Source organism: Comamonas composti DSM 21721, assembly GCF_000429845.1.
In the GTDB taxonomy this organism is placed as follows: domain Bacteria; phylum Pseudomonadota; class Gammaproteobacteria; order Burkholderiales; family Burkholderiaceae_C; genus Comamonas; species Comamonas composti.
The window spans coordinates 98,647-155,654 of the sequence record NZ_AUCQ01000001.1 but is presented as its reverse complement, the minus strand read 5'-3'; the positions used below and the strand labels follow the sequence as shown (position 1 = coordinate 155,654).

The 57,008-nt window shown below is 57.6% G+C and carries 53 protein-coding genes, 1 tRNA gene, 1 pseudogene and 1 other annotated feature (1 of these 56 running past the window's edge); of the genes and pseudogenes, 35 read left to right on the top strand and 20 right to left on the bottom strand.

The window, feature by feature from the left end:
- The 3 genes from G486_RS0100670 to ilvD all read left to right on the top strand — a co-directional run.
- Positions 1-107 carry the end of a Tex family protein gene (locus tag G486_RS0100670; protein ID WP_027013791.1) on the top strand. Its footprint begins 2,263 nt before the window's first position, so the window shows 107 of its 2,370 coding nt (coding positions 2,264-2,370); the start codon falls outside the window, past its left edge; its stop codon occupies positions 105-107.
- Positions 108-121: 14 nt separating this feature from the next.
- Positions 122-967, top strand: a complete 846-nt coding sequence (locus G486_RS0100665; protein ID WP_034386200.1) for an HDOD domain-containing protein — start codon at positions 122-124, stop codon at positions 965-967.
- Between the two features lie 172 nt (positions 968-1,139).
- Positions 1,140-2,996: a dihydroxy-acid dehydratase gene (gene ilvD, locus G486_RS0100660; protein ID WP_027013789.1), complete on the top strand. Its 1,857-nt coding sequence runs from the start codon at positions 1,140-1,142 to the stop codon at positions 2,994-2,996.
- A 187-nt stretch (positions 2,997-3,183) separates the two neighbouring features.
- On the opposite strand, the gene bfr is transcribed toward ilvD, so the two are convergent.
- The gene (gene bfr / locus G486_RS0100655) at positions 3,184-3,663 is read right to left on the bottom strand and encodes a bacterioferritin (RefSeq protein ID WP_027013788.1); all 480 of its coding nucleotides are present in this window, start codon (positions 3,661-3,663) and stop codon (positions 3,184-3,186) included.
- A gap of 167 nt (positions 3,664-3,830) precedes the next feature.
- On the opposite strand from bfr, the gene G486_RS23860 reads away from it, so the two are divergent.
- Both G486_RS23860 and G486_RS0100645 read left to right on the top strand, forming a co-directional pair.
- Complete coding sequence (locus G486_RS23860) at positions 3,831-4,301, top strand: hypothetical protein (RefSeq protein WP_156919822.1); 471 nt, start codon at positions 3,831-3,833, stop codon at positions 4,299-4,301.
- Positions 4,294-4,542, top strand: coding sequence for a hypothetical protein (locus G486_RS0100645; RefSeq protein WP_027013787.1), 249 nt, complete (start codon positions 4,294-4,296; stop codon positions 4,540-4,542). Before G486_RS23860 ends, G486_RS0100645 begins: the two co-directional genes overlap by 8 nt.
- A 107-nt stretch (positions 4,543-4,649) precedes the next feature.
- On the opposite strand, the gene ccoG is transcribed toward G486_RS0100645, so the two are convergent.
- The gene (ccoG, locus tag G486_RS0100640; protein WP_027013786.1) at positions 4,650-6,101 is read right to left on the bottom strand and encodes a cytochrome c oxidase accessory protein CcoG; all 1,452 of its coding nucleotides are present in this window, start codon (positions 6,099-6,101) and stop codon (positions 4,650-4,652) included.
- Positions 6,102-6,386: 285 nt separating this feature from the next.
- Positions 6,387-6,977 (bottom strand): OmpW/AlkL family protein, encoded by a 591-nt coding sequence (locus tag G486_RS0100635; protein ID WP_027013785.1) that lies wholly within the window; start codon positions 6,975-6,977, stop codon positions 6,387-6,389.
- A 462-nt stretch (positions 6,978-7,439) separates the two neighbouring features.
- Here G486_RS0100635 and G486_RS0100630 point away from each other — a divergent pair, with 462 nt between their 5' ends.
- The 5 genes from G486_RS0100630 (at position 7,440) to G486_RS0100610 (ending at position 12,124) form a co-directional block, all read left to right on the top strand.
- Positions 7,440-8,306: a branched-chain amino acid ABC transporter permease gene (locus G486_RS0100630; protein ID WP_027013784.1), complete on the top strand. Its 867-nt coding sequence runs from the start codon at positions 7,440-7,442 to the stop codon at positions 8,304-8,306.
- A complete protein-coding gene (locus G486_RS0100625; protein ID WP_027013783.1) occupies positions 8,303-9,295 on the top strand; it encodes a branched-chain amino acid ABC transporter permease in 993 nt (330 codons plus the stop codon). The genes G486_RS0100630 and G486_RS0100625 overlap by 4 nt, the downstream gene beginning before the upstream one ends.
- Positions 9,282-10,046, top strand: coding sequence for an ABC transporter ATP-binding protein (locus G486_RS0100620; RefSeq protein ID WP_027013782.1), 765 nt, complete (start codon positions 9,282-9,284; stop codon positions 10,044-10,046). Before G486_RS0100625 ends, G486_RS0100620 begins: the two co-directional genes overlap by 14 nt.
- Positions 10,033-10,740, top strand: coding sequence for an ABC transporter ATP-binding protein (locus tag G486_RS0100615; protein ID WP_027013781.1), 708 nt, complete (start codon positions 10,033-10,035; stop codon positions 10,738-10,740). The genes G486_RS0100620 and G486_RS0100615 overlap by 14 nt, the downstream gene beginning before the upstream one ends.
- A gap of 217 nt (positions 10,741-10,957) precedes the next feature.
- On the top strand, positions 10,958-12,124 hold the full coding sequence (locus tag G486_RS0100610) for an ABC transporter substrate-binding protein (protein WP_027013780.1): 1,167 nt from the start codon (positions 10,958-10,960) through the stop codon (positions 12,122-12,124).
- 286 nt (positions 12,125-12,410) lie between these two features.
- On the opposite strand, the gene G486_RS0100605 is transcribed toward G486_RS0100610, so the two are convergent.
- From G486_RS0100605 to G486_RS24220, 7 genes are all read right to left on the bottom strand, one after another.
- Positions 12,411-13,520, bottom strand: coding sequence for a type VI secretion system protein TssA (locus tag G486_RS0100605; protein ID WP_034386293.1), 1,110 nt, complete (start codon positions 13,518-13,520; stop codon positions 12,411-12,413).
- 53 nt (positions 13,521-13,573) lie between these two features.
- Positions 13,574-14,692 (bottom strand): type VI secretion system baseplate subunit TssG, encoded by a 1,119-nt coding sequence (gene tssG / locus G486_RS0100600; protein ID WP_027013778.1) that lies wholly within the window; start codon positions 14,690-14,692, stop codon positions 13,574-13,576.
- Positions 14,692-16,572, bottom strand: a complete 1,881-nt coding sequence (tssF, locus tag G486_RS0100595) for a type VI secretion system baseplate subunit TssF (protein ID WP_027013777.1) — start codon at positions 16,570-16,572, stop codon at positions 14,692-14,694. Before tssF ends, tssG begins: the two co-directional genes overlap by 1 nt.
- A 26-nt stretch (positions 16,573-16,598) precedes the next feature.
- Entirely contained in the window at positions 16,599-17,165 is a 567-nt protein-coding gene (tssE, locus tag G486_RS23295; protein WP_084454942.1) for a type VI secretion system baseplate subunit TssE, read from the bottom strand.
- Entirely contained in the window at positions 17,155-18,039 is an 885-nt protein-coding gene (locus G486_RS23290) for a type VI secretion system accessory protein TagJ (protein WP_084454940.1), read from the bottom strand. Before G486_RS23290 ends, tssE begins: the two co-directional genes overlap by 11 nt.
- A gap of 40 nt (positions 18,040-18,079) precedes the next feature.
- A complete protein-coding gene (locus tag G486_RS23855) occupies positions 18,080-19,018 on the bottom strand; it encodes a TagK domain-containing protein (RefSeq protein ID WP_169728562.1) in 939 nt (312 codons plus the stop codon).
- Positions 19,019-19,133: 115 nt separating this feature from the next.
- Positions 19,134-19,400, bottom strand: a complete 267-nt coding sequence (locus tag G486_RS24220; protein ID WP_169728561.1) for a hypothetical protein — start codon at positions 19,398-19,400, stop codon at positions 19,134-19,136.
- 115 nt (positions 19,401-19,515) lie between these two features.
- Here G486_RS24220 and tssH point away from each other — a divergent pair, with 115 nt between their 5' ends.
- The 15 genes from tssH (at position 19,516) to G486_RS0100495 (ending at position 39,192) form a co-directional block, all read left to right on the top strand.
- Positions 19,516-22,242 (top strand): type VI secretion system ATPase TssH, encoded by a 2,727-nt coding sequence (tssH, locus tag G486_RS23285; protein WP_169728560.1) that lies wholly within the window; start codon positions 19,516-19,518, stop codon positions 22,240-22,242.
- A 30-nt stretch (positions 22,243-22,272) separates the two neighbouring features.
- The gene (tssB, locus tag G486_RS0100550; RefSeq protein WP_027013773.1) at positions 22,273-22,809 is read left to right on the top strand and encodes a type VI secretion system contractile sheath small subunit; all 537 of its coding nucleotides are present in this window, start codon (positions 22,273-22,275) and stop codon (positions 22,807-22,809) included.
- A gap of 92 nt (positions 22,810-22,901) precedes the next feature.
- Positions 22,902-24,332: a type VI secretion system contractile sheath large subunit gene (tssC, locus tag G486_RS0100545; RefSeq protein ID WP_407059781.1), complete on the top strand. Its 1,431-nt coding sequence runs from the start codon at positions 22,902-22,904 to the stop codon at positions 24,330-24,332.
- Between the two features lie 35 nt (positions 24,333-24,367).
- Entirely contained in the window at positions 24,368-24,853 is a 486-nt protein-coding gene (locus G486_RS0100540) for an Hcp family type VI secretion system effector (protein ID WP_027013771.1), read from the top strand.
- A gap of 96 nt (positions 24,854-24,949) precedes the next feature.
- Complete coding sequence (gene tssJ, locus G486_RS23280; RefSeq protein WP_084454936.1) at positions 24,950-25,450, top strand: type VI secretion system lipoprotein TssJ; 501 nt, start codon at positions 24,950-24,952, stop codon at positions 25,448-25,450.
- 10 nt (positions 25,451-25,460) lie between these two features.
- Entirely contained in the window at positions 25,461-26,801 is a 1,341-nt protein-coding gene (tssK, locus tag G486_RS0100535) for a type VI secretion system baseplate subunit TssK (protein ID WP_027013770.1), read from the top strand.
- A 22-nt stretch (positions 26,802-26,823) separates the two neighbouring features.
- Positions 26,824-27,105, top strand: coding sequence for a PAAR domain-containing protein (locus G486_RS23275; RefSeq protein WP_084454934.1), 282 nt, complete (start codon positions 26,824-26,826; stop codon positions 27,103-27,105).
- 37 nt (positions 27,106-27,142) lie between these two features.
- Positions 27,143-29,674 (top strand): type VI secretion system Vgr family protein, encoded by a 2,532-nt coding sequence (locus tag G486_RS0100530; RefSeq protein WP_027013769.1) that lies wholly within the window; start codon positions 27,143-27,145, stop codon positions 29,672-29,674.
- 8 nt (positions 29,675-29,682) lie between these two features.
- Positions 29,683-30,492, top strand: a complete 810-nt coding sequence (locus tag G486_RS23270) for a DUF4123 domain-containing protein (protein WP_084454932.1) — start codon at positions 29,683-29,685, stop codon at positions 30,490-30,492.
- A 112-nt stretch (positions 30,493-30,604) separates the two neighbouring features.
- Positions 30,605-31,057 carry a DUF3304 domain-containing protein gene (locus G486_RS24775; protein ID WP_407059780.1) on the top strand — a complete coding sequence of 151 codons (453 nt, stop codon included), beginning with the start codon at positions 30,605-30,607 and terminating at the stop codon, positions 31,055-31,057.
- Between the two features lie 27 nt (positions 31,058-31,084).
- Positions 31,085-32,158, top strand: coding sequence for a T6SS phospholipase effector Tle1-like catalytic domain-containing protein (locus G486_RS23260; RefSeq protein WP_084454928.1), 1,074 nt, complete (start codon positions 31,085-31,087; stop codon positions 32,156-32,158).
- Between the two features lie 2 nt (positions 32,159-32,160).
- Entirely contained in the window at positions 32,161-32,877 is a 717-nt protein-coding gene (locus G486_RS23850) for a hypothetical protein (RefSeq protein ID WP_156919816.1), read from the top strand.
- Positions 32,878-33,013: 136 nt separating this feature from the next.
- Positions 33,014-34,237 carry a type VI secretion system protein TssL, long form gene (gene tssL / locus G486_RS21235; protein WP_169728558.1) on the top strand — a complete coding sequence of 408 codons (1,224 nt, stop codon included), beginning with the start codon at positions 33,014-33,016 and terminating at the stop codon, positions 34,235-34,237.
- Between the two features lie 100 nt (positions 34,238-34,337).
- Entirely contained in the window at positions 34,338-38,342 is a 4,005-nt protein-coding gene (tssM, locus tag G486_RS21230; RefSeq protein ID WP_342667310.1) for a type VI secretion system membrane subunit TssM, read from the top strand.
- 19 nt (positions 38,343-38,361) lie between these two features.
- Positions 38,362-39,192 carry a TagF domain-containing protein gene (locus G486_RS0100495; protein WP_027013767.1) on the top strand — a complete coding sequence of 277 codons (831 nt, stop codon included), beginning with the start codon at positions 38,362-38,364 and terminating at the stop codon, positions 39,190-39,192.
- Positions 39,193-39,317: 125 nt separating this feature from the next.
- On the opposite strand, the gene G486_RS0100490 is transcribed toward G486_RS0100495, so the two are convergent.
- On the bottom strand, positions 39,318-39,869 hold the full coding sequence (locus G486_RS0100490) for an NADPH-dependent FMN reductase (RefSeq protein WP_027013766.1): 552 nt from the start codon (positions 39,867-39,869) through the stop codon (positions 39,318-39,320).
- 593 nt (positions 39,870-40,462) lie between these two features.
- On the opposite strand from G486_RS0100490, the gene G486_RS0100485 reads away from it, so the two are divergent.
- The 6 genes from G486_RS0100485 (at position 40,463) to G486_RS0100460 (ending at position 45,879) form a co-directional block, all read left to right on the top strand.
- The gene (locus G486_RS0100485) at positions 40,463-41,233 is read left to right on the top strand and encodes an energy-coupling factor ABC transporter ATP-binding protein (RefSeq protein ID WP_027013765.1); all 771 of its coding nucleotides are present in this window, start codon (positions 40,463-40,465) and stop codon (positions 41,231-41,233) included.
- A 3-nt stretch (positions 41,234-41,236) separates the two neighbouring features.
- On the top strand, positions 41,237-41,830 hold the full coding sequence (locus G486_RS0100480) for an energy-coupling factor transporter transmembrane component T family protein (protein ID WP_027013764.1): 594 nt from the start codon (positions 41,237-41,239) through the stop codon (positions 41,828-41,830).
- A gap of 66 nt (positions 41,831-41,896) precedes the next feature.
- Positions 41,897-42,499, top strand: a complete 603-nt coding sequence (locus tag G486_RS0100475; protein ID WP_027013763.1) for a biotin transporter BioY — start codon at positions 41,897-41,899, stop codon at positions 42,497-42,499.
- Positions 42,492-43,964 carry an AMP-binding protein gene (locus G486_RS0100470; RefSeq protein ID WP_027013762.1) on the top strand — a complete coding sequence of 491 codons (1,473 nt, stop codon included), beginning with the start codon at positions 42,492-42,494 and terminating at the stop codon, positions 43,962-43,964. The genes G486_RS0100475 and G486_RS0100470 overlap by 8 nt, the downstream gene beginning before the upstream one ends.
- Positions 43,961-45,154 (top strand): thiolase family protein, encoded by a 1,194-nt coding sequence (locus G486_RS0100465; protein WP_027013761.1) that lies wholly within the window; start codon positions 43,961-43,963, stop codon positions 45,152-45,154. The genes G486_RS0100470 and G486_RS0100465 overlap by 4 nt, the downstream gene beginning before the upstream one ends.
- A gap of 41 nt (positions 45,155-45,195) precedes the next feature.
- Positions 45,196-45,879, top strand: coding sequence for a nitroreductase family protein (locus G486_RS0100460; RefSeq protein ID WP_211233737.1), 684 nt, complete (start codon positions 45,196-45,198; stop codon positions 45,877-45,879).
- Between the two features lie 117 nt (positions 45,880-45,996).
- Here G486_RS0100460 and G486_RS0100455 read toward each other — a convergent pair whose 3' ends face one another.
- From G486_RS0100455 to G486_RS0100435, 5 genes are all read right to left on the bottom strand, one after another.
- Complete coding sequence (locus G486_RS0100455) at positions 45,997-46,803, bottom strand: MetQ/NlpA family ABC transporter substrate-binding protein (protein ID WP_027013759.1); 807 nt, start codon at positions 46,801-46,803, stop codon at positions 45,997-45,999.
- Positions 46,804-47,000: 197 nt separating this feature from the next.
- The gene (locus G486_RS0100450; protein ID WP_027013758.1) at positions 47,001-47,351 is read right to left on the bottom strand and encodes a hypothetical protein; all 351 of its coding nucleotides are present in this window, start codon (positions 47,349-47,351) and stop codon (positions 47,001-47,003) included.
- A 3-nt stretch (positions 47,352-47,354) separates the two neighbouring features.
- Positions 47,355-47,750, bottom strand: coding sequence for a phage holin family protein (locus G486_RS0100445; protein ID WP_027013757.1), 396 nt, complete (start codon positions 47,748-47,750; stop codon positions 47,355-47,357).
- A 30-nt stretch (positions 47,751-47,780) separates the two neighbouring features.
- Complete coding sequence (locus tag G486_RS0100440) at positions 47,781-48,092, bottom strand: DUF883 domain-containing protein (RefSeq protein WP_027013756.1); 312 nt, start codon at positions 48,090-48,092, stop codon at positions 47,781-47,783.
- 180 nt (positions 48,093-48,272) lie between these two features.
- A complete protein-coding gene (locus tag G486_RS0100435; protein WP_027013755.1) occupies positions 48,273-49,379 on the bottom strand; it encodes an NAD(P)/FAD-dependent oxidoreductase in 1,107 nt (368 codons plus the stop codon).
- 156 nt (positions 49,380-49,535) lie between these two features.
- Between G486_RS0100435 and G486_RS0100430 the strand changes: the two genes are divergently transcribed.
- Together G486_RS0100430 and G486_RS0100425 are read left to right on the top strand one after the other, a co-directional pair.
- Positions 49,536-50,780, top strand: coding sequence for an ATP-binding protein (locus G486_RS0100430; protein ID WP_051302959.1), 1,245 nt, complete (start codon positions 49,536-49,538; stop codon positions 50,778-50,780).
- A 23-nt stretch (positions 50,781-50,803) separates the two neighbouring features.
- A complete protein-coding gene (locus G486_RS0100425; RefSeq protein WP_027013753.1) occupies positions 50,804-51,340 on the top strand; it encodes a response regulator transcription factor in 537 nt (178 codons plus the stop codon).
- 17 nt (positions 51,341-51,357) lie between these two features.
- On the opposite strand, the gene cyoE is transcribed toward G486_RS0100425, so the two are convergent.
- Both cyoE and G486_RS0100415 read right to left on the bottom strand, forming a co-directional pair.
- Positions 51,358-52,263, bottom strand: a complete 906-nt coding sequence (gene cyoE, locus G486_RS0100420) for a heme o synthase (RefSeq protein ID WP_027013752.1) — start codon at positions 52,261-52,263, stop codon at positions 51,358-51,360.
- Entirely contained in the window at positions 52,256-53,422 is a 1,167-nt protein-coding gene (locus G486_RS0100415; protein WP_027013751.1) for a COX15/CtaA family protein, read from the bottom strand. Before G486_RS0100415 ends, cyoE begins: the two co-directional genes overlap by 8 nt.
- A 456-nt stretch (positions 53,423-53,878) precedes the next feature.
- Between G486_RS0100415 and G486_RS0100410 the strand changes: the two genes are divergently transcribed.
- Positions 53,879-53,952: transfer RNA gene (locus tag G486_RS0100410), tRNA-Gly, on the top strand.
- A gap of 175 nt (positions 53,953-54,127) precedes the next feature.
- Positions 54,128-54,778 (top strand): annotated as a pseudogene (locus G486_RS23255) (IS3 family transposase); the annotation flags it as partial.
- Positions 54,397-54,513 (top strand) — a sequence feature (AL1L pseudoknot). It overlaps the preceding pseudogene by 117 nt.
- A gap of 142 nt (positions 54,779-54,920) precedes the next feature.
- On the opposite strand, the gene G486_RS23250 reads toward G486_RS23255, so the two are convergent.
- Together G486_RS23250 and G486_RS23845 are read right to left on the bottom strand one after the other, a co-directional pair.
- Complete coding sequence (locus tag G486_RS23250; RefSeq protein ID WP_084454924.1) at positions 54,921-56,054, bottom strand: fimbrial protein; 1,134 nt, start codon at positions 56,052-56,054, stop codon at positions 54,921-54,923.
- Positions 56,055-56,315: 261 nt separating this feature from the next.
- Positions 56,316-56,702: a hypothetical protein gene (locus G486_RS23845; RefSeq protein WP_156919814.1), complete on the bottom strand. Its 387-nt coding sequence runs from the start codon at positions 56,700-56,702 to the stop codon at positions 56,316-56,318.
- Positions 56,703-57,008: the final 306 nt, after the last annotated feature.

Genomic DNA, 57,008 nt, shown 5'->3' with positions numbered 1-57,008 from the left:
GTGGCCAGGGGCGTGGTGCTTATGCGCAGCCGCCGCGTGGCAAGCAGGCCGAGCAGCCCAACGCCATGGCGTCTGCCTTTGCCAAGTTGCAAGGTCTGCGCAAGTAGGCGCCGGGCTGAACGTGCAAACGCAGGAGCCGGCTTCGGATCTGCAGGACCTGGTGGAGGGGCCGCTTTTCCTGCCCAGCCAGCCACGCACCGTGGCCTTGTTGATGAACGAGCTGGCCTGCGAGGTGCCCAGTCTCAGGCGCCTGAGCCAGCTCTTCGGCAAGGACCCGGTGCTCGCAGGGCGCTTGCTGGCCCTGGCCAATACCTCGGCCTACAAGCTCCAGGGCCAGGTCATGGGAATCCCCGAGGCTCTGGTTTTGCTCGCCCCTGCCCAATTGCGCGACATCGTGGGTCGTGCGGAGCTAGGCCTTGGCTCCAGAGCGGCTCCGAGCTTGGATCTGCATGCCTTCTGGCGCTACAGCCAGGAAACGGCGCGCCTGGCGAGGGCTCTGGCAAGTGCCGTGCAGGCAAGCCCTACGGCGGCTTATCTCGCAGGTCTGCTGCATGGGCTGGGGCTGCTGGTCATGCACGGCTCCGCCCCCGAGCAGGCGGCAAGGCTTGCCGCCTGGTGCGATCCGCTGGACCCGCGCCGCTCCGAGGTTGAGCGCAGGCTGTATGGCCATGCCTATAGCGAGCTCAGTGCAGCCTTGATCGAAAGCTGGCAATTGCCCTCCTTGCTGGTCGATGCGCTGGCTCAGCTGCATGCGCCGCTGGCCCAGGCCGAACTCGAGCCTCTGGCTGGCGTGCTGCACCTGGCCGTATGGCGAGCGCGCTCGCACCAGGCCGGCTGGGATGAGAAGGCTTTGGCCGTCTCCTTCCCCGGCGAGGTAGGCCTGGCCCTGGGCCTGGACATAGACATGGTGCTGCGCCAGGCGTCCTTTGACTGGGCCCCCGGGCTCGGGCCCGATGTGCTGCTTTGAGCTCGGGCATGTGCAGGGTTTGCGTGATTCAAGGTGGCATGCTGCAGTTTTGACGCAGTCAGCCATCGCGGCTGAAGCCGGCCTATACGGACGGGGGCCAGCAGGGTTTGGGGCTCGTGGACCATAATGCCTGTTGAGTTTTTTTCGTCCCCAACGATTGAGTTTCAAGAACATGCCCGCATACCGTTCCAAGACTTCCACCGGCGGCCGCAACATGGCTGGTGCGCGCGCGCTGTGGCGCGCCACAGGCATGAAGGATGGCGACTTCGACAAGCCCATCATCGCCATTGCAAATTCCTTCACCCAGTTCGTGCCCGGCCATGTGCACCTCAAGGATCTAGGCCAGCTCGTGGCCCGCGAGATCGAGGCCGCAGGCGGCGTGGCCAAGGAGTTCAACACCATTGCCGTCGACGACGGCATTGCCATGGGCCACGACGGCATGCTGTATTCGCTGCCCAGCCGCGACATCATCGCCGACTCGGTGGAGTACATGGTCAATGCCCACTGCGCGGACGCGCTGGTGTGCATCTCCAACTGCGACAAGATCACGCCCGGCATGCTCATGGCTGCGATGCGGCTGAACATTCCCGTGATCTTCGTCTCGGGCGGCCCCATGGAGGCCGGCAAGACCAAGCTGGCCAATCCCGAGACCAAGACCATCGAATTCAAGAAGCTGGACCTGGTGGACGCCATGGTGATTGCGGCCGACAGCAATTACAGCGATGAAGAGGTGGCCCAGGTCGAGCGCTCTGCCTGTCCTACCTGCGGCTCCTGCTCGGGCATGTTCACGGCCAACTCCATGAACTGCCTGACCGAGGCCCTGGGCCTGTCCCTGCCCGGCAACGGCACGGTGCTGGCCACGCATGCGGACCGCGAGCAGCTGTTTCTGCGCGCCGGCCGCCGCATCGTGGAGCTGGCGCGCCAGCACTACGAGCAGGACGACGACTCCGTGCTGCCGCGCTCCATGGGCTTCAAGGCCTTCGAGAACGCGATGACGCTGGACATCGCCATGGGCGGCTCGACCAACACCATCCTGCACCTGCTGGCGATTGCGCGCGAGGCCGAGATCGACTTCTCCATGGCCGATATCGACCGCCTCTCGCGCAGCGTGCCCCAGCTGTGCAAGGTCGCGCCCAATACCAACAAATACCACATCGAAGACGTGCACCGCGCCGGCGGCATCTTCGCCATCCTGGGCGAGCTCGCGCGTGCGGGCAAGCTGCACACCGATGTGCCCACCATCCATGCCAAGAGCCTGGGCGAGGCGCTGGCCCAATGGGACATCACGCTGACCCAGGACGAGGCCGTCAAGACCTTCTACCAGGCCGGCCCGGCCGGCATCCCCACCCAGCAGGCCTTCAGCCAGAACACGCGCTGGCCCAGCCTGGATCTGGACCGTGCCGAAGGCTGCATACGCTCCTACGAGCATGCCTTCAGCAAGGAAGGCGGCCTGGCCGTACTGTTCGGCAACATCGCCGCGGACGGCTGCGTGGTCAAGTCGGCCGGCGTGGACGAGTCCATCCTGGTGTTCGAAGGTCCGGCCCATGTGGTGGAGTCGCAGGACGAGGCCGTGGCCAACATCCTGGCCGACAAGGTCAAGGCCGGTGATGTGGTCATCGTGCGCTACGAAGGCCCCAAGGGCGGCCCCGGCATGCAGGAGATGCTCTATCCCACGAGCTACATCAAGTCCAAGGGCCTGGGCAAGGCCTGCGCGCTGCTCACCGATGGACGCTTCTCGGGCGGTACCTCGGGCCTGTCCATAGGCCATTGCTCGCCCGAAGCCGCAGCAGGTGGCGCCATCGGCCTGGTGCGCGACGGCGACCGCATCCGCATCGATATCCCGGGCCGCAGCATCAATGTGCTGGTCAGCGACGAAGAGCTTGCCAGCCGCCGCGCCGAGCAGGATGCCAGGGGCTGGAAGCCCGCCCAGCCGCGACCGCGCAAGGTCTCGGCCGCGCTCAAGGCCTACGCCAAGCTGGTGACCAGTGCCGACAAGGGCGCGGTGCGCGACCTGTCGCAACTGGACTGAAGGCTGAGCCGTTGCCCCTCGCGGGGCAGCGCAAGCCGGGTTAAAGAGAAAATGGCAGGCGCTATGCAGTTAATAGCTGCTAGCGCTCAAAGGCAAAGGGATTGAGGCTTGTAAAGGCCTCAATCCCTTTGTTCATGCGCGCTACCAGCTCCTATAAAAGAAGCTGTTGGCGCAGGCGCCTGGGGCATCAGGGGTTGTTGGCCGGCATCTGGCTTTGCAGATAGTTGGACAGGCCTATTTTCTCGATCAGGCCGATCTGCTTTTCCAGCCAGTAAGCGTGGTCTTCCTCGGTGTCGCGCAATTGGGCAAGAAGCATGTCGCGGCTCACGAAGTCGCTGTGGCGCTCGCACAAGGCCATGGCTTCGCGCAGGGCGGCGCGCACGCTGTATTCGGTCTGCAAGTCCTTGTTCAGCATTTCCTCAACGCTTGCACCGGCTTCGAACTCATGGGGGCGCATATCGGGCTTGCCGCCCAGAAGCAGAATGCGGCGCAGTATGGCATCCGCATGCTGGGTCTCTTCTTCCATCTCATGATTGATGCGCTCGTACAAGCGCATAAAGCCCTGGTCCTCGTACTGGCGCGAGTGGACGAAATACTGATCGCGTGCCGCCAGCTCGCCACGCAGCAACTGGTTGAGGCAGGTAATGACTTCTGGCTGGGACTGCATGATTGTTATTTCCTTCAAAGGCCTAAAGCCCGGATTATGGACTGTATGAGATGTTCTTTATTCTTTCTGGAGTAATTCCCTAATATTTTTCTGGACTATGCAAGCCTGAAATGACCGTGGCTGAATGAAAACCATCAAGCTGTTGTAAATGAACATGATTCTTGTTCTTGGAATCCACTGTAAATATGGGCGTAATATTCCTGGAATATGAGGAATTTGATTATTTCTGGAATTTCGATGCATTGATTATCTTGGGTATTTTGGAAGTGTTTTTATATAATCCGGACGGGCTGTGGAATAAAACAATGAGATGGTGGGTTTGGCAATTTTCTGCAAAAACATGCAGAAATCAGCCGGCCTCTGATCCGATTTTCACGCTTTATAGGCGCCGGTGCCGCAAGAAAATAAGGCGGCGCAGACCTTTTTTCCAGGCTGCCCTGGAGCCGCAGACGGCTCATCTGCCAAGGTTTTTTGAAGCTGTATATGGTCAATATATCGGCGATAGGCAAAATTTTCGGCCATGGGTTATAATTTATAGGCGCCCCTGGATATACAAAAATACAAGCCTGAAATCAGGCGAAATTACATCTCAGGAAATCGGACCCATTGATACGATTAAGGAGCTGAAATTTGATTAATTCCGCCACCGAGGCCCAGCGCCTCCAGATCGCAAACAAGAGCAAGTCTGCATCCATCCACTCGCTGAGCAATCGCAGCCGCGTCAGAAGCTCGGTCAAGGCCTCGCCAACGGCCATCCCCGTCAAGACCGCAGATACCAAGTACACCTACGCCAAGTTCAAGCCGGATCCCGATGGCCCGCTCGTGAATGCGACCATGACCGGCCGTTATCTGGGCCTGGAGCTGGATTACCGCAAGTAACAGGCGCGGGCCAGGCCGGCGCTGCCGTCGGCCCGGTCGAGCTCGGTCTTTGGCAGGTTGGCCCGCCTGCCAGGCCCGTATCGGGCCATACCCCTCCACGCTGCGGCTCAGCGCGGCACCAGAAACGTGGTTTTCGCCTGGGTGCTGAGCCTGTCGTCGCCCACGGCCGTTGCCGTCAAAAACACCGGATGCGAGCCCGGCTCGGCAATCCCGTAAGGGGCTTGCAGGCGCACAACCACCCACCGGTCCTGGGCAGCAGCCACCTCGACCTCGGCCTCGGATGCCACCTGTATGCCGGCCAGGCCCGAGGCCTTGAGCAGATAGCGCTGGTCGCGCTCGGTGGCGTTGCCGATCTGCACGCGATAAATGTTTTCCAGCTGTCCGCCTGCCACGATGCGTGACAGCGTGCCCCGGTCGCGCACCACATCCACCTTGAGCGGTGTGCGCAGGCTCAGGCTGGCAACCATGGCAATCGAGATGGCCAGCAGCGCTGATCCATAGACGATGATGCGCGGCCTGAAGAGGCGCCGTATCAGCTCGTTCTGGCCCCAGCCCTGGAGCAGGCCGTTCTCGGTGGAAAGCCGGATCAGCCCGCGTGGATACTGCATGCGGTCCATGACGCTGTTGCAGGCATCTATGCACAGGCCGCAGCCGATGCACTCGTATTGCAGGCCGTTGCGTATGTCTATGCCCACGGGGCAGACCTGCACGCACAGGCCGCAGTCTATGCAGTCACCAAGGCCCTGGGTTTTGCGGTCCACATTCTTGGGGCGGGCGCCGCGTGCTTCACCGCGCGCCGCGTCATAGGTCACGACCAGGGTGTCCCGGTCGAACATGGCGCTCTGAAAGCGCGCATAAGGGCACATGTGCTTGCAGACCTGCTCGCGCAGAAAGCCTGCGTTGCCGTAGGTGGCCAGTCCGTAGAACAGCACCCAGAAGATCTGCCAGGGGCCGCTGAGGCTCAGCAGCTCGGGCAGCAACGCGCGTATGGGAACGAAGAAGCCCACGAAGGTCACACCCGTCCACAGGGCGACAAGCAGCCACAGCCCGTGCTTGGCGCCGCGCTTGAGCAGCTTCTCTCCGCTCCAGCCGCCGGAATCCAGGCGCAGGCGGGCGCTGCGCTCACCTTCGGTGCGGCGCTCTATCCAGAGAAAGATCTCGGTGTAGACGGACTGAGGGCAGGAAAAGCCGCACCACAGCCGCCCGGCCACGGCCGTGAACAGAAACAGGGCCAGGGCCGAGATGATGAGCAGCACGGCCAGGTAGATGAAGTCCTGGGGGTAGAGCAGCCAGCCGAAGATATAAAAGCGCCGCTGCTCCAGATCGAACAGCAGGGCCTGGCGGCCGTGCATTTGCAGCCAGGGGATGCCGTAGAAGAACAGCTGTGTGAGCCAGACCATGGCCCAGCGCCAGTTCGAGAAGCGCCCGTTGATGGAGCGCGGCTGGATCTTGGCGCTTGATTCGAACAGGGGCTGATAGCCGGGGTCCGGGACTATGGCAATGGTCTTGCGCGGCTTTGCCTGCCGCGCCGGAATTGGATCGTGGTTTTGCTCTGACATGGGGCCTTTGGCCCGGCCCTGTGGAGCGCAGCCTGGGCTGCGCGGCGCCTATCTGCGCCTGTGGCCGGTTGTGCCGGCACTATGCCCAGGCCGGTCCCTCGTGCACAGCAGCAGATGGGGCGATTTCCACCGTATCAGATCCAGGCGGCAGGAGGCTGGGCAGTGAGCAGGGCAAAAAAAGTCCGGTATGCCGCAAGCGACATACCGGATTCAAGTACCCATCCTTGCCTCACTACGCGCTGCCGGATGAAGCAGCGCGCATCTTTCGCGACTGACTCCTGGGAATCAGAAGCGATAGCCCACGCCGACACCCACAAGCACGGGATCAACCTTGAGCTTGCCGATGCCGCCACTGACCGTGGTATCCATGTAAACCTTCTTCACGTCGAAGTTGAGCGACCAGTTCTTGTCCAGCGCATAGTCAAAGCCGACTTGCAGGGCCGGGCCCCAGCTGTTCTTCTTGACCGTGAGGGCGCCATCGAGAATGTTGACACTGGAAAAGCGCGTGTAGTTGATACCTGCGCCCACATAAGGCTTGAAAGCGCCCAGGCCCGTGAAGTGATACTGGGCCAGCAGGGTGGGGGGCAGGTGCTTGAGCGAGCCGATCTTGCCGCCATTCAGGCGCACATCATGCTTTTGCGGATAGGTGAGGATCAGCTCGGCAGCAAAGTTGGGGGTGAAGAAGTAGGAGACATCAACCTCGGGAATCCACTTGTCGTTGATGCTCACGCCGGCACGGCCGGCAGCGCCGCCGTTGTCGCTGTCGATATGCACGGCGCGCAGACGCACCAACCAGGGGCTCTCGGCCTGCTGAGCAAAAGCGGCACCGGAGGTCAAAGCACAAATAGCAGCAACGGCCAGCAGAGTTTTCTTCATGATCTAGATTGTTGGAGTGACCCGGGGGAAATCCCGTACCCCTATTGCAGCAAGCCTGAATATTTCGGAATTTGTCCTAGGACAAACGAATGAGGCCTCTCGCAGGTAAGTCTGGATTGAGTTGCGATTAAACAACGGTTTGCGTTCGCCGCAGCATGCAGACCTGCCGTTTTTCGGCCAGGCAGCTTCCATGGAAACTGTAGCGATTCATCTGGATCTTTGACGCTCGAGCTGCAACTGTCATCTAGGTTACTGAAAAAGCAGGTTTCGTCTTGGGGTTTTCATGGTGCATTCCACCATGCAGAACATCCAGGTTGTGGCTCCCAGACCCCGCTCCTAAGCTGACTTCATAGACAAGACCTATCAAAAAGGTCTTTGGGAACAACGCAAAGGAGATCCGGAATGAGGTTTCGAACCACGACCGTGCGACGCTGCGCCAGGCTGCGCCGAGGGAGGCGGTGAATGGACGCTTTCTTGCAGCAAGTGCTCAACGGCCTGACCCTGGGTGGCATCTACGGGCTGGTGGCCCTGGGGCTGACCCTGGTCTATGGCATCTTGCACGTGCCCAATTTCGCGCACGGCGGCTTTTACATGATCGGTGCCTTCGTGGCTCTGCATGCCATGGTGGCCTGGAGCTGGGGCTACTGGGCAGCCATGCTGATGGCGGCCGTCACCGTGGCCTTGCTGGGTCTGCTCAGCGAGCGCCTGGTGTTCAATCCGCTGCGCAATGCTTCGCCGTTGCATCCCAAGATCGCCTCCATCGGTCTGCTGTTGTTCCTGGAAGCCGGCGCCCAGGTGCTGTGGGGCGCGGACTTCCAGCGCATGCCCACGCCGTTCACCAGCATCGTCGAGATGGGCGGCATCACCGTGCCTGCGCAGCGCCTGCTGATCATCGTTGCGGCCTTTGCGCTGATGGTGGCGCTGCACCTGTTCCTGACGCGCACGACCACAGGCTCGACCATCATCGCCATGGCGCAGAACCGCGAGGGCGCATCCATGGTGGGCATCGATGCCAACCGCGTGGCCATGATGACGTTTGCCATCTCCGGTGCCCTGGCGGCCGTGGCGGCGACGCTGTATGCGCCCATCAACCTGGTCTATCCGGCCATGGGCCATCTGGTCATCACCAAGGCCTTTGTGATCATCATCCTGGGCGGCATGGGCAGCATTCCCGGCGCCGTGGCCGGGGGGCTGATCCTGGGCTTTGCCGAGAGCTTTGGTGCCTACTACCTCTCCACCGACTACAAGGACATCATTGCCTTTGTGCTGCTGGTGGTGATTCTGTCCCTGCGCCCTCAGGGCCTGTTTGCACCCAGGGGGCGCGCATGAAGAGCTTTATCGACAGCAAACTGGCCTGGGCATTGCTGCTGGCCGCCGGCATCGCCTTCCCCTGGTTCGCCGGCAACGACTACCACCTCACCGTGATGAGCACGGCCTATATCGTTGCCATTGCCACGCTGGGGCTGAACCTGATCACGGGCTATACCGGCCAGCTGAATCTGGCCCATGCCGGCTTCATGGCCGTGGGAGCCTACACCGTGGGCATTCTCACCGTGGACCACGGCTGGACCTTCTGGGCCGGCCTGGCCATGTCCGGCGTGGTCTGCGTGGTGCTGGGCTATGTGATCGGCATCATCTCGCTGCGCCTCAAGGGCCACTACTTCTCGATCTTCACGCTGTGCGTGGGCTACATCATGTTTTTGCTGATCGAGAAATGGGAAGACCTGACCCACGGCACCGTGGGCATCATGGGCATTCCCGAGCCCGAGGCCATTGGTGCGCTGAGCTTCGATACACCGCTGCGCATGTACTACTTCGTGCTGTTCTTCCTGGTGGTGCTGGTGTGGGTGATGCGCCGCATCGTCAAGTCGCTGCTGGGCCGCACCTTCATCGCCATTCGCAACAGTGATGAGCTGGCCGAGGCCCTGGGCATCAATTTGATGCGCAACAAGGTACTGGCCTTCATGCTCAGCGTGTTCTACGCCGGCATTGCGGGCGGTCTGTACGCGGGCTTTGTGCGCTTCATCGGCCCCGATATGGCCGGTGTGCACCACACCTTCGACATGATGATTTTTGCCATGGTCGGCGGCATGGGCACGGTGTTCGGCCCGCTCCTGGGCGCCATCGGCATGCCCTGGATCACACAGTACCTGCAGTTCCTGCAGGAGTACCGCTTCATCGTCTTCGGCCCCATCCTGGTGATGCTGGTGATCTTCATGCCCTATGGCGTGGTGGGCAGCTTCACCGCCTGGCGTGCACGCCGGGCCGCCAAACAGGCCAAAGCGGACCAGAAGGGAGCACGCCATGCTGAAAATTGAGCAACTGACCAAAAAGTTCGGTGGTTTGGCGGCGGTGAACAAGGTCAGCACCACCATCGAGGCCGGCAAGGTCAACGCCATCATCGGCCCCAACGGGGCGGGCAAGACGACGTTCTTCAACCTCATCAGCTCCACCCACCAACCCACCAGCGGCACCATCACCTTCAATGGGCAGGACGTGACTTCACGGCGCCCCGACCAGGTGGCCAGGCTGGGCATTGCCCGCACCTTCCAGACCACGGCGCTGTTCGACCGTGCCACGGTGCTGGACAACCTCATCGTGGGCCACCGCCTGCGCACACAGTCCGGTCTGTGGGATGTGCTGCGCGGCTCCAGCCGGTTGCGCGAGGAGGAGCGCGTGTGCCGCGAAAAGGCCCGCGACGCCCTGGATTTTGTCGGCCTCTCCCACATCGCACAACGCGTGGCGGGCGACATCTCGCAGGAGGAGCGCAAGCGCGTGGCCTTTGCGCTGGCCCTGGCCACCAACCCCAAGCTGATGCTGCTGGACGAACCCGCCGGCGGCGTGAACCCGGAGGAGACCGAGGGCCTGGCCGAGCTGATCCGCAAGCTGGTGCGCCACGGCATCACGGTGGCGCTGATCGAACACAAGATGGGCATGATCATGAGTCTGGCCGACAAGATTCTGGTGCTGAGCTATGGCGAAAAAATCGCCGAAGGCACACCCGAGGAAGTGCGCCGCAACCCGGCCGTGATCGATGCCTACCTGGGGAGCGAGCATGCTGAAATTTGAGAACCTGTCGCTGAAATACGGCAGCTTTCTGGCGCTGGACCAGGTCAATCTGCACGCCGATCAGGGCGAGCTGGTGGTGCTGCTGGGGGCCAATGGCGCGGGCAAGAGCTCGATGTTTCTGACGGCCAGCGGCATCCACAAGGCCACAGCTGGCTCCATCACCTGGCAAGGCCAGGAGTTGTTGGGCAAAAAGCCCTCGGCCATCGTGCAGTCCGGTCTGGTGCAATGCCCCGAGGGCCGCAAGCTGTTTGCACAGATGAGCGTGCGCAAAAACCTGGAGCTGGGCGCCTATGTGCACCGCAGCGACCCGGGGCCCAGCCAGAAGACGCTGGAAGAGGTGTTCACCCTGTTCCCGATTCTGCGCGACAAGCAGCACGACCCTGCCGGTTCGCTCTCGGGTGGCCAGCAGCAGATGGTGGCCATTGGCCGCGCCATGATGGGCCGGCCCAAGGTGCTGCTGCTCGATGAGCCCTCGCTGGGATTGGCGCCGCTGGTGATCAAACAGATGTTCGAGGTCATCCAACGCATCAACCAGGCGGGCACCACGGTGCTGCTGGCCGAACAGAACGCCTATGCGGCGCTGAAGATCGCCCACCGTGCCTATGTGCTGGAGAGCGGCCGCATTGTGCGCGAAGGTCTGCCGGCCGAGCTGCTGGCGGATGACTTTATTCGCAAGGCTTACATCGGCGCATAAATATGAAGCACCCCCTGAGGCGCTGCGCGCCTTCCCCCTCTCTTCGCGCTGCGCGCGGGAGGGGGACGACACCGGCGCTGCGGGGCGGCCCTTGCGCGGTGTCCTGGCGGAGGGGGCCTCGGTATGCGGCACAGGGCTGCGCGGCACCCTGAGGGTGCGTGCCTTGTCCGGTGTCGTGCGTTTTTTGTGCATTCCTATATCAACCAAGGAGACAACCATGCATGCTTTTTCTCGATTCAACCGCCGCCAGCTGACGAAGCTGGCCCTGGCCTGTGCGGCCCTGGCCGCTGGCCCTGCCATGGCCCAGGAGGTGGTCAAGATCGGCTACTCCGGCCCCATGTCGGGCGGCGCGGCGCAGTATGGCAAGAACGTGCTGGACGGCATGCAGATGGCCGTGGGCGAGATCAATGCCGCCGGACCCGAGATCGCCGGCAAGAAGGTCAAGCTCGAGATCGTGGCGCTGGATGACAAGTACAACCCGTCCGAGACGGCCATCAACGCCCAGCGTCTGGTGCAGCAGCACAAGACACCCGCGATCCTGGTGCCGCACTCGGGCGGCATCTTCGCGCTGCAGACCACCAACGAGCGCAGCGGCTTCATCGTGCTGGCCTACAGCTCGGTGCCCCAGATCACGAACCGCGGCAACAAGCTGTCGCTGCGCATTCCGCCCGAGTTCACTGGCTATATCGAGCCCTTCTCCAAGTACGTGATGGAGCGCTTTGGCAAGAAGGTGGCTCTGGTCGGTGCCGACCATGACTACGCCAAGGCCTGGGTCGCAGCCTTCAAGCCGGGCTGGGAAAAGCTGGGTGGCACCGTGGTGGCCGAAAACCCCATGAGCTACAACCGCGCCACCGACTTCTACAGCGGCGTGAGCAAGGCGCTGGCAGACAAGCCCGATGTGCTTTTCGTGGGTGGCGCTTCCGAGCCCACGGCCCTGGTGGTCAAGCAGGCACGCGAGCTGGGCTTCAAGGGCGGCTTCATCATCATGGACCAGGCCAAGCTCGACGAGATGGCCCGCGTTCTGGGTGGCGACTACAAGATGCTGGAAGGTGCGATCGGCGTGATGCCGGTCTCCGAGGACCCTCTGCCCGAATCCCAGGAATTCATCAAGCGCTTCGACAAGATCTACCCTGGCCGTATTCCCGGCTCGGAAGCACTGTGGAACTACACGGCCGTGCACGCCACCTTCAAGGCCATGCAACTGGCGGGCACGGGCAGCGATGCCAAGGCCATCCATGCCAAGCTGAGCGAGGCCTACAAGGCACTGCCTGCGGCCTTGAACCCCAACCACATCACCGGCGTGGATGAGCGCGGCGGCACGATTACCGTGGTGCGCGGCGCCGGCGTGCGCAATGGCAAGGTGGAGGCCGTCAAGACCCAGTGAGGCCACAGCCCGAACCGGTGGTTCGGGCATGCTATTTAGAAAAGAGCTGCTAGCGCACGGTCCATATGGATTTCAGATGGTTTTTTATCTGAAATCCATACAGGGAAAGCGCTAGCAGCTCTTTTTTTGCGAGCGATCATCAGCGCAGGTCTTGTGTTTGAGGCGGGCCTCATCGCCGCCGCCTTTGCCGGAAACCGCTCAGAGCGTGTTCAAGATCTCCTCGCGGCGCGCCTGCGTAGAGATTGTGAACACGCTCTCAGGTGTGGGCCCGGGAGGCATCACTTCGTCATTCCTTGTCCCATTGCTGCAGCAGCTCCAGGGGGACCATTTGCGCCACCTCCGCATAGCGCTTGCCCACCATGCGCTGGGCCTGCTTGAGCATGATGGCGACGGGCGAGCTGGGCTCGTTCTCCTCATACCACTGGCGCGCTTGAGCGATCACGTTCTTGACGTATTCGCGTTGATCGCGAATGCTGCCCGCCGGCGCCATGAGGGCGGCAGGCATGGGACTGAAGCCAGGGCCGCCGAGATGCTGCAGGTCGGCAGGGGGCGAAGCCAGCTGGGGCGCGAAAGAGGGCTCCTGATCGGCCGGCAAGTGAACGTCGCTGACATCGGGCAGTATGGTGCGGCCCGGTGCATGCGGACTGCTGCGTGTGCCGTTGGCATTGCTGGGGCGCTGTGCGTATTCCTGCAGGATCTGCGGATAGGGCGCGAGTATCTTGTGCAGAACCTCCAGGCTGGGCGCGTCGTTGCCCAGGTGGCTGGCACTCCATTCCTCGATGGCGGCAGCACTCGCGCACAGTGATTCGAGGGCGAGCTTGCGTGCCGGATCCTGGTCGAACAAATCAAACAGCTGCAGGCGCACGGACTCGGGCGTCAAGGCATCGTGCGGGCGAGGAACCGCATAGGCCTGCTCCACATCGCGCATGCTCAGGCGCAAGGCGGTGCTCGAGGACAGCACGAGCTCACGCAGATCCTTGGCAAAGCCCTGCGGATCGGCAATGGAGGCCAGCGCATTGGCCTGTATCAGCGGGTCGCTGACGCCATCGATCACGCGCTGCGGATGTATGGCGTTTGGCCACAGCTCAAGCAGCCCCGCCAGAATGCCAACCTGCTCGGCCACGCCTTCCAAGCGGTTGAGGTGCGCGCGGCAGCGGCACAGGGTGACGAGCAGATGGATATCGCGGCTTTTGCCCAGGAGGGCGCGGCTTCGGGCTTCGACATCTTTCCAGTCCGGCCCTTGGGCGGGGGCGATAAAGCTGCCGTACTGCACCTCGGCTTTGGGCTGCAGCGCGATCTGCAACTGGTCATAGTCGGGGTCGTACTCGAGATAAGGTCCGCACGGCATGTCATCTTGCAAGGGACTGCTCCATTCGGGAGGCAGCTTGGCAGCCATGCTTTTGGTCTGGCTTTCAAGACCAAAAGTCTGTGCCAGTTTGCGAAAGATTTTCATTGGAGATGTGTTTTCTTGGAGATGCCTTGATCCAGTCTCAGCGATTGCACATAACTCTCGGGCTCAAAAATCATGCCGGTGATTTCATGCAGGCTTTGATGCTGGGTGGGATCACCGAGCCAGGAGGTCCAGCCCAGCTTGTCGCTGCCGCCTAGCACCGAGGTCGGGGCTTCGTTTGAATCCACCACCAGCTCCACCTCCCAGGCGTATTCATAGCCGACAAAGGCACGTACCCATTCGATGAGTGCCGGCAGATCTCGGCCTGCCTGGCTGTTCGTTTCGTTTTCCAGGCTTTGCGGCGTAAAGCGCATGTACTGGGCAAGATTCAAAGGCCCAAGGACCAGGCGAAAACGTGTTTGCCTATCGGGCATCATCTCGCCTGCAATGGCTCCTTCTCCCAGCAGGGAGGACATTCTGGGAACACCCAGCTCGGTGTAATCGTGCTGATCGAGTGCAATCCAGTGGAACTGGAACTCCTGCAGTGCCACGGGAATGCCAAAGTAATGCTGCAAGGTATGCACCAGCCCTTCGGGGTTGCGTGCCTCGCGTACCCGGTGCGCGACCGAGGCCCAGCGTGCATGTCGCGGAAGACGGTGCTCGGAAGTCTGCTCGACCTCATCGCCTCCGAGGCGGGCGATATAGTCGGAAAAGCCTTCGGCATCGGGGTTGTCCAGGCCGGCGGTCGACTGGCTCTGGGCCCAGGCCCGGTAGAAGTGCGTAAAGTAGCGATGGTGGAACATGTCCAGAAAATCCATGAGTGTCGTGTCATGAATGCTGGATTCCACGCGCTCGCGTACTTGTTCGGTGTAGTGCAAGGGCAAGGGGCCGTTGGGCCCGAGCATGCCCAGGCTGAACAGGCGGAGCACCAGCTTGTCCGCATGCTCGCTGACCTCGGCGATCTCCCTGGGGGCAAAGGCCAGGCTCGGATGCTGTCCTAGGCGAAAGCTCTCTTGCGCCGGCCGCTGGGCTTCGCCTATGGGGATGCGCTTGGGGTTGTTGGTGGCGGCAATATGGCGCATCAGGCCCAGAAAGCTGTATTCCCATGGCTTTTGCTGGGCGCGCTGCACAAGGCTTGACCAGGGAGCAGCGGCCGGGCTTGTGTTTTTCTCATCCATCAGACGACTCCCCGGCCGCCCATGCGTACCGGCCATTTGGCGATCTCTCCACGCTGCATGCTGTGCAGGTTGGTCTGGGTGAAAACGTTGATGGCCACATGGCGTGAGAGAAACTGCTCCAGCACCAGGCCCATGAGATAAGGGCTGATGCCGGAGAAGCCGGTTTCATCCACCGTGAGCTTGCATTCGATGCCGCGCCCATAGATCAAGGGTCCGGCATGGGGAAGGCGCCGGGTCACGGGCGTGATCTGCGAGCCGATAAGGCCTTGAATCTGCCGCAAGGCAACGACATCTTCGCTGGTGATGAACAGGCGCAACATATCGCGCAAGGCCTGGGCACCTTCGCGGTGCGGCATGTCGGCCAGCGGCAAATGGTTGAAGCCCAGCAGGCGGATCAGGCGCCAGGCCTGCTCGCGCTCGGCAAATGGCGGCTTGGGCGCGCTGGGCGGCCGGATCAAGCCGATGCTGCGCACGGGCAGCGAGTCCGAACTGCTGAGGTCGGAGACGCCATTGCGCGGCACCAGTCGAGGAAGGTCGCGATTCGTCAACCAGGCCTGCACGGACAGATAACGCAGACTCTCCGGGTAGGGAGCTTCGTTTTGGTCAACCAAGCTGACAAAGACCTCGGTCCCCGTATAAGGCGTGCGCGTGCCGTATTTGCGTGCGGAATCGGATTGCAGCCTGGCTTCGCGGCGCAGAGAGAAATAGCGCCCGTAATTGCCCTCGTCGTAATGCAAGGTTTGATAGAGCGGGCGAAAGATCAGGGATTCACGGCCACCTTGCTGCTGGCCGTGAATCTCCGACACATTGAACACTTCAAAGTCCAGCGGACGCGTGCGATCCGGAACCAGGTGCAGCTCTGTTTCTGCTGACTTGACCTCGATGCGATCGGTGCGCCTGGGAAACAGGTTGATGATCGGCGTGCAAAACAGGGCAAATTGCTTTGCATCGACCAGGCCCTGTAGTGTGGATGAAGCGCGTGAGAGCAGAACCACGATCTCGGCTTCCTGGCCTTGGATGCGGCGAAGGCCTTGAGCCAGATGTTGCAGGCGCAAGAAATAAAATCGCTGTGGGCAGGAGAAATATTCATGCAGCAGGTTATGGCCGTGAAAACTGTTCCAGCTCAGCGGGAGCAAGCCTTCATCAATTCCCATGCCTATATGGCTTAAGGCATCTTGATTGACTACATGCGGGTTATTTGTCATATGGCCCGGCGCAGCCGTGAAGGAGGCCAGCGCCGAGGTGTGCAATAACTCGAATAAATGAGATGCTATTTTCTCATCCCCGCATAGATAGACAGGTAAATCATCCAGGCCTTGCAAGTCGGAGAAATTCATCTCTCCCGTGACTCTCAAGCGCAAACGTAGGCTGCCTGCGGGTTGTACATGGGCGGGCAGGTAGCGATTCAAGGCCGGAATATCGGCAGGAATTCCGCTGAGTCGTGCATCCGTTATCTCCAAAGGCCACAACCTCACCGGCTGGCCGCTGCGAAACTCGCAGGCCGTTTCCTCACCCTGGGGAATCTTTGCAAAAAAACGTGAATCCTTCGGGACAAGAAAGCCTTTGCTCAGATCCCCTTCGGTTGCACTGGGGTGCAACTGGGCCACGGCCATGGAAGGTGTCGGGCTGACGTAGTTCGGATATGTGACTTCCAGCAGGCGCTGGCTAAATCGCGGAAATTCCGCATCGAGCTTGATGCGCATGCGTGCCGACAAATAGCAAAACGATTCAACCAGCCGTTCTACGTAGGGATCTGCTATCTCTACATCATGCATGCCCAGGCGGCGCGCAACTTTGGGATGTTGCTGTGCAAATTCCGCTGCGCTTTCTCGCATGTAAACCAGCTCTTCATTGTAATAATCTAGCAAGCGAGGATTCATGATGTTATTTATATGAAAGTAATGGATTAATTGACCAGATCAAGCATGACATGGCTTGTTTCAAGATCCACATTGCTCTGCACTATAAAATCCATGGGGTAAGGTTGTATATGAACTTTCCCGGATATTTCAAAGCTCAATATATTGTATGAATGGCTGTCTTTTTTTAAAATATGACGTATTGAGAGGCTTGATTTAAATAGCCGGGGCTCAAAATTGATGATTGCTCTGCGAATTATTTTCTCAACATGGAGAAAGTGCTTCTCCAGCATATGAATACCCGCCAAAGGTGAAATTCCATAGTTGACGCTGGAATTGATGACATGCTCAAGTCCGGAATTTTTTATTTGATCTTCGATATTGCTGGTATTGAGCAGGTTCATGAGATCTCTCAATATTATCTGGCGCAACTGCTGGCGGGTTACCGCATATGCTTTGGCTGCTTCAGTGTGCTGTGACGGCTCATCGTCACATAAGCGATCGAACAAGGTCGGTAAAAAATGCGCTTGAGGCTGGCGCGGACCTGCATATCCATCTTGCGAGCGCAGCTTGCGATGCGAAGGGTGTATATCGGCAATTAGGCTATCCGGCATGCTCTGGCCCCGAAGTTATATCCGAATTATCTATTGAGCTGGTAAGTGATTTACTTTCGAATAGGGAGAATTCACCTGCATCACTGATCCAGGTTTTTTGGCCAATGCCACATACAGCTGTCTCCGATGTTTCATGCCATAGCGTTTTTCGTCCCAATAAAAGAGAGAGGCGCATGGTTTCCGGATAAATATCCTTCTGCATATAGGAAAGTGTTCCTGGATAGCGCACAGGAATGAATGCGGAAAATGGTTTGTCAATGACTGTATTGGGCTTTAACGTGATTTGTACTGGAATCCACATCAGATCCAGCAACGTTGCTGGAGGTTCTACCTCCAGGCTTTCTATATCTGCCAGCGGGAGCCAGCGATAACTGCCCGAGACGATGAGCTCACATACCGGACCGAGGCGGCTGTCTGAGTCCGCCAGCCAGGTGCATAGGCCTGCCGGCGTTTGGCCCTGCCAGGTGGGAGCTTGCTCTAAGGCGACTAATCGCAATGCATCCGCCTGTTTTGTGTTTCCCTGAGCCTGGAGTTGCAAGGCTGCAGCCAGTTGCTCTGTCCAGGGAGCCCAGGGTAGAAGCTGTTCAGCAGTTCGCTGGCCGGCAAAGATGCTTTCGCGTTGCTGTTGCGCTCGAATAAGCGCGCGCATTGCATGGGCGCTCTGAACCAAGCTGGGTTGCTGTTTGGCTGTGGCCTGAGCCAGTTTCAGCGCGCGCGGCCAGCTTTCCTGCAGGCAAGCCCATTGGGCGAGTGTCCAGCGTCTGCCCGCATCCTCAGGGAAGTCGCGAACCTGCGCCTCCAGCAGTCGTTGGGCGTCGGCCAAGGTCTGAGCTTTGTTCAGCAGGCTAGATAAGTGACCAATGGGCTGGCTCATAGGAACTCCAAATAAAGAACGCGGATGGAATCTCTCGAGATTAGCGGTCTTGCTTGTCTTTTTTCACACCTGTATGCAAATCCATCAAACCTCCGACAACGGCGCTGTGATGCTCACGTTGATTGAGAATGGGAAGATTTTTGAAGCGTGTAGAAGCTGACTTGCCAAGCTCAGGAGAGAGTAAATCTGTGAGGGGATCATCTTGAGAAAAATCATTAGTACTGCTTTGATTTTTTAAGTGATCTGGTGCAAAAAGCAGCATGACATTCGATTTTGTGTCAGGCCTTAGAATTTCATAATCGTCAAGGCTCTCAAGCTCTCCTGTTAATTCTTGCTTGGTTTGATCGATCTGAAGCAGTTCATGCAGGCTTTCGTAATGACTCGCTTGGCGTGTCAAATCCTGTAAGGATTGACCATTATCCTTGATTGCTTGTCTGTGAACAAAGAATTCGCTTTGAGATGCTAGCCGGCGAGGGTCTTGCAGTACATCCATGTACTCGCGATGCAAGCTGCTAATGATATTTTCTTCAATATCAATGTTTTCAGATGAACAGGTTTCTTCTGATTTTTCTGTATTTTCTGAAACAGTTTGATTATTGGGTTTTGATTTTTCTGAAAAATCGATGGAAGACGACTCAATTTTTTCTATATTGATGTTTGATATAGACCGGACTGTACTTGCATCGGACAAGGCCAGCTCAAGATCTGCTAAATCAAAAGAGGAAATTATTCTATTGTCGGCTGGTTCTGAGGAGGATAGGGATAATTTATGAGGCGTAGCATTGTTGTTTTCGAATAATTCAGGACTGATGGCGTTTGCCTTGTTGGTAGCGTCAATTTTTCTTATTTCTGATTTTTTTCCCATCTCCATGATGAAAATAAGACTTCCTACCTGGATCCTATCTGCATCAGTGAGCTTTTGACGATTGTTCGGTCCCAAAAGTACTCCATTAACCGCACAGGTCAATGTTTCTTGCATATTCAAGATCCAGCAATATTCTTTCTCACTGGTATTTTCTTCTGGGATGAAAATCCATTGTATGAATTGAAGGCACTCAGTATTCTGAAAAGATATTTTTTTTTGCTTGAAAAAATCAGAAGAAAGAAAGTAATCGAGTGCTGCTCCATTGGATGGTATTCCCCATAGGAAATCCATTGGCTTGCCATTGTGCTGAATAAGGCGAAAAGACGAGGAGGATTTTGACAATTTCAAGGTTCTTCAATGGCAGGGTTGGAATTGCTTGATATTCCGAGTACTTCTCTGTACTGCAGGCGGTGTGCCCGAGCTTAGCAATGTGTTGCTTTCGAGTGGCGGCGTCAATCGGTGCAATGTCAAAGTGTGTTGCAAATTGATAAATCATGACCGCTGGTCCGAAAATGAGTGGAGCAAGGCTTTCCCTTAGGCTAGATTAGCGCTCATTGTTCGATAGTGTGATTAATTGTGGATGATTGTCATATTTAACGAAAAGGTCGTTTGTGCCACTTTCTCGTAAAACACTTTTTTCCAAATTGAACTTGACCTTGTTCAAGGCGCTGGAGTCTGCGACGGCATTTGCTAAGCTGCGCGGAAACCCCTATGTGGAGGTGGTTCACTGGCTTTATCAAGTTCAGCAACTGCCTGACAGTGACTGGCATAGGCTTTGCCATTTTTATGGACTTGACTCAGATCAGTTATCGCGAGATTTTTTGATCGCCTTGGGAAAGTTGCCTGCAGGTGCGGGTGCGGTCCAGGATTTCTCTCATCAGCTAGAAAGCCTTGTGGAGCAGGCTTGGCTGCATGCTAGCCTAGATTGGAGGGCGAATGCTGTCCGCAGTGGTTTGCTGTTGATCGCAATGGTTCATTCAGAAGATCTGCGCAGATTGCTTCTAGGTATTTCTCCGCTGCTAAAAGTCTTTTCGCCTGAATCTATTGCAGAGGCCTTCAAAGCAGTTCAAGAGAAATCACCAGAGCATGCCGAGCGAGCGCATAGTGATTTGGGATTGCCCGAGGCTTTGCCTGGGGAGGCCAGCCAGGCGTTTTCCATTCAAGAGGCTGAGAAGTCAGCGCTGGGCCGTTACTGCACTGACTTAACGGAGTTGGCACACCAAAAGAAGATTGATCCTGTTATTGGTCGTGATGCAGAAATCCGCAGCATGGTGGATATCCTTTTACGCAGGCGCCAAAACAACCCACTGCTGACAGGTGAGGCTGGCGTTGGCAAAACGGCTGTTGTTGAGGGATTGGCACTGGCACTGGCTCAGCAGCAGGTACCGCTTGCTTTGCAGAATGTCCGATTGCTGAGCCTGGATGTAGGAGCTTTGTTGGCTGGTGCCAGCATGCGTGGTGAATTTGAGGCAAGGCTCAAGGCCTTGCTTGAAGAGGCGGCAGAAGCTTCTACACCTATTATTTTGTTTATCGACGAAGTCCATACCTTGGTAGGAGCAGGAGGGCAGGTCGGCACTGGTGATGCAGCCAACCTACTCAAGCCAGCACTAGCTCGAGGAGGGTTACGCTGTATTGGTGCAACCACTTGGAGTGAATACAAAAAACATATTGAGAAGGATCCTGCATTGACCCGGCGCTTTCAAGTGCTGCAAGTGCATGAGCCAAAAGTCTCTTCCGCAATCACCATGTTGCGTGGTTTGGCACCAGTCTTTGCCTCGCATCACCAAGTATCGATTCTGGATGAGGCTGTGCAGGCCGCAGCCAATTTGTCGCATCGCTATATAAGTGATAGGCAACTGCCTGACAAAGCTATCAGCTTGCTGGATACGGCCTGCGCTCGGGTCGCCATGTCCTTGCATGCACGACCGCAGTCCATTGAATTTGCCGAGCAAACGTTGTCTTCGCTGCTGCTGGAAAAGCAATTGTTGCAAGCAGAGCCCAGAGCTCAGAGCATCCATGCTGCGCGTCTGCATGATTTGGAGCAGCGTATTGAACAGGCTCAAGCAGTGATGGCCGAGCAGAAAGCGCATTGGCAGAAGGCTCTGATCAAGGCCCGTGAAATTGGAGAGTTGCAGCAGAAACTGAGTGCTTTGCAAGCAGGGGAAAAAAAGCAGGCTTTGGATTCATCTGTTTCAGAATCAGGGCTTGCACAGGAAAGTGAGGCTGACTTGCACGCCAGCCTGGAACTGCTTGGGAGAGAGCTGGCGGGAATTCAGGGTGAGCAGGCGCTGGTGCATACCGTCGTGGATGCTGCGGTCGTCGCAACTGTTGTTTCCAACTGGACGGGGATCCCGGTTGGAAATATGGAGCAAAACGAAGCTGCCACGGTGCTGCAATTACAGCAACGACTAAGTCAACGTGTAGTAGGTCAGGACCAAGCATTAGAAAAAATAATTGAACGAGTACAGACTGCCAAAGCTCGTTTGAGTGATCCAAATAAACCTATTGGTTGCTTTTTGCTCGCTGGACCTTCAGGGGTTGGAAAAACAGAAACTGCTTTGGCATTGGCGGATCTGCTATATGGCGGAGAACGAAGCCTTATTACGCTCAATATGAGCGAATATCAAGAATCACACAGTGTTTCTACACTAAAAGGTTCACCTCCTGGCTATGTGGGTTATGGCGAAGGAGGTGTCTTGACCGAGGCTGTGCGCCGCCGTCCTTACAGTGTAATTTTACTTGATGAAATCGAGAAGGCACATCCTGACGTTCATGAGGTTTTCTTTCAGGTTTTTGATAAAGGGTGGATGGAAGATGGGGAAGGTCGATTTATTGATTTTCGAAATACTTTGATTCTTTTGACCAGTAATGTTGGGTCGGAAGAAATAGTCGATCTATGCGATGACCTGGCGCTGATCCCGGAAATATCAAAAATGGCTGATATGTTGCAGCAGGCGTTACGGAAAGTATTTCCCTCTGCATTTCTTGGTCGATTAATCTTGATTCCATATAGGCCTCTGTCCGAAAATGTTTTGAAGGATATCGCGAAATTGCAACTGCAAAAAATGGTGGATCGCTTGTATCAACAACATGCAATTGATTTGATATTTGAAATAGATGTTCTTGATCATATTGTCGGGCAGTGCGGAGTCCATGAGTATGGGGCGAGACGTATTGGGAACTTTATTGATCAGCAAATCGGTTCTTATTTGTCACAGATCTGGCTGGAATCTATCGATTCGAAAAATAATCTAGAAACCATCCACTTGAGAGTTGAATCGGAAAATTTTCATAAAAAAGAAAAAATTTCCCCTAGTGGTTTGATTTTTTACTACTGATCAGAGGCGTTAAGTCTCATTTTTTAGGAGATTGAATTGAATAAAAGCAGTCAAAAATTCATAGCGAGAAACCGGGCTCCCCGTGTACAGATTGAATATGACGTTGAAATATATGGAAGCGAAAAGCGTATAGAGCTTCCATTCGTCATGGCTGTTTTGGCAGACCTGTCAGGTAAGTCTAGCCAGGATCTTCCAGTTGTGGAGGATAGGAAATTTCTTGAAATTGATATTGATAATTTTGATGAACGAATGAATGCCATCGGTCCTCGAGTTGCATTCTCCGTACCTAATACTCTGACTGGAGAAGGTCAGGTGATGGTGGATATCACCTTTGAGAGTATGGATGACTTCTCGCCTGCGGCCGTCGCATCCAAGGTCGACGCCTTGAAGCAGCTGCTTAATGCGCGAACAGAGCTGGCCAATCTTCAGACTTATATGGATGGCAAGTCTGGAGCTGAAGACTTGGTACGCAAGCTGTTGCAGGATCCCGCATTGATGAAATCACTGTCTTCCGCTCCCAAGCCCAAGCAGGTTGAGACTGCGGTAGAAGATCCAGCGGCCAAATAATTAATTACCAAGAAGGCATTTTTATGAGCTCAGCTATTAAAGAACGAGTTTCCCCTAGCATTCAAAAAGAGCAAATAAGTCCTAATGACTTCATGTCCTTGCTGGACAAGGAGTTCAAGCCGAAAGGGCAACAACGTGCAGCAGTCGAAGCTGCAGTTAAAACATTGGCAAATCAAGCGCTAGAGAACACTGTCACGATGAGCGATGATGCTTATGCAAGCATTGAGGCCATCATTGCCGAAATCGACAAAAAGCTCTCTGCGCAAATAAATCTGATCATGCATCATACGGACTTCCAGAATCTGGAGTCTGCATGGCGCGGTTTGAATCACTTGGTTTCTAATACGGAAACGGATGAAAAACTGAAAATCCGTTTCATGGATGTATCAAAAGAGGATTTACGTCGCACTCTACGTCGGTACAAGGGTGTGGCCTGGGACCAGAGTCCACTCTTCAAACGCTTGTATGAAGAAGAGTATGGGCAGCTTGGTGGTGAGCCATATGGCTGTTTAGTCGGTGATTATTATTTTGACCATACCCCACCAGATGTTGATTTGTTAGGCTCCTTGGCCAAGATTGCTGCGGCAGCTCATGCACCGTTTATTGCTGGTGCAGCGCCCTCTACATTGCAAATGGAGTCTTGGCAAGAATTGGCCAATCCACGTGATCTGGCCAAGATCACGGGCAACCTAGAACATGTGGCATGGAATAGCCTGCGTCAGACTGAAGATGCTCGCTACATAGGCTTGGCTATGCCTCGTTTTCTTGCACGCTTGCCCTATGGGGCAAAAACGAATCCGGTGGACGAGTTCGATTTTGAAGAAGAGACCGAAGGCGCAAACCATAAAAATTACGTATGGAATAACGCTGCCTATGCAATGGCGACCAATATCAATCGTAGTTTCAAGCTATACGGTTGGTGCACCATGATTCGAGGCGTTGAGTCCGGTGGAACGGTTGATAATCTTCCTTGTCATACATTTCCGACAGATGATGGCGGATACGACATGAAGTGCCCGACCGAAATTGCAATATCCGATCGGCGTGAAGCAGAGTTGGCAAAGGCTGGATTCATCCCGCTGGTGCATCGCAAAGGATCTGATAATGCAACCTTCATTGGTGCTCAGTCTTTGCAAAAGCCGCAAGAATTCATGGATCCTGACGCCACGGCTAATGCCAATCTCTCGGCGCGTTTACCTTACCTATTTGCTAGTACACGCTTTGCTCATTACTTGAAGGCGATTGTGCGCGACAAAATAGGTTCTTTCAAGGAGCGCGAAGACATGCAGCATTGGCTCAATGAGTGGATCATGAATTACGTGGATGCAGATCCTGCCAATTCATCCCAAGAAACAAAAGCTCGTCGGCCTTTGGCTGCTGCAGAAGTGGTGGTAGAGGACATTGAAGATAACCCTGGTTTTTATAACGCAAAATTCTTTTTGCGACCACATTTTCAACTGGAGGGCTTGACTGTTAGTCTGCGTTTGGTAGCAAAGTTGCCATCGATTAAAGAGGCAGCATAATTTTCTCATTGTTATTTATTTAAAGGATTTAGACCATGGCACAAGATATCTATATCAAAATTAATGGCATTGATGGTGAAAGCCAGGATTCCAAGCACACCAATGAAATCGAGATATTGAACTGGAATTGGAAGATTGAGCAAGAGTCAACCATGCACACCGGTAGCGGCGGTGGTGCGGGGAAGGCAAAGGTTTACGACCTGGAATTTGAACATTTTGTTGATAAATCCAGCCCTAATCTGATGAAGTATTGTCTGACAGGCAAGCATATTCCCGAGGCTGTGCTCACCGTTCGTAAAGCAGGTGGTAGCCCACTGGAGTACCTGAAGATCACGATGACTGATGTCATTGTTACCTTGGTCGCTCCCAATGGATCAAGCGTAGATGAAGTCAAAGTGCGTGAAAAAATAAAACTCTCTTTTTCCAAGGTCAAGCAGGAGTACACCATCCAGAATGCCCAAGGCGGGACAGCTGGTGCTGTGACGGCTGGCTATGACATTAAGGGCAATAAAGAAGCCTAAGGATATATGGCAGTGGATATATTATCTGCTGCCATATGTGTCCTTTAGAAATAGCATTCTGAGGTGCGATTTCTAAAGGACATGTGAATAAGTATTATGAAACTAAAATCAATCACAGTATTTTCTGGTTTTTTCCTTATGGCTTGTGCTCCAACAGAGCAAGTTATAAAAGAGCAAAGCTCTTTGGATTTAAGGATCTCTGTGAGCTCAGGTGTCAATGCTGATGATAAAGGCCAGGCGAACCCAATAGAAGTAAGGGTTTATGAGTTAAAAGACACTTCCGGATTCGAGTCTGCAGATTTTTTTTCTATAAAAGATAGAGATAAGGAAATATTGAATGATGCTTTGTTGAGTCGTAGGGATTTTATATTCAGGCCTGGAGAAGAGGATAATATTCGAAGTAAATCAAATTCCAAGACTACAGCCATAGGTGTATTTGCGGGGTATAAAGATTTACCAAGGTCCGTGTGGCGAAAGGTCTACAAGTTGGAGGCTGTCCCGGAGGCTTCATGGTATCGGTTTGCGATGCCTTCTAAAAAAGTCAAGCTCGATATTCTTCTGCAGGAATCCGCAGTAGAAATTAATGAACGTAAATAAATATTAAACTATGACTTGGCAGAATAAAGTGACTTGGAGTGAGGGACTATTTCTACGCCCTCAATTATTTCAGCAGCAAGAGCGCTATCTTGAATATTATGCGCACAAGCGATGCTTGCCATTGTCATCTTTTTTTTGGGGGTTTAGTCATTTACGTATAGATCCGGAGTCGTTGGGTTTAGGCAAGATTGTGCTGGCTTCAGTCAGCGGTATTTTTCCGGACGGAACTCCTTTTGACGTACCTGGGCAAACACCTCCGCCGCCGCCGTTAACTCTGCAGCATGAGCATCTGGGGCAGACCATTTATCTAGCCCTGTCTATTCGTGCTCCGAACTCGGAAGAAACCACATTTGACGCGCAGGCCACAGGCTCGACGGCTCGGTATGTTGCGTACGAGACGGAGTTGCGCGACGCCAATTCGAACGGCTACGGCTCCAAGCCTGTGCAACTGGCGCAATTGCGTCTGCGTCTGATACCAAAAAAAGAGCTGACCGATAGCTGGATGGGCCTGCCTGTTGCCAAAGTCGCTGCATTGCGCTCCGATGGGGCGGTGGAGTTGGAGCCCCAGTTTATTGCTCCGGTCAATGTCTATGGGGCCAGTGAAAAACTATCCGAGTGGATTTCCCAGATTCATGGGGTGACGCTTCTGCGTGCACAAAATCTTGCCGCACGCCTTGCCGGTAGCACTGGAGATACTCAGACAGCCGAAGTCACTGATGTTCTCCAACTGCAGACGCTTAATCGCTATGAGCCGCTGCTGCGTCATTACCAAAGGGTTAAGGACAGCTCGCCCGAGCTGCTTTACAGCCTGTTGCTCAGCCTCAATGGAGAGATGGCGACCTTCGCAAAAGATCAGTCGCGCCGGCCTAATGAGCATCCAGCCTATGAGCATCTGGATCCTTATGTGAGCTTCAAGGCCTTGGTTGATGACACCAGAGCCATGCTGCATGGCCTGCAAGACCGCAACGCACAAATCATTCCTCTGGAAATTCGCCCCCATGGTTTGCGTCTTGGCAGCCTTGCTCCGGACGAGCTCACATATTTTTCGCATCTAGTATTGGCCGTGGCAGCACAAATGCCTGCGGATGTGCTGGCCCAGCAGTTTCCCGCGCAAAGCAAGGTTGCTCCGGCAAGCGCACTGGCTGAGCATGTGCGCCTGCATTTACCGGGCATACCCATGTCGGTACTGCCTGTGCCGCCACGTCAGATTCCTTTCAATGCTGGTTATGTGTATTTCCAGGTCGAGTCTCAAGGAACTCTGTGGGAGTTGATGCGCAAGACTGGAGGTATTGGTTTGCACATAGGAACGGATTTCCCGGGCTTACGCCTGGAACTCTGGGGCATTCGTTAAAACCTGTTTCGGAGTCCTTTGAATGAACAGGCAAATCATCGTGGTAGGGGATGGAACCAGCCATGGGGGAGTCGTCATATCGGGCTCACCCAGTTCCAGCATCAGCGGCAAGCCTGTAGCGCGGTTGGGCGATATGGTGGATTGCCCACAAAAATATCCTGGCGGGGCACCTCACGGCATTAACCCCATCGTGGAGGGCAGCAGCACCTACAGCATCGATGGCATCGCGGTAGCCTTGCATGGGCATCGAACAGCCTGTGGCTGCACCTTGATCGGCAGTGTCATGGCGTCCACGGATAGTTAAGCGCAGCGGTCTTCAACACAAAAACAGGAGATGTTCCATGCTTCAGAGCAATCGGACTTTGAGCCTGCACTGTCCCACAATTCCTGCGCAGCTCACAGTGCAGCGCGTTCAGGGCCAGGAAGCCATCAACCAGCTCTTCGAATACCGCATCGATCTGGCGGCTCCCGATGCATTGAACTTCAACCCCGACATCGCTGCGGGCTATGAACTCGATGACTGGATAGGCACCGAGGCCAGCCTGCGCATGGAGCTTGAAGGCGGGGGCACACGCTACTTGAGCGGCCTGGTGCGTGAGGCCCGCTTTCTGCATGAGGACGGGCGCAGCGCTATCTACCAGATCACCATTGTTGCCTGGCTGCATTTATGCGGTCTGCGCAGCGACTGCAAGGTGTTCCAGAACCAGAGCGTGGTGCAGATACTGGACGCCGTGCTCGCGCCCTATGGCTTTGCCATGGATAAGCGCCTGATCGAGTCCTACCCCGAGCGCGACTACCAGGTCCAGTACAACGAAACCGACCTGGCCTTTGTGCAGCGCCTGTGCGAGGAATGGGGTATCAGCTACTTCTTTGAGCATGAAGAAGGCCTGCACCGCCTGGTGCTGGCCGACCACAACAGCGCCTATGCGCCCAACCCCGGAGCTGCCTACCAGAACGTGCGCTTTGCCCCGCTGGGCCGCAAGCTGGACGAGGAGTATCTGCACGCCTTTGCCCATGGCCAGCGCCTGAGCAGCGGCGCTGTCGCAATGCGCGACTACGACTACACCCGGCCCAAGGCCAGCCTGGAGGTGAAGCACAAAGGCCCGCGCAACACGGCCCAGGCCGATGGCGAGATCTATTTGTGGAAACACCGCGCAGGCGGCGACTACAGCCAGCCCAATGCGGGCAGCAAGCAGGGTGCCAACCAGACCGAACCCCAGGGCGAGATGCTGGCGCGCATGCGCATGCAGGCGCTGCGGCAAACGGGAGACCGCAGCGCAGGCCAGGGCAATCTGCGCGGCATGCAGGCCGGGCATACGTTTACGCTGAGCGAGCACCCGCGCGCGCAAAGCAATATCGAGCACTTGATTGTGGCGACCGAGCTGCTGATGGAGGATGTGGGCGAGAACAGCCAGACCAGCACGGGCTTGGGCCTGGACCGGGGCCAGCACTGGCAGGTTCTGGTCAAGCTGGAAACCCAGCCCGCCAGTGCAGTGCTGCGCCCGCCCATCACACGCCACAAACCCCGCTGCACGGGCCCTGAAACTGCCCTGGTGGTCGGACCCAGCGAAAGCCAGGCCGACAACAACATCTATACCGACGACCAGGGCCGCATCAAAATCCAGCTGCCCTGGGACCGCTACGGCGAGAACAACCAGCACAGCAGCTGCTGGGTGCGCGTGAGTCAGGCCTGGGCCGGCAACCAGCTGGGCGCCATGCACGTGCCGCGCATTGGTCAGGAAGTGCTGATCGACTTCATTGCAGGCGACCCGGACCAGCCCATCTGCTCAGGGCGCCTGAACAACCAGCTCAACCAGCCGCCCTGGAAGCTGCCCGAGCAAAAAGCGCTCAGCGGCATCCGCAGTCGCGAGCTCAAGCCCGGTGCCGGCAACAGCGCAGGCGGGCGCAGCAACCATCTGGTGCTCGACGACAGCGAAGGCAAGATCCAGGCCCAGCTGCAAAGCGACCACGACAGCTCCAGCCTGAGCCTGGGCCACATCACGCGCATCGAAGACAACGCCGGCCGCAAGGACTACCGGGGCGAAGGATTCGAGCTGCGTACCGACGGCCACGGCGTGGCCAGAGCGGCCAAGGGCCTGGTCATCAGCACCGAGACGCGCAGCAAGGCCCAGGGCCATGTGACGGATATACGAGAGGCCGAAGAACGCCTGAAACAAGCGGCCGACCTGCACGAAAGCCTGGCCGAGCTGGCCCAGCAGCACAAGGCGCAAGAGCAGGAGCCCAAACAGCAGCAAGCCCTGGTCAGCGCCGAGCTGCAGATGCAGCACACGCAAATCCAGGGTGAGCCTCAAAGCGCGGGCAGTGACGACAGCCCAAGCTTTCCCGAACTGCAGGCGCCGCATCTGGTGCTTTCCAGCCCCGCAGGCATAGAGGCGACGACCGAGCAAAGCGCCCATATTGCGGCCAATGCGCATGTGGCCATCACCAGCGGGCAGCACACCACGCTGGCCGTGGGCCGGGGCTTGTTTGCTGCGGTCAAGGACCGCATCAGCCTGTTTGTGCACCAGGCGGGCATGAAGCTGATAGCGGCCAGCGGCAAGGTGGAGATACAGGCGCAGAGCGACAACGTGGAGATCGTGGCCAAGAAAGTCGTGGAGCTGCTGTCCACGCAGGACTGGGTGCAAGTCATGGGCAAGAAAGGTGTGTTGATTAATGGCGGAGGCAGCTATATCAAGCTCACGGGCGACGGCATAGAAGAAGGCACTACGGGTAGCTGGGTAGCACATGCAGCTTCGCATTCCATGGTGGGGCCAAAGAGCTTGCCAGTGCTCCAAGCGTCTTTTCCTGAAGGCGTTTGCATTCCCTGCCTGCTCAATGCCGCACGCCATGGCTCTGCATTGACAAGGTTTTAAAGGTCTTTATGTATAGCTATTGCTTGATGGACGGTGCCATGGCCTTTCAAGTGCTGGGTGAACTGGAGTCTTTTAAAAATCCGCAAACACCGTGGATAGCCTCTTTGGCTTCGCACCCCAATATGCGCTTGGCCGGCCCCTTGCTGATTGCGGATACGCAAGTTGCTGAAGGATCGGCTCCAGCCTTGGAAATAGCCCAGGCCCAGCAGGCATTTGCCCAGAATTTGCACTGGTCGCGGCTACAGAGCAACTTAAACCTCAAGGCATTGGCCGCTCATTTGCAGCGATTTACATCTTTCCGGGATCAAACAGGCGGTGTTTATGGACTGCGTCTTGCAGACTGCCGCGTGCTGAATTACCTGCCGCAGATATTAGGACCGGAACAATGGAATGCGCTAACAAGCCCTATCACACATTGGCAAGCCCATAACCGCAAAGGCGAAGCCATTATCTTTCCATTTAATAAAAAGCACCTTGAATCTCCACTTTCTAAATCTGTAGTACCAGGAGTATTTCAATTGGATGAGGAGCAGATAGAAGCACTTATACAGGCGGGAGAACCAGACAGCTTGCTGGCTAATCTGGATATGGAACCAGAAAAAACCGATCCGCAACGCTTGCAATGGAATTACGACATAGCCCAGCGCTGCGTAAAGGCCTGGCAGCAGTATGCCATTCACCACTCTAAGCAATGTGATCGCCGCGTCTTACAGGCTTTCGCTCAGCGGGTATTTTCAAGCAATGCAGTTTGGTTATCTAAAAGAGAAAGAGTTATGCAAGAGCTTCAAGATATCTTTGCTGCTCTTCAATGGGATTGATCAATAACTTTGGAAATTAAGTTAAGTGCAAATATTTAAGAATTTCTTGCAGAGGGTTCTGCTATTGATAATCATTTTTTGGCTGGGAGGTTGCGCAGCGCGGGGCGAGAGCATGATGGGGGTGCCTGTGGCAGCGATAGGGCACTATGGTGATATGGTGGGAGTTTCTGATTACTATGTGAATGGGAGTCGCATTGGTAGTGCGTCAGGATGGGGTGGGGGGGGGGCTGTCAGTTGCTGCGTAATGGTTCCTAAAAATCCCATGCAGCCATTTTCAATTAATGTGAAATGGGTGACTTGTGATATCCGTCATATTAAATATGTAAATGGCCTAGCTGTAGACCCCAACAGGCGCTGCAAAGAGGAGGTGCATGAGGCTGCTATTCCTGTGAATTTTGCAGTGACTCCTGATGATAGTGAAGGAATGTATTTGCATTTTTTACCTGGGCATAGAGTAGAGGCCTGGGTCAGTCGAGTATCACCCAATTCGAGTAAATATCCTGGTCCTGCATATCCGCGCGGAGTGCCTCCTATCTATTCTCCACCAGAATATCCTTCGAAATAGATTAATAAATTATAAGGAGATATTATTTTGACTGATGAAAAAAAAGCAGGAGCAACGGATAATAGTATTTTTGCTGAGATTAAGGCTAAGTGCCCGGAGCCATTGCCTCAGAATAAGGCATGCGAATGTGAGGTCAACCTTAATATAGGCTTGTTTTTTGATGGGGCTGATAATAATAAAAATCCTCAAAAAGATAAAGATAAAAGCATGCTTTTTAAACCTAATGCTAATACTAATGTGGCAAGATTATGGGAAGCTTATAAAAGTGATAGGGAGGCGGGCTATTACAGTAATTATGTCTCTGGTGTAGGCACACCTTTCACGGAGTTGGAAATGGATGAGGCTGAGCTAGGAGGTGGGCCTTTGGGTACTGGAGGGGATACTCGAATTATTTATGGATTGCTAGTAACAATCAATTCGGTTTTTAATTTTGTTAACAAGGAAAATAGATTTGATGTAAAAAATCTAAGAGCCTTGTGTTCTTCGCAAAATGTACCTTCTTATGGAGAGGAACGCTGGAATTTGAGCGCGGAACAAAAGGCCCTGAAAGATCTAGATCTCGGTTCGGGGCTCAAAGATGCGAGCGATAAAGTTCGCAGCCGGTTTTTTGGTGAAGTCAGCCGTGATTTAAGTTTGCAGCTGAAACAAAGCAAGCTCAAAATTTCTGGAATTTACCTGGATGTTTTTGGTTTTAGCCGTGGGGCAACCCAGGCTAGGGTATTTGTTAATTGGTTGCATAAATATCTTTTAATCAATGGAAAGCTATTTGGTGTACCTGCCTATGTGCGCATGCTCGGTCTTTTTGATACCGTGGCTACGGTAGGCTTATCGGATGCTGTAGGCAGTAACGGCCATAACTATTGGGCAACTGCTGATAATCTAAAAATCCATAAAGAAGTAAAAAATTGTTATCATATTATTGCCCTGCATGAGCTGCGCACCAATTTTCCCCTGGATAGTGTGGCCGTTGGAGATACTATGCCCGCCAATTGCCAAGAAATTTACACTCCAGGGGTACATAGCGATGTGGGGGGGGCTATGAGCCTGGTGAGCAAGGAAAGGTTATACGTCCACAGTCCTCAATATTGGGTAATGCGATAGGCTTGAGTGCCTCTCCAGAGAAAGACGATGGTTATAAGCTTTCGCATCTGGCTTTGAACCAAATGTATGCGGCTGCAAGAAAATCATCTGAATTTCACCCTTCGCCACCATGGTTAGATTTAAATTCTAAAGAGGCGGATATAAATAATCTACATCAACGTTTTGCTCTTGAGCAACTCCAATTAATCCAAAAATCTGTACAAATATATTTTGAAAAATCGCAACTTCTGACGAGTATGAGTGTTATGGACGCTTTGCGTACGCATGGCCCATTGTATTTGGCATGGCGTTATCACGCGAAATTTGAAAATCTGGATAGCGTGAAATATGCTGTGGCTTTAAATGACAAATCGCTCGCCAATTATCGGAAAGGGGAAATTGTCCTTCGTGAAAATATAAAAGACCTTGAGCCTAATAATCATACGGAAAATTCGTTGGCAAGAAATGGCTTTCATTCGCAAGCAAAAGATATTTTCGACAGTATCAAGGTTAAATATCTAGATGAGGCCTTGGGAAAATTTTTTGATTCCTGGGTTCATGATTCTTACGCAGGATTTATAGAGAAATTTGAAGATATACCAGCTGCAGATTATATTCATTCTATTGCAGAGGCTCAGGGGTACTTCCGTTGGCGTGGATTGTATACGGGTAGCGATGAGAAGCGTAATGGAGGTCCACTTGCTATTAATGAAGGTTTATCAGGCTACTCTAATGGGTGATATTTTTATAAATTTCTGTGCTAAATCAATTAATAAAAAATACTACCCCCAGAGAATTTGCGTAAGTCATCTCTAAAAAATAAGGTAACTCATGGACCAAACACGGATATGGCAGGCGCAGCAGCCAGCAGACTCCATGGCTTCTGCCACGGGAGTACAAGGGACGCAATGGACCGCTTCCTCGGATAATTTTCAGGAGCGGCTTAAGCAGATGCAGCGGGCACATAATCCGATTTTGGATGCAGCTCAGCCTTTGCTGAGGGCTTTGGCCGATATGCCAAACCATATGGAGGCTGGGGGACTAGAGGTGTTGCGCCGTAGTCTGGAGCAGGAAGTCAAGACCTTTACTCAGCTGTGCGAGCAGGCCAATGTTCGTCGTGATCATATGCTGGCTACGCGTTATACCTTGTGCTCAGCTCTCGATGAGGCGGCCAGTCGTACCAGTTGGGGGGGCGGGGTGGATGCGCAAACAGGCCCTTGGTCTACCCAGGCCTTGCTCAACACTTTTCACAAAGAGAGTTTTGGTGGAAAGACCGTGTTTTTGCTGATTGGTCGCATGGCCAGCCAGCCGCACGAACATATGCATGTTCTGGAGGTCTTGTTCCAGGTTTTGGGTCTGGGGTTTGAAGGCCATTACCATACGGAATCGAATGGGCCGCGTATGCTGGAGACGATTCGCCATCGGCTCTATAGTCTGATTTCCGCAAGCCGTGAGCCTGTTCCGGCAGAGCTTTCAAGGCACTGGCTTCCCAGCGCTTTCACGCGCTTTAAATTGCTGCGCCAATTCCCGTTATGGATGGCTGCACTGATTTTTTCCTTGATCTTGCTGACGTTATATGGCTGGTCTAAATACCAGCTTGCGATAGAGCAAAAAGATGTGGTGGAAAAAATTGAAGGCGTTGGGGCTTTGAAAGTGGTGGCGGCTCCTCAGCGCAAGCTGCGGCTGAAGGAGGTTTTGTCTGAGGAAATTACGCAGGGCCTGGTAGCGGTTACTGAAGACGGCTTGACCAGCAAGGTGGATTTTCGCAGTGATGGAATGTTTGTTTCCGCTAGGGCTGATTTGACACTTGCCTCGGATCCCTTATTGAAAAAAATAGCAGAAGCCATTAAGAGTGTGAGTGGCCGGGTGCAGGTGGTGGGGCATAGCGACAATGTCCCAATAAAAACTAGGCAATTTCCTAACAACGAAGTACTGTCGAAAAAGAGGGCAGACGCTGTGGCGCAGGCCTTAGAGAAATTTGGAGTGAGTGCCCAAGATATTCAAACGCAAGGAGTGGGCGATTCCATGCCTATTGCCGAAAACAGCACGTCGGCAGGGCGTGCCTTGAATCGGCGGGTTGAGCTGGAAGTGATGGAGTAACAAGCAGGACTGTTTGGGAGCGATACCCTTGAATAAAATATTTACCCCCTCTTTTTTCAAAGCACTGCTAGGTATTTTGCTGGTCGCAATATCCGCAGCGGTGATTTGGTTTGTTGGCCCCTTGATCGCAATTGGTAATTCGCAGCCCCTGTTGAGTGCAGAAGTGCGTGTGGCAACAATTGTCTTGCTGTGTTTTTTCATTCTGTTCTTCCTATTGCGCTGGCCTTTGTATCTATTGCTGGCGTTTTTACTGAGCATGTTGGTCTGGTATGTGGGGCCAACGTTTAGAATTGGCAGCATCCATCCACTGGAAAGCGTGGCGGCACGTATTTTGTGCATGGTATTGATCTGGGTAGTTGCACTGGTTTATGCCGCTTATAGATTCTGGAAAATGCTGCGCAATGACCAGGATTTCGTGAAAAAAATCTTCTCCAGCTCAAAAGCTGAAAAGCCGGTGCTGGCTAAGGAAGAGATCAAAACGCTGGATGCAGGTACGCAAAGGGTTTTGATGCAACTTCGCAAGATGCATGGGCGTCAGGGGTTGAAAGGGTTTATGGATGGCTCCAGGTATTTGTACGAGCTTCCCTGGTATATGTTGGTGGGCTCGCCTGGCGCGGGTAAGACCACGGCCTTGCTCAATTCGGGCCTGAGCTTTCCCATTGCAGACCAAATGGGGGCGGCCAGCGTGCAGATGACGCTGGCCAACAATGCCGGAACCATTAATTGCAACTGGTGGTTCACCAACGAGGCTGTGATGATCGACACGGCGGGGCGTTATACCTGCCAAAGCGATGGCAGCACCGGGATGCCTGAGCCTGAGGAGGGGGGCGAGCTGGACCAGATCGATGTGGCCGAAGTTGTGGTGTCTGCCGATAACAGCCGTCATCGAAATGTGAATGCGGCGGAGTGGTTGGGCTTTTTAGGCATTTTGCGCAAATACCGTGCGCGAGCACCTTTGAACGGGGTTTTGCTGGTGGTGGATGTGGGCGAATTGCTGCAGGCGAATGACCAGCAGCGAACCATGCATGCAGCACAAATCAAGTCACGTCTGCTGGAGTTGCGCGAACATCTGCATATACGCTTTCCGGTGTATGTGCTGATTACCAAAATGGATTTGTTACGCGGCTTTGGCGAGTATTTTCATGCACTGACTTCCGAGGGGCGGGGCCAGGTTCTGGGCTTTACACTGCCGCTGGATTTGGCCGCACAGACGGTTCAAGGCCATTCAGCTAGCGGAAAGGCCGTGTCGCGCATGCAGGCGGCATGCATGCATGAGATGCAGCTGCTCAGTCAGCGTCTGGAAGACGGTATCAATGCGCGCTTGCAGGAAGAGTTCGATGCGGACCGCCGACGCCTGTTGTACGCCTTGCCCCAGGAGTTCGAGGCCCTGACTCAGGTCGTTGGTCAATGGTTGGAGTTGGTGTTCAATGACTCGCGCTTTGACATCACCGAAAAGGGTAGCAGTTTGCGCGGGGTGTACTTCACCAGTGCTACGCAAACCGGCGATGAAATTCTGGCCAAGAAGACTTCGTTGTTTGCGCGGGTGCGCAGCTTTTTGGGGGAGCGCAGCCAGGCCGATGGCCGGCAACAAGGTGCGCGCAGCTTTTTCCTGGCACAACTGTTTCGCAAGGTGATCTTTCAGGAAGCGGGCATGGTGCGCCCCAATTACCGTTGGGAGCTGCGTTATCGCTTTGTGCGCCTGCTCGGACACTTTCTGCTGGCTGTCGTGTTTGTGTGGGCCCTGCTGGGCATGTGGTCCAGCTTTGGCAACAACACCAACTACTTGCAGTTGGTGAGTGCTCGTGTGGACAAGCTTTTGCAAGAGGTTTCGGTACTGGTCCAGGCCTACAAGCCGGAGAACTCCCTGACTGCATTGGATGCCGCGCGGCCCCTGGCCTACATCAATGGGCTGGATTTGCAGGATCCGCCGCTGAGCTATCGCTATGGCCTTTACTCGGCCTTGCCCGTGGTGGATGCCGCTGATCGCAACTACACCGCACTGCAAAGCAATCTTTTGCTTCCTGTGATCGCCGGACGCATGGAGGCTGTGCTGCGCCAGAGCATTGCCAACCAGGACCACAAGTTCACTTACGACACCTTGGCGGTTTATCTGATGCTTTCAGACCCCAAGCATTACAAGGCTGCGGAGTTGCGGCGCTGGGTGCTCAACGACTGGCAAAACGGCTATTACAGTGCGCTGGCAGCAGGGGAGGGCACTGGTGCTGCAGTATTCGGGAACAAGGCCAGCTTTATGCCGCATATAGAGAGCATGTTCTCGGATGGCAAGCTGGTGCAGATGGATGCCGTGCGCGATCAAAACCTGGTGGAGCAGGCGCGCAGCTTCTTGAATGCCAGCTCTACCAGCCAGCGCCTGTATCAGCGCGTCAGAAGCAGCCTGCAATCACAGGCTCCGGCCGATTTCACTCTGGTCACGGCCGTGGGGCCGCAGGTTGCAACGGTTTTCAGGCGCGCGCAAGGCATGCCACTGGAAAAAGGCGTTCCGGGCTTTTTCACCTATGACGGCTATCACAAGCTGTTTTCGGCCAAGGTGGGCGAAATCATTCAAAGCGCTCGCGGAGAGGACAGCTGGGTCATGGGCCAGCAGGCAGAGGCCATGTCGGTGGCAACGCCGCTGCAGTTGACGGAGGTGGATGCCTTGGTCGACGATGTGCGACGCCAGTATCTGGAGGAGTACGCGAGCCAGTGGAAAAGCTTTCTGGAAAGCGTTCGCCCCCTTACCGGCGACAGCCTGGCCTTCGATATCAACGTGGTGCGCCAACTGGCGGCGCCTGATTCGCCGCTGTCGCGTCTGGCGCGAGCTGCAGCCCGCGAGACGACCTTGTCGCGGCCTCTGGTCAGTGCACAGAAAAATCAGGAAGAGCAGCAGGGCTTGCTGGAGCAGGCGAGCAAGCAGCTGGACAAGAAAATCGCAGATGCGAAGCGCAATCTGGGACTGCAGCCCCAGGCCATACTCGAGCGTCAGTTGGTGGACAACCAGTTCGGAGCCTTGCGCGAAATCGTGACCGGCAAGACCGAAATTGGCGGGGTCGAGGCCTCAAGCAGCAAGAGCCAGACCGGACTTGAGACGGTGAATGCCTTGATCAACGAGTACTACGCGACCCTGGTCATTGCCAACACCTCCTTGGGCACGAATACTGCGCCCAGCACCAATGCTGAAACCGCGACCCGTTTGCGCCTGGAGGCTGACAAGCTGCCACCGCCGTTCAAAGAGGTGTTGCAGGGCATTGTGCAAAGCGGCGCGGAAAAGGTAGAGCGAGAGACCGCAGATATCCTGCGGGCCAAGGCCCTGGTCGAGCTTGAGCGCATCAACACCGCCTACACGAACCAGGTGCTGGACTTCTGCCGCAAAGGCATAGAAGGGCGTTACCCCTTTGTGGCGAGCACGCAGGAAGTGGCCATAGAAGACTTCAACGCGATGTTCAGTGCCGGGGGGATACTGGATACCTTCTTGACCAGGGAGCTGCAACCCTATGTCGACACCAGCACCCAGCCCTGGCGCTTCAAATCACCGGAGCAGGCCAGCATTGCGGCCGCCATGCAGTCGCCTGCCACGTCCCAGGCTGCTGCAGCCTTTGTCCAGGGCCCGACCCTGCAGTCCGAGCTATTAAAGCTGTTGCAGCAACAAGGCCCCAGGCTGCAGACCTTTTCGCAGGCGCAAAAGATACGCGAGGTGTTTTTCCAGGAGCCCGGCGCGCGCAAGCTGGCCTGGAAGATGGACATGCGTATCGAAGAGCTGGACCCCAATATCACGGACCTGTATCTGGATATCGATGGTCAGAGTCAGCACTATGCGCATGGCCCTGTGCAGGCTCTGGCCGTCAAGTGGCCTGGGCCGCGTGGCGGCTATCAGGCAGAGCTGAGCGGCAACCCCCGCATCCGGCCCGAGACCTCGGCAATCATGGCGCGCGGACCCTGGGCCTTGATGCGGCTGCTGGAGAAAGCCAGCCTGGTCAACACCGCATCGTCGGGCCGTACCGTGGCTGTTTATTTGCTTGACGGGCGCAAGGTTGCGCTGGGGATTTCTTCGGGCAGCTATCCCAACCCCTTGTCCAGCGATTTGCTGCGCACTTTTAAATGCTCCTGAACATGGGGCGGATACAAGCATGTTGAGCAACTTCATCGGCCCTGGCGTGTCCCATCCAGCCGTGTGGGGCAAGCTGCCTACGCATGCCGACTTTATTCAGATACAGGTCAAGGGAGAGCAAGCGCAGCAGTGGCAAAACTGGTTTGCGCTGCAGTGGCAGACGGGCTCCAGGCTGCCGAAGCGGCGGCGCATGAGCCGCGAGCTGTGGCTCAACCTGAGTGCCCAGGCATGCATGGAAGAGGCCGGCAACTCCTTGCCCGTGGCTTTTGTGCTCGCTCCCGGGCAACTGGATTTCTCGGGGGCGCAGTATGTGATCGGGGTCATGGTCCCCTCGAGCGACCAGATCGGGCGCGGCCATCCGCTGATGGTGTATCAGCTAGCGCCGCGCCGATGGCTGGAGCAGCAGTGGCTGACAGGCCAGCGCTCCAGCCGTGACTGGCAGTTCTGGCTCGCCAGATTGCTGAGCGCTGTAGTGCAGCATGCCTGGGATAGACAGGTTTCTGCCAAGCCGGACTTGCGCGGCCGGATAGAGGCCTCGGTGGCGCAGTTGTGGCAGGTCTTTCATCCGGCCTGGGCTGTGCGTTGGCGTGCGGCTCATGGCGGCTCTGCCGAGGCCATCAACCAGGCTTGCGAGCCCATCCTCGCGCCATGGCTGGCCGATCATGAGGCCAGAGCGGATGTGGCCGCGCTATTGTCCGGCGTGCCGCATTTTCCGCGTTCGGACTGGCCGGGGGGGCTGGCCCACGCGGGGTTTCAAAGCATGTTCTGGCAGCAAACTGCGCAAGGGGAATATGTGATGGCAGAGACTAGTCTTGCCGCACTCTGGCGTGAAGAGCCCACAGGGACGTAGCAGCCCCCAGTGATCTTCGTCGAGCCTCCCGGCTGGGGCTCTCCTGTGTCAAGGGCCTGGCGAGGACTCAGCCCCGGAGCTTGTCCGGGCCGAGTCCGGCGCGGTGCCCGGCAGTGCTCTCCATATCAAGGCTGATACAGCTGAGCCCAGGCCGTAAATTGCTGTAGAAACCCAGCCATGAAGTCCCGGCTGCCTGCGCCTATCTGGCCATCATCGGCAAACAAGCCGTCCTTGGCCTGCAGAAAGATCTCAGGCTGGCCCAAGGTCGGCATGTCCAGATAAGCGAGCACATTGCGCAAGTGCTGCTGTGCGAGGGCTGTGCCTATGGCGCCCACGGAAACCCCGATGACGGCGGCAGGCTTGCCCGTCCACACGCTTTTCCCATAAGGGCGCGACCCCTGGTCGAGAGCATTCTTGAGCACGCCGGGAATCGAGCGGTTGTATTCGGGAGTGACAAACAGCACGGCCTGGGCTTCCTGGATCTGGATGCGAAAGCGCTTCACCGGCTCGGCTTCATTGCCATCGGCGTCCTGGTCATAAAGAGGCAGCTCGGCAATCGAGACCTCCTCGAAAACCAGGGGCTTAGGGGCCAGCAGTGCCAGAGCCTGGGCCAGACGCCGGTTGAATGAATTCTTTCTCAGGCTGCCCACGATGACGGCAACTTTGATCTGGCTCATGTGCTACTCCTCGAAAAACAGTGATGTACAGCCCTGTCCAGCCACACCCGTGACTGGTTTTCTGACGCTGCGACATGCAGCCTATGCGCCTCGGGTCCCCCTGCATTGTCCAAGGTCATTTTTTCTGGATGCATGAGTTTTTTCGCACATGGGCAGGCTCTGTGGAGGCCATGGCAAGGGCCGAACCATGGTTTGCAGCTTGCAGGGCAGGGGTTTTCTGTGCTCTATTTGGTCTTTTTCTTTCAAGATCGTTTATCTTTCATTCATTTGTCTTCAATTATTTTCAATTCCAATGGCTTTGAACTCATAAATGGATGCATTTAAGTGATGAAGAGGTGTTGATCGCGTGCGAGCCCGCGTTCACGCTGGAATTTGCCGCCATTTGCGGGCATTTGCATGTTTCTCAGGCGCACATCTGAAGCCTGTTTTTGGGCTCCATAAGTCTTTGATTTCTTATGGAAAAAACATTTATCGCCGGTTTTGAGAGGCTTGCAACTGCTTGCTAGAATCCGCCTCCTGCCAGCTCTTCACGACTGCCAGACTCCTTTCTCCTCAATGCCTGAACCGTGAGCAATCGCTCTCTTTCTGCTTCGATGCCGCTTTCTCCAACCTCTCTCGCGTCGCCCCGCCATGAACTGCCAGCCAGCGGGCTGCGGCTGCTTGGCGTGCATTTGAGGCGTGGCGCCACCCAGGTGTTTTCGGGGCTGGACCTGGTCTTGAGCGAGCAACGCATAGGCCTCATAGGCGATAACGGCGCGGGCAAGACCAGTCTGCTGCGTCTGCTGTGCGGGCTGGAGCAGGCCCAGTCCGGCCAGGTGCTGCTGGGCGGCGAGGACTTGCACCAGGTACGGGCCAGACGCCCGGGCCTGGTGGGGCTGATGTTCCAGAACCCGGATGACCAGATCATCTTTCCCACCGTCGAGGAGGAGCTGGCTCTGGGTCTGCGGCCTGCAGGCCTGTCCAGGCAGGCGGCCAGGGGCAAGGCGCGCGCGCTGCTCGCCGAACGCGGGCTTGCCGACTGGGCGCCGCGTGCCGTGGCCGGGCTCAGCCAGGGCCAGCGCCAGCAGGTCTGCTGGCTGTCCTTGCTGATCGCAGCCCCCGGCGTGCTGCTGCTGGACGAGCCTTTTGCGAGCCTGGACCTTCCTGGCCAGGCCGCTCTCGCACGCGATATTGCGGCTGCACCACAGCAAATCCTGGTCTCCACCCATGTGCTGGACCATGTGCGTGATTTCGAGCGAGTGCTGTGGCTGGACAAAGGGCAGATCCGTGCCGACGGGCCAGGCCAGGCAGTCTGCACGGCCTACGAGGCCGATGTGGCGCAGAGATTGGGCCAGAGCCGCTCGACTCAGGATGGGCAGGGCTAGAGCATGGGCAGTCTGTACAGCGAGCAAGGCAGCTGGCTGCATGGCTGGAGCGCCGGCCTCAAGCTCTTGCTCATGGCCGTGCTGGGCACGGGCCTGTTTCTTCTGCGTTCTCCCTGGCTGCTGGCACTTGCGGGCCTGGGCTGCATCGTGCTTTGGTGTTCTCTGGGTCAGGCCACACGCGTGGCGCGCAAGCTCATGCTTTCGGTGCTGGTGGCAGCCTTGCTGGTGGCGGGCTTTCATCTATGGATGCACAACCATGCGTTGGCGGCCAGCAGCGCACTGCGCCTGTTTTGTGCGTCCACGCTGGGCGTGGCCTTGACCGTGAGCACGCGCCCCAGCGACCTGATCGCTGTTTTGGAGCGGCTGCTGCAGCCTTTCGAGCGTCTGGGCCTGGACTCCGGCCGCTTGGCTCTGCAACTGGGCTTGATGCTGCGCTTTACCGAGCACTTTTTCGTGCAGTGGAAGCGCCTCGATGATGCCCACCGCTTGCGTACGGGCCGTGCCGGCGGGCTGCGGCTGCTGGCGCCGCTGACCATACAAATGCTTCAGACATCGCGCCGCGTGGCGGATGCGCTCTGGGCCAGGCTGGGCCAGTAGGCACATGGTCCCGGGCTTTGCCACGGCTTTTCACGAACCTTCCCTGTCTTCACCTTCACAACGCCCATGCCCTCATCCGTCTCTCGCAACGCTTCCCATTCCATCACCCAGGTCTCGCTGTTTGCTGCCCTGATGGCCGTCATGGGTCTGATCCCCAAGATCGACCTGCCTCTGGGCGTGCCGATTACCGTGCAATCCCTGGGCGTGATGCTGGCCGGTGCCATGCTCGGACCCTGGCGCGGTCTGCAGGCCATGGCGCTGTTTCTCGGCGCTGTGGCCCTGGGGTTGCCGTTGCTCGCAGGGGGCAGGGGCGGGATCGGGGTTTTCATGGCGCCTTCGGCTGGCTATCTGCTCGGCTATGCGCCTGCGGCCTGGATTACGGGGCTTGTCATGCAGGCCCTGCCTCAGGGCGACTTCGCGAGTCCGGCGCGTGCGCGGCGCATTGCCTTCAATGCCTTTGCGTCAGCGGTGCTCGGCGGCCTGCTGAGCCTGCATGCCTTCGGCGTGCTGGGCCTGATGCTGCTGGCCAAGCTCGGCTTCATGCAGGCCCTGGCCGCGACCCTGGTCTTCGTGCCCGGCGATCTCATCAAATGCGTGCTCTGCGCGCTCATCGTCCACACCATTGCGCGCGGCATGCCGGACTGGCGCTTTGGCGGCCGCAATGGCTAAAGGCCTTCAAGATTTGCAACACCTGGTCCACGCTCCTGTGGCCCATTGGGCGGCACAAAAGCCCGAGGCGATCGCCCTGCAAAGCGAGGCCGGGCAATGGAGCTTTGCCCGGCTGCATGCAGCCGTGCTCGAACGCTCTGCGGCCCTGATTGCCGCACGCGCACCGGCCATGCTGTTGCTGGAGGCGCGCCACACCCTGCTGGAGCGCATTGCCGAGTTTCTGGCCATCATCCACAGCGGGCGCTGTGCGGCCGTGGCCGATGGCGACTGGCCGGCTGCCGTGCATCAGCGCATCCAGGGCTGGCTGCCCAGCGCGCCCAGCGAGCTCAGCGCGGCCACACCGGAGTGTGCGTTCTACACGGGCTTTACCTCGGGCAGCACGGGTCTGCCCAAGGGCTTTATGCGCAACCATGCCTCATGGACCGAGAGCTTTGAGGTCTGTCTGAAGGACTTCGGTCCCGTGGCTGCCCAGGCCACGCTGGCCCCCGGGCGCATCTCGCACTCGCTGTTTCTGTTCGGCGTCATGCAGGCCCTGTGGTTCGGCCAGACGGCGGTGCTGCAGGAGAAGTTTTCCGCCCCGCGCTGTCTTTCCTGGCTGGCCCGGGGGGCTGCTCCCTGTCTGGTGGCCGTGCCCAGCCAGCTGCTGCTGATGCTGCAATGGGCTCAGCACAGAAAGCTTGCGCCCATTGCGCAGGTGGAGCTGATCATGATCAGCGGCGCGCGCTGGATGCGTGCCCAGACGCCGGCGCTCAAGGCCTTGTTCCCGAGGGCGCGCATCGTGGAGTTCTACGGTGCGTCCGAAGCCAGCTTCGTGGCCTGGATGGATGCCGATGAAAATGCGCCGCCCCAGGCCGTGGGCCGGCCGTTCAGCAATGTGGACATCGAGATCCGGGACGCGCAGCAAGTGCTTCCCCCAGGACGCAACGGGCTGATCTTCATGCGCAGCCCCATGCTCTTCATGGACTATGTGGGCCCGGCCGACGGCACGGCCGCCCTACGCGATGGCGAATGGCTGAGCGTGCGCGACATGGGTCATCTGGATGCGCAAGGCCGGCTCTGTCTTGCGGGACGCGAGAGCCGCATGCTGGTCACCCAGGGCAAGAACCTGTTTCCCGAGGAGTTGGAGAATCTGCTGGCCCAGCACCCGGCCATTGCCCAGGCCAGTGTGCACGGCCTGCCCGATGCGCTGCGTGGCATGCAGTTGCACGTGGTGATTCAATGGCATGACTTCGAGAACACGGACCCGGCCCCGGGCCGCGAGCAGCTTGCGCGCTGGCTGGGCCTGAGGCTGGAGGCCTACAAGCTGCCACGCCACTGGTGGAGCTGCGAGGCCTGGCCGCTCACGGCCAGCGGCAAGACCGACCATGGCCAGCTGGCAAGGTCTTTGCGCAACGCAAGCGGGCACGAGGCTCAGGGCGCTCAGCAGGCGCGGCACGCATGCCCTGCGCTGGTGCTCCTCGCATGACGCCGACCTCGAATCCGGCCTTTGTGGCCTGGTCCCGCAGCCCCGTGGCGCCCGTGGGCGGGGCTCTGAGCCAGATGGAGGTGCATGGGTTGGCCGCCCCCGTGCTGCGCACCCTGCTGGAGCGCACAGGTCTGAGCGCCGCCGCCGTCGATGCCGTGGTCCTGGGCAATGCCCTGGGCGCTGGCGGCAATCCCGCACGCATGCTGGCCCTGGCTGCGGGACTGGACGACCGCTGCGCCGCCCATAGTGTGGACAGCCAGTGCTGCTCGGGTCTGGACAGTGTTGCGCTGGCCGTAGGCCTTTTGCATTCGGGCCAGGCCGAGATCGTGATCGCCGGCGGCGCCGAAGCCTGGAGCCGCGCGCCCCTGCGCCAGACGCGCCCGCGCCATGCGGGCGAGCAGCCACAGCCCTATGAGCGCCCGGCCTTTGCGCCCGATCCCGAACGCGATCCCGATCTGCTCCAGGCGGCTGCCGACTACGCCCTTTGCCACGGCCATACGCGTGATCGGCAGCAAGCCCATGCCAGGCAAAGCCATGCACGCGCACTCGCGCACCAGGCTGTGCTGGGGCAGGAGATCACGGCCATCGCCGGCCTCGCGCACGATGCCTATCCGCGTGCGCTTGAGCCTCGGCGCATGGCGCGCATGCCGCTGGTGGCGCGATCGGGGGCAGGGGAGGCGGGCGATGTGCTGGACGCCCATGGCCTGTCCACACCCTGCATCTCACCCAAGGCCGATGGCGCAGCCCTGGTGCTGCTGGCCACGCCGGCGGCCTGCGCGCGCCATGGGCTCAGGCCCCAGGCCTACTGGCTGGCCAGCGCCTCGGCAGGCCACAGGCCGGAGATGCCCTTGCAGGCCGCAGCCCTCGCTGCAGGCCAGGTGCTGGCACGCGGCGCATCGGCACTCAACCGCCACACGCTGACCGCGAGCGAGCTGCAGGCCATCGAGCTGCACGATGCATTCGCGGTCCAGGCCCTGGACTTTGCCCAGGCTCTGGGCCTCGCCCCTGAGGACATCAATCTCCAGGGCGGCGGCCTGGCCCGCGGCCATCCGATCGCGGCCTCGGGTGCGATTGCGCTGGTGCGCATGCTCAGTCAGTTGCGCGATGCGCCTGCTGGCGCTCTGGGCCTGGCTGCGATTGCGGGCGCGGGCGGCATTGGTGCGGCTTGCCTGGCACAGCGCGCAGCATGAATCGACAGGAATCCGCAAGAGCAATGCCCATCTCTGAACCCATGTCCCCAGAATCGCAGGCCCATGAGGCACTGCTGACCGCGCGCCGCTCCATGCGCGCCTATCTGCAGCAGCCCGTGCCCGATGTCTTGCTGCAGTCGCTGCTGATCCAGGCGCGTCGTGCGCCCAGCGGCGCGAATCTGCAGCCAGGCCATTTTCTGCAAGTGCGCGGTGGATTGCGCCAAGCGCTGAGCCAGGCCCTGCTGGCCGATTGGCAGGCAGGAGCTCCTGAGCAAGAGGACTATGCCTACTTCCCCCGGCCCATGCCCATGGGTCTGCGCAAGCGCCAGGCGGCCTCGGCCCAGGCCTTGTACGGGGCCCTGGGCGTGGCGCGCGACGATCGTGCGGGGCGTGATGCGCAATTCGCGCGCAACTACCGCTTCTTCGATGCGCCCGTGGCCCTGGTCGTGACCATAGACCAGCGCTTTGGCGCGGGCGGCTACATGGACCTGGGCATGAGTCTTTACGGCCTGCAGCTGGCTGCCGCTGCCGCAGGCCTGGGCAGCTGCGCCATCGGCGCGCTGGCCAGCTACCCGCAGACCGTGCGCCGCGTACTGGGGCTTGCCTCGTCCGAACACATCGTCTGCGGCCTGGCCCTGGGCTGGCCCGATCCCGAGGCTGCGGTCAACCGCACCTGCACCGAGCGCGCGGCGCTGGCCGATTACTTCCGGGTGCTGGAAAGCTGAGTCATCAAAAATAGGAGCTGCCAGCGCTTGCCTCATCTCATATTCATGCTGAAAACCATCTGAATATGAGGCCTATCAAGCGCTTGCAGCTCTCTTTTTAAGTCTAAAGTACCAGGCTTAGAACGCCGGCACGACCGAGCCCTTGAACTGCCGGTCTATGAACTCGCGCACCTCGGGCGACTGGTAGGCTTGGATGAGCTGGGCCACCCAGGGCCTGGCCTTGTCGGCCTCGCGCGCGACCAGGATGTTCACATAGGGATTTTTCGCATCCTCCAGGGCAATGGCATCGGTCTTGGGGTTGAGCCCGGCCGAGATCGCGAAATTGGTGTTGATGGCCGAGGCCTGCAGATCGTCGAGCGAGCGCGGCAACTGGGCTGCATCCAGCTCCACGAAGCGCAGCTTCTTGGGATTGCTCACCACATCCAGCGGCGTGGCCTTGAGGCCTGCGCCTTCCTTGAGCTTGATCAGCCCCTGGGCCTGGAGCAGCAACAGCACGCGCCCGCCGTTCGTGGGGTCGTTGGGAATGCCGAACCTGGCGCCCTGGGGCAGCTCGGCCAGCTGCCTGATCTTTCTGGAGTAGATGCCTATGGGGAAGTTCACGGTATCGGCGATCCAGGCGATCTTGTAGCCGCGGTCCTTGACCTGGGCATCGAGATAGGGGCGGTGCTGGTAGCTGTTGGCGTCCAGGTCGCCGGCCGCGAGCGCCGCATTTGGCTGCACATAGTCGCCAAACTCGATGATCTGTAGCCTGAGGCCGCTTTTGTCGGCCACCTTCTTCACCTGCTCCATGATTTGTGCATGCGGTCCGGCGGTCACGCCGATCTTGATGGGCCTGTCCTGGGCCTGAGCCTGGGCTGCAAGCAGGGTCAGGGCGGTGGCGCCCGCGAGCAGGCTGCGGTGAAGGAATGCGCGCTTGGTGAACATGGAAAGCCTTGCCTCATAGCTGAAGTACAGCCTGGCACTGTATCCGCGAGAGAGTGGCTTGGGGCGTCCGGCGGAGCGGCTTTCCAGACAGTTTCGTCAATAGCTCAGAACCCAGGGTCATGAGCCATGGCCCCAAACAAAAGTCGCCCTCGATAAGAGGGCGACGGGCGTGCAATGAGGCAGGCGCTGAACCTGCCTCAGCGGTTGTAGCGCTGTATCAGGCGCAACACCCAGGGCGTGACGGTCGTGCCCACGCGGATCAGCTTGCGCGGCCCCACGATCAGGGCTGCGCCGCCCGCAAGCGCCACGGCCATGGGGTGCAGGCGCGCAAACGTCGTGATGCGCTCCATCAACGGAGCATCGGCGGATACCTGGGCCGCGCTCTTGCTCAAGGCCTTGGCCTGGGCCCTGGCCGAGGCCCGAGCCGCAAGCCGCTCGCGCTGCAGGGCAATGCGATTCAACACCTTTTGCTGGGCCAGCGTGGGCTCGGGCCAAGGCCTGTCAGCCGCAGCGGGCTTTGCAGCAGGGGTTGTGGAAGCGTTGTTCATGGGCTAAAGCCTTTTCTTCAAAGCCTGCCAGTCTTCATTCAATTCCTGGCGGGTCAGCATGAAGGGGCGGGACAGTTGCCTGGCCGCGAGCAGCAGGCGCCACAGGGCCAGTGCCCAGAGCAGCAGCCAGCCACCGGCCAGGCTCCAGGCGACGAGCACGCGATGCTCGCTGTCCCAGAACTGCACCAGCAGCGCTAGCGAGAGCATGAGCAAAAAGACCACACCCAGCGTTCCCATGGCGATGAGCAGCATCACCACAGACTGCATGCTGCGTTTGTGCTGCTCCCACTCCAGGCGCGCCAGATCGGAGCGATCCTCGACGGCAATCGCCAGCTCTATGACTGACGCACGCCAGCGTGCGATCAGGGCATCCAGGCCCAGCAGAGAAGTCCAGCGCACTGGTTTCTTTCCTTGGGACTGCGTCAAAACTTAACGGCGTCCCAGCATGAAGCCCAGCAGGGCGCCCACGGCCAGGGCGGCGCCGGCCACGCGCCAGGGTTCGTCATGGGCATAGCGGTCGGCGGCATCGGCGGCATCGCGTGCCTGGCGGGCCGCATCCTGGGCAGCACGCACGGCCGTGTCGCGCACATTGGACACGCTTTCATCGATGCGCTGGCGCAGCAGGTTGATCTCGGGCACGGCATCCAGCTCGCGTGCAGACAGCAGGCCACGCAGATCACGCACCAGCTTTTCCAGATCGGCCTGGGCGTTGGAGACGGTATCGGTAATCGACTTCGACATAGTGAGCCTTTCTCTATTCAAGCAACAAGGGAAGACGGCAGTCGTTGGCGGAGCTGCCGCCCGCGTTCTTCGGATTACGCTGGCATTTTCAGGTGCAGCATGGATACATCTTAGCCAAATGTTGCACCTCGCCCGCGCTGGCCCAGGGCCTTACTCATGTAAGACGAAGCCCATTTGAGCTCAGTGGCCATCCAGGATCCGCGCCACATGGGCCCCTATGGCCAGGCTGCTGGTCAGGCCCGGCGATTCGATGCCAAAGAGATGCACCAGGCCTGGAATGCCATGCGCCTGCGGCCCCTGGAACACAAAGTCTGCACCCGGCTCATTCGGCCCATGGATCTTGGGGCGCATGCCCGCATAGCCGGGCTGCAAGGCATGCTCGGGCAGTCCTGGCCAGTAGCGCCGGATCTCGCTGTAGAACAGCTGGGCGCGTTGCGCATCCACCTGCAAGTCCTGGGCGCTGTCCGTCCATTGCACGTCGGGGCCGAACTTGGCCTGGCCGCCAAGGTCCAGGGTCAAGTGCACGCCCAGGCCTGCAGCCTCGGGCACGGGATAGATGAGATGCGAGAACGGCGCCCGCCCCGACAAGGTGAAGTAGCTGCCCTTGGCGTAAAAGGCCTTGGGCGCCAACTGCTGTGGGTAGCCTTTGATGCATGCGGCCAGATCGGGCGCCTGCAGGCCTGCTGCATTGACCACGGTCTGGGCCAGCAGCTCGGTGCCGTCCGCCGTCTTCAGCCAGATGCCGTCGGCCCGGACCTCGGCCTCTTGAAGCTGGGCGTGACAGGCCACCATCCCGCCTGCGTTTTCCAGATCGCCTTGCAGGGACAGCATCAGGCCATGGCTGTCGACAATGCCCGTGCTCGGTGAGTGCAGGGCGGCCGCGCAGTTGAGCTCGGGCTCCAGGGCCCGGGCCTGGGCCGCATCCAGCCAGTGCAGATCGTCAACGCCATTGCTCCGTGCATGGCGGGCCATGCCGTGCAGGTGCTCGATCTGCGCCTGGCTCGTGGCCACAATGAGCTTGCCGCAGCGGTCATGGGCAATGCCGCGCTCGGCGCAATACGCATACAAGGCCTTCTTGCCTTCGACGCAAAGGCGCGCCTTCAGTGATCCGGGCTGGTAATAAATGCCCGCATGAATGACTTCGCTGTTGCGCGAGCTGGTCTGGGTGCCGATGGCGGCCTCCTTTTCCAGCACCATGACTTCGCGCCCCGCCAGCGCCAGGGCGCGCGCCACCGCCAACCCCACCACACCTGCTCCGATGACCACGGTCTCGACTTTGTCCGCCATAACTGAATTTCTTGCATGAAAGCCCAAAATTCTAGGGGCTGCGAACAAGGTCGGTATCCGCAAAGCCCATCGGTCCTGGCCCACAATCGGCTGGTGACTACCGCCTCCCCATCCGCCTTCCTGTCCCGTGTAGAGCGCAGCACCGAGCGCCAGAACATGTATCTGCTGATCCAGCTGCGTTGGCTGGCCGTCATCGGGCAGATCATCACCATCACCCTGGTGCACTACGGCTTTGGCATATCCCTGCCGCTACCGGCCATGGCCTTGGTGCTTTTGCTGAGCGTGCTGGCCAACCTTGGCTACATCTATTGGTACCGCAGCCACCGACGTCCGATCTCGGGGCGCGATCTGCTTGCAGCCTTGCTGGCCGATGTGCTGGCCCTGGCCATACAGCTGTACCTGAGCGGCGGCGCGGGCAACCCCTTCATCTATCTGTTTTTGCTGCAGGGAATTCTGGGGGCCGTGCTGCTGCGGCCCACACATGCCTGGCTGGTGGTGGCGGCGACCTCGGCCTGTGCTCTGGTGCTGTCTGTGACCCACAGGCCGCTGGCCATGAATTTTGCGAGCCAGCAGGATCTTCCCGGGCTTTATCTCGCTGGCGTGCTCATCAGCTTCGGCCTGACCACGGTGCTCATCGTGGTGTTCTTGCGGCGCATCGTCTCCAATCTGCGTCGCCGCGATGCGCGCCTGGCCGACATGCGCCAGCGTGCCAGCGATGAAGAGCACATCGTGCGCCTGGGCCTGCTGGCCACGGGCGCTGCGCACGAGCTGGGCACGCCGCTGGCCACGATGTCGGTCATCCTGGGCGACTGGCAGCATATGCCGGCCCTGGCGCGCGACCCCGACCTGCTTGCCGATCTACAGGATATGCAGCAGCAACTGCTGCGCTGCAAGTCCATCGTCTCCAGCGTGCTCATGTCGGCTGGCGAGACGCGCGCCGACATGCCGCGCACGGCCACGCTGCGCAGCTTCATGGACGGTGTGATCGCCGACTGGCAGACCCGCCACCAGGTCGCAGATTTCGACTACCGGCCTGCCGGGCAGGACTTTGCCATGCTCTCGGATACCGCTCTGGCACAAATGGTTTGCAATGTGCTCGACAATGCTGCCGAAGCATCCCCCTCCTACGTAGGCCTTGAGCTCGGTGTCGATGACGGCATCCTGCGCCTGAGCGTCAGAGATCGCGGCCCGGGCTTTGCCCCGCACATCCTCGAGAAACTGGGTCAGTGTCACCTGTCCACCAAGACCGGACGTCCAGGCCGAGGCCTGGGCCTGTTCCTGGTGCTCAACGTGGCGCGCTCATTGGGCGGCCGTGTGGAAATACGCGAACTCAAGCCCTGTGGCAGCGAGGTGGAGATAAGTCTGCCCCTGTCATCGATTGCGATTGAACCAGGCTCCTAGACCTGGGACCTGAAACACTCATCATGGAAAGCCCCCGCCTCCTGCTCCTGGTTGAAGACGATGCAACTTTTGCTCGCACACTCACGCGTTCCTTCGAGCGCCGCGGCTACAGCGTCCTGCATGCCAGCAGTGCCGAGCAAGTCGGCAGCCTGCTCCAGCAGCATCGCCCCGAATATGCGGTCATGGATCTGAAGCTCGCAGGCCAGGCTTCGGGCCTGAGCTGCGTGCAAATGCTTCATCTGCACAATCCCGAGGCCAGGATCGTGGTGCTCACGGGCTACGCGAGCATTGCCACGGCCGTGGAGGCCGTCAAGCTGGGCGCCTGTCACTACCTGGCCAAGCCCTCGAACACCGATGACATAGAGGCCGCCTTCGAGCGCCAGGAAGGCCGCACCGATACCGAGCTGTCGCGCAACCCGACCTCGATCAAGACACTGGAGTGGGAGCATATCCACGAGACACTTGCGGACAGCGACTTCAACATCTCGGAAGCCGCCAGGCGCCTTGGCATGCACAGGCGCACGCTGGCACGCAAGCTCGAAAAGCGGCAGATCAAGTAACGGGCTGTGTACGCGGCTCAGCCCAGCCAGAGGTAGTGGTCGACCAGCAGGGCCGCGAACAGCACGCTCAGGTGGATCAGCGAGAAGCGAAAGGTCTTGCGCGACAACTGGTCCGAGTAGTTGCGCCACAGCGCAAACGCATAGCCGCAAAAGCCCAGGCTCAGGACCACGGCCACCGCCAGATAAAGCCAGGAGCTCATGCCGTACATGAAGGGCAGAAGACAGGCTGCGAACAGGATTACGGTGTAGAGCAGGATCTGCAGCCGCGTGTATTCGCTGCCATGGGTCACGGGCAGCATGGGCAGGCCGGACTGGCGGTAATCCTCCACACGGTACAAGGCCAGGGCCCAGAAGTGCGGAGGCGTCCACAGAAAGATGATCAGAAACAGGATCAAGGCCTCAGGCCCCACCTGGCCCGTGACTGCGGCCCAGCCCAGAAGGGGCGGCATGGCGCCCGAGGCCCCGCCGATCACGATGTTCTGCGGTGTCGCAGGCTTGAGCACCACGGTATAGATCACAGCATAACCGATGAAGGTGGCCAGCGTCAGCCACATGGTCAGCGGGTTGGTGAAGGCCAGCAAGATGGCAGCACCAAGGGTGCACAGCAGAGCCGAGAATGCGAGTGCCTGCTGGCTGCTGAGCTCGCCACGCGCCGTGGGCCGCCAGGCCGTGCGCTTCATGCGCGCATCGATATGGCGCTCCACCAGGCAGTTGAAGGCCGCAGCCGCGCCTGCCACCAGCCAGATGCCCAGACAGGCAACCGCCATGTGCAGCCATTGAGCAGCACTGGGCCAGCCAGGGATGGCCAGCACCATGCCGATCAAGGCACAGAACACGATGAGCTGCACTACCCTTGGTTTGGTCAGGGCATAAAACTGGGACCAGCGCGATGGCGCGGCCAGGAGGCTTGCTTGTTCACTCATAGACTTCTTTCCCGCGCGCAATCACAGCATCTGCGCTCTTCGCCTGGGAGCGGCTGATCGCCAGGCTCCAGACAATCACGGCCACCAGGGCCGCAGCCCCGCCCGTATGCAATACCGCCGCTGCCAGAGGCCAGTCCAGCACCACGTTGGACAGGCCGGTCAGCACCTGGGCCAGCAGCAGGCTGCCCAGCCAGCGGCGCTGGCGTGCCAGCTCCGGCACCGCCCGCAACTGCCAGCACAAGACCAGCAGCATCGGCACGACCACATAGGCGCCGAGGCGGTGTAAATAGTGGATCGCCGTCAGCCCTTCAAAACTGATGTGGCTGCCATTCTGGAGCAGGCCCAGTGGGCGCCAGATCTCAAAGGCCTGGGCAAAATCCATGGCCGGCCACCAGTTTCCCTGGCAGGTCGGAAAGCTGCTGCAGGCCAGCACCGCATAGTTCGTGCTTACCCAGCCGCCCAGGGCTGCCTGCACAAGCAGCAGGCCCAGGCCCAGCCACAGCAGGCGGCGCAGCCCTGGGGGGATCCGTGTAGGAGGCTGGCCGCGCTGCGCGAGTCCCAGGCCCGAGGCGGGTACAGCCAGCAAGGCCAGCAATACGGTTCCGCCCAGCAAATGCATGGTCACGATGGCAGGAAACAGCCTCATGGTCACCGTCAAGGCGCCAAATGCACCTTGCAGGCAGACCCAGACCAGGGCCAGGGTAGGCCACCAGGGGTTGAGGATGCGCGCTTCCCGCTTCTGAGTCCGGGTCAGGCGCCAGGCCAGCAGCGTCATGGCGATGATGAGTACGCCAACCGTGGTCGCGAGATAACGGTGAATCATCTCGATCCAGGCCTTGCCATGGGTGACGGGCCCTGTAGGCATGGCGGCCTGTGCGGATGCGATCTGATTCTTGGCTCCCCAAGGGCTGGCGCTGCCATAGCAGCCTGGCCAGTCGGGGCAGCCCAGTCCCGAATCCGTGAGGCGGGTGAAGGCGCCGAACAAGACCAGATCAAAGGTCAGAAACAAGGTCAGCACCGACAAGGCCTGCAGGCGTGACACAGGCCCTGATTCGCGCTTGCGCAGCCAGACCCAGGCCAAAGGGCCCAGGGCCAAAAGCAGGCCCAGGGCCATGAGCTCCAGCACCGGAGCCAGGTCATACAAGGCCTGCTCGTTCACGCCATGGCCTCCGCCCGGGCCTGGCATCGAGCGCGCCGGCTGGTAGCAAGCCTGTGCGAATGCTCCGGGGAGTGTCCCGGCTGGCCGAAGCGGTTCTTCATAAACGAGAGCAGGGTTTCAAGAAGGCATAAGCCATAGCGCCCCATTGCAGCGCATGGCAAGCCAAAGAGATATCAGGAAATGTACGCAGGTCAATCACGAAACCGGTTCACGGCAGCGTGCAAAGACCGCAAGCCACAGCACGGCACAAAGACCACGTCTTTGATCCAGAACAATTGTACTAATCTTGCAATCAGGGCGAACCCGGTAGCCCATTGCCCCTATGTATCGCCAAGCTTCGAAGGCCATTCAGGCGACAAAATTTTCTGCGCCGCTGCTCGCAAATTGCCTGCGTAGGTTCTGGCTTGAGGTACGATGGCAGCAGCACTTTGCTGCACCATGCAGCACAGCACCCGGGCGGGTGTAGTTCAATGGTAGAACGCTAGCTTCCCAAGCTCGATACGCGAGTTCGATTCTCGTCACCCGCTCCACTTCGACTTTCCAGGGTCTTCCACCGAACACCAGGGAACCTCGTAAGTCATCGTCAGGATTGAGAGTTTTTAACCAACTCTCATCCACTGACATCCAGCAAAATCCACTCCCAACCGCTTCAGACTGAATCGCCTCGGGTTTTACGGAGGCTCAACACTCTGAGAGGATTGAGCTATGAAGAAGTCGAACAAGTTCTCGCCCGAAGTACGTGAGCGTGCGGCGAGGATGGTGCAGGAACACCGTGCAGAGTACCCATCGTTGTGGGCAGTCATCGCTCCCAAGATCGGCTGCGTGCCGCAGACGCTGCATGAATGGGTCAAGCGTGCCGAGGTTGATGCCGGCGTGCGAGATGGGGTGACGACAAGTGAAGCCCAGCGGGTCAAGGAGTTGGAGCGTGAGGTCAATGAGCTGCGCAAGGTCAGCGAGATACTGAAGCTGGCCAGCGCTTTTTTTGCCCAGGCGGAACAGGGCCGCCGCATCAAGTCCTGAAGGCTTTCGTCGACCAGCATCGCCAACAGTTCGGGGTCGAGTCGATCTGCCGCATCTTGCAGATCGCCCCATCGGCGTATTGGCATCACGCTGCTTGCCAGCACAACCCGGCGCTGCGCTCATGTCGGGAGCAGCGCGACCTGGAGCTGGTGCCCGAGATCCAGAGAGTGTGGCAAGCAGCATGCAGGTCTATGGCGCAGACAAGGTCTGGCGTCAGCTCAAACGTGAAGGTATAGCGGTTGCCCGCTGCACCATCGAGCGGCTGATGCGTGAACAAGGCCTGCATGCGTGCGCCGGGGGAAGGCAGTGTGTACTACGGTCTCTGACCCGAAGGCGGATGCAGCCGGTCGTCGCAACTTAATGATCGTCTGAAAAGGCCAGATGTCCGCGAAACACGGGCATCTGGAGTGTTATGGCGTGCGTGGCAGGAGGCTCGCCAGCGTTATCACACCTGGATCCGATTTATGCAGAGCATCCCTTACAGGTAAGTCATCGTAAAGGTCAGTACAGCGTCTGCCTGGCCAGGTGTGACTGCCGTTGCTGTCTGGCGATAGGCTGCTTTGAGCCCAATTTTGTAGGAGCCACCGACAGCACTGCTGTATCCAGTCAGCGTGTATTTGGTGTTGTATTTCAGCGGGACGTCATTGCTGTCCTTCAACTGGAGAGCTATGCCTCGAGCCGTGGAGTTGCTCGTTAGAGCAATGACTCCATTGTTTGCATCGACCACGGCACCGACAGGGTCGAACTGATACTGGATCTTGCTGAGGTTACCGGCTGGGCAGGCGTTGAGCCTGACGTCGAATGGAACAAAGGCCGTAGTCGAACCCACGCCGGAAAATTTTGATTGAAGATGGGTCCCCATGTTGACGGTCACGTCCGGCGTCTCGCAAGCTGCAACACGGATATTGACGGGAGTCAGTGTGACGAATTTGTGGAATGTCGCCTGGACCGAGGGTGAGCCAGTCGACGGTTTTGCGGCCCAGGCTGTTTCTACTACAGCAGAATTTGATGTCGTTCCAGGAGTGACATTACCTGTTTTCACAAGTGCAAACTCCAGCTGAAATCCAACGTTCATTTGAGCTGACCCGTTGATGGAGCTACATACCGAATACCCCCAGCTGGAGCTTATGGCGGGCAAGCTGCCCCAAGCGAACCAGCCGGAACATCTGGCATCTCTTGTAGATATATATGCACGAGCACCGATTGCCAGTCCTATACCTGCTACGTTCGTATTCCAAACTTGATATGGGACGCCGCTAGAGCCATTCACGGTGATTCCACTTGCCGTCGGCAGCAGGGATCTGTAGGTCGGGCCAACCCCGGTATTTCTGACAGTGCATGAATAGTAATTGGTGATTGCCGGAGTCGAAATCCAAGGTGTCAATACTGATCCAATAGCGGCATCACGAGGCACTGTCAAAGAACTGGGCATGGTGACCCTGATCGTTTCTGAGATACCGTTGCATGAATAAGTCTGTGCCTGAGCCGCCTCAGAGAAAAGTGCGATTATTGTTGCAATAAATAAGAAAGCAAAATCAGTGCTTCGTAGGCGTGGAGTCTTGAAATAAAATTTGGTTTCTAATTTTTTTATGATGGATTTATGAATATGCATGACTGATTTGCTAGAGTATCAAATACTTCTTGATCGAATAATATTTCGGGTTGAAATGGTTTGATGTTTTTATTATTTGATATTTTTTGACGAAATTTGAAACCATCTGAATTGAAGTGTGGCATATATAATTTTTCCGAATTGAAAAAAATAGTCCACTTTCCATTTTTTTTTGAAATTTTTTTAAAAATTCCGGAAAAAAATTCTTCGATGCGAGAGTGAATGTCAATCAAGATTGATTTTCCCGGGTGAAATGTTTCTTTATGTTTTATTAAGTACTTTTTTGAAAAATTTGTTAATTTTATTTTGAGTTATATTTTTGTTTAATCGACGAGGTGAGATTTGAATAAACGAATAGGTGTATTTCATGCTCATCTGTATTTGAATTTCAAGGTTTTTTCCCCGGTGCTCAGCTGAGAGGATGCCGTTTTCCGAAGCTTGAAATAAACAAGCGGCACGGTGAGTCGGGCAGATCAGGGCTTGATCGTGCGGGCTGGGGGCGCCCGCCTGTTGGTGCCGGGTAGGGCCGGCGAAGCTCGTGGCCGAATACTTGGTTCGTGTTGCGGCCAGGTGGAAGCCGAGGAGGCTATCGGCGCGGGCTATATGCTGGCTCGACCTGCTTGCGTGGATATGTGCGGCAGCAGACATGCGTGGACGGTTGGCGTGGGCCGTCGGCGCAAGCTATGAGCGGATTGAATCGGTTTTTCGAATATCTTCGCCGTACCGCGCGGGCAATCCTCGCTGGGAGTCTTTCTGTACCGACCTTCGGATCGCAATGCGCCTGGTGCTGCAATTCGATAGGCTCAACACGGCCGTGGATCTCTGATGCGTGGCCTGGGCGATTGCTGAATTACCGGCTGGCCGTGGGGGAGGCCGGGTGGTTGCTGTCCAGCGCACTCAGAACGTGTTTACGATCTCTACGCTGCCGCGTTGGAGCGCAATCGGGATGAGTTC

Excerpts from the sequence above, each read along its gene's own strand:
- ilvD (WP_027013789.1), top strand. The coding sequence starts at position 1,140 with ATGCCCGCATACCGTTCCAAGACTTCCACCGGCGGCCGCAACATGGCT.
- G486_RS0100470 (WP_027013762.1), top strand. The coding sequence starts at position 42,492 with ATGGCTAAAGGCCTTCAAGATTTGCAACACCTGGTCCACGCTCCTGTG.
- G486_RS0100475 (WP_027013763.1), top strand. The coding sequence starts at position 41,897 with ATGCCCTCATCCGTCTCTCGCAACGCTTCCCATTCCATCACCCAGGTC.
- G486_RS0100425 (WP_027013753.1), top strand. The coding sequence starts at position 50,804 with ATGGAAAGCCCCCGCCTCCTGCTCCTGGTTGAAGACGATGCAACTTTT.
- G486_RS0100610 (WP_027013780.1), top strand. The coding sequence starts at position 10,958 with ATGCATGCTTTTTCTCGATTCAACCGCCGCCAGCTGACGAAGCTGGCC.
- tssL (WP_169728558.1), top strand. The coding sequence starts at position 33,014 with ATGGCTTCTGCCACGGGAGTACAAGGGACGCAATGGACCGCTTCCTCG.
- G486_RS0100495 (WP_027013767.1), top strand. The coding sequence starts at position 38,362 with ATGTTGAGCAACTTCATCGGCCCTGGCGTGTCCCATCCAGCCGTGTGG.
- G486_RS0100450 (WP_027013758.1), bottom strand. The coding sequence starts at position 47,351 with ATGAACAACGCTTCCACAACCCCTGCTGCAAAGCCCGCTGCGGCTGAC.
- cyoE (WP_027013752.1), bottom strand. The coding sequence starts at position 52,263 with ATGAGTGAACAAGCAAGCCTCCTGGCCGCGCCATCGCGCTGGTCCCAG.
- G486_RS0100465 (WP_027013761.1), top strand. The coding sequence starts at position 43,961 with ATGACGCCGACCTCGAATCCGGCCTTTGTGGCCTGGTCCCGCAGCCCC.
- G486_RS0100540 (WP_027013771.1), top strand. The coding sequence starts at position 24,368 with ATGGCACAAGATATCTATATCAAAATTAATGGCATTGATGGTGAAAGC.
- G486_RS0100440 (WP_027013756.1), bottom strand. The coding sequence starts at position 48,092 with ATGTCGAAGTCGATTACCGATACCGTCTCCAACGCCCAGGCCGATCTG.
- tssK (WP_027013770.1), top strand. The coding sequence starts at position 25,461 with ATGACTTGGCAGAATAAAGTGACTTGGAGTGAGGGACTATTTCTACGC.
- G486_RS0100430 (WP_051302959.1), top strand. The coding sequence starts at position 49,536 with ATGTATCTGCTGATCCAGCTGCGTTGGCTGGCCGTCATCGGGCAGATC.
- G486_RS0100460 (WP_211233737.1), top strand. The coding sequence starts at position 45,196 with ATGTCCCCAGAATCGCAGGCCCATGAGGCACTGCTGACCGCGCGCCGC.
- G486_RS0100620 (WP_027013782.1), top strand. The coding sequence starts at position 9,282 with ATGCTGAAAATTGAGCAACTGACCAAAAAGTTCGGTGGTTTGGCGGCG.
- G486_RS0100480 (WP_027013764.1), top strand. The coding sequence starts at position 41,237 with ATGGGCAGTCTGTACAGCGAGCAAGGCAGCTGGCTGCATGGCTGGAGC.
- G486_RS0100485 (WP_027013765.1), top strand. The coding sequence starts at position 40,463 with ATGCCGCTTTCTCCAACCTCTCTCGCGTCGCCCCGCCATGAACTGCCA.
- tssG (WP_027013778.1), bottom strand. The coding sequence starts at position 14,692 with ATGGATGAGAAAAACACAAGCCCGGCCGCTGCTCCCTGGTCAAGCCTT.
- G486_RS0100630 (WP_027013784.1), top strand. The coding sequence starts at position 7,440 with ATGGACGCTTTCTTGCAGCAAGTGCTCAACGGCCTGACCCTGGGTGGC.
- G486_RS24220 (WP_169728561.1), bottom strand. The coding sequence starts at position 19,400 with ATGATTTATCAATTTGCAACACACTTTGACATTGCACCGATTGACGCC.
- tssJ (WP_084454936.1), top strand. The coding sequence starts at position 24,950 with ATGAAACTAAAATCAATCACAGTATTTTCTGGTTTTTTCCTTATGGCT.
- G486_RS0100615 (WP_027013781.1), top strand. The coding sequence starts at position 10,033 with ATGCTGAAATTTGAGAACCTGTCGCTGAAATACGGCAGCTTTCTGGCG.
- tssC (WP_407059781.1), top strand. The coding sequence starts at position 22,902 with ATGTCCTTGCTGGACAAGGAGTTCAAGCCGAAAGGGCAACAACGTGCA.
- G486_RS0100605 (WP_034386293.1), bottom strand. The coding sequence starts at position 13,520 with ATGGCTGCCAAGCTGCCTCCCGAATGGAGCAGTCCCTTGCAAGATGAC.
- tssE (WP_084454942.1), bottom strand. The coding sequence starts at position 17,165 with ATGCCGGATAGCCTAATTGCCGATATACACCCTTCGCATCGCAAGCTG.
- G486_RS0100635 (WP_027013785.1), bottom strand. The coding sequence starts at position 6,977 with ATGAAGAAAACTCTGCTGGCCGTTGCTGCTATTTGTGCTTTGACCTCC.
- G486_RS0100530 (WP_027013769.1), top strand. The coding sequence starts at position 27,143 with ATGCTTCAGAGCAATCGGACTTTGAGCCTGCACTGTCCCACAATTCCT.
- G486_RS23290 (WP_084454940.1), bottom strand. The coding sequence starts at position 18,039 with ATGAGCCAGCCCATTGGTCACTTATCTAGCCTGCTGAACAAAGCTCAG.
- bfr (WP_027013788.1), bottom strand. The coding sequence starts at position 3,663 with ATGCAGTCCCAGCCAGAAGTCATTACCTGCCTCAACCAGTTGCTGCGT.
- G486_RS23845 (WP_156919814.1), bottom strand. The coding sequence starts at position 56,702 with ATGTCTGCTGCCGCACATATCCACGCAAGCAGGTCGAGCCAGCATATA.
- tssF (WP_027013777.1), bottom strand. The coding sequence starts at position 16,572 with ATGAATCCTCGCTTGCTAGATTATTACAATGAAGAGCTGGTTTACATG.
- G486_RS0100455 (WP_027013759.1), bottom strand. The coding sequence starts at position 46,803 with ATGTTCACCAAGCGCGCATTCCTTCACCGCAGCCTGCTCGCGGGCGCC.
- G486_RS23275 (WP_084454934.1), top strand. The coding sequence starts at position 26,824 with ATGAACAGGCAAATCATCGTGGTAGGGGATGGAACCAGCCATGGGGGA.
- G486_RS24775 (WP_407059780.1), top strand. The coding sequence starts at position 30,605 with ATGATGGGGGTGCCTGTGGCAGCGATAGGGCACTATGGTGATATGGTG.
- G486_RS23855 (WP_169728562.1), bottom strand. The coding sequence starts at position 19,018 with ATGCAAGAAACATTGACCTGTGCGGTTAATGGAGTACTTTTGGGACCG.
- G486_RS23270 (WP_084454932.1), top strand. The coding sequence starts at position 29,683 with ATGTATAGCTATTGCTTGATGGACGGTGCCATGGCCTTTCAAGTGCTG.
- G486_RS0100625 (WP_027013783.1), top strand. The coding sequence starts at position 8,303 with ATGAAGAGCTTTATCGACAGCAAACTGGCCTGGGCATTGCTGCTGGCC.
- G486_RS0100490 (WP_027013766.1), bottom strand. The coding sequence starts at position 39,869 with ATGAGCCAGATCAAAGTTGCCGTCATCGTGGGCAGCCTGAGAAAGAAT.
- G486_RS0100435 (WP_027013755.1), bottom strand. The coding sequence starts at position 49,379 with ATGGCGGACAAAGTCGAGACCGTGGTCATCGGAGCAGGTGTGGTGGGG.
- G486_RS23250 (WP_084454924.1), bottom strand. The coding sequence starts at position 56,054 with ATGCATATTCATAAATCCATCATAAAAAAATTAGAAACCAAATTTTAT.
- ccoG (WP_027013786.1), bottom strand. The coding sequence starts at position 6,101 with ATGTCAGAGCAAAACCACGATCCAATTCCGGCGCGGCAGGCAAAGCCG.